This is a genomic window from Amycolatopsis sp. NPDC004079 (genome assembly GCF_040610415.1).
Taxonomy (GTDB): Bacteria; Actinomycetota; Actinomycetes; order Mycobacteriales; family Pseudonocardiaceae; genus Amycolatopsis; species Amycolatopsis halotolerans.
Genome location: NZ_JBEXMH010000069.1, coordinates 1 through 46,439 on the forward strand (window position 1 = coordinate 1; position 46,439 = coordinate 46,439).

Annotated in this window: 42 protein-coding genes; 27 read left to right on the forward strand and 15 right to left on the reverse strand. The window is 70.8% G+C overall.

The features are described 5' to 3' along the window. Positions 1-81: 81 nt before the first annotated feature. Complete coding sequence (locus ABZX37_RS41260; protein ID WP_354749148.1) at positions 82-615, reverse strand: NUDIX domain-containing protein; 534 nt, start codon at positions 613-615, stop codon at positions 82-84. 41 nt (positions 616-656) lie between these two features. Between ABZX37_RS41260 and dop the strand changes: the two genes are divergently transcribed. From dop to ABZX37_RS41285, 5 genes are all read left to right on the forward strand, one after another. Next, a complete protein-coding gene (gene dop / locus ABZX37_RS41265; protein ID WP_354749150.1) occupies positions 657-2,159 on the forward strand; it encodes a depupylase/deamidase Dop in 1,503 nt (500 codons plus the stop codon). An 89-nt stretch (positions 2,160-2,248) separates the two neighbouring features. Then, positions 2,249-2,443: a ubiquitin-like protein Pup gene (locus ABZX37_RS41270; RefSeq protein WP_037806475.1), complete on the forward strand. Its 195-nt coding sequence runs from the start codon at positions 2,249-2,251 to the stop codon at positions 2,441-2,443. Positions 2,444-2,581: 138 nt separating this feature from the next. Then, positions 2,582-3,445 (forward strand): proteasome subunit beta, encoded by an 864-nt coding sequence (prcB, locus tag ABZX37_RS41275; RefSeq protein ID WP_344274179.1) that lies wholly within the window; start codon positions 2,582-2,584, stop codon positions 3,443-3,445. A 61-nt stretch (positions 3,446-3,506) separates the two neighbouring features. Continuing rightward, complete coding sequence (gene prcA / locus ABZX37_RS41280) at positions 3,507-4,295, forward strand: proteasome subunit alpha (protein ID WP_354749153.1); 789 nt, start codon at positions 3,507-3,509, stop codon at positions 4,293-4,295. A gap of 66 nt (positions 4,296-4,361) precedes the next feature. Beyond that, on the forward strand, positions 4,362-5,099 hold the full coding sequence (locus ABZX37_RS41285; RefSeq protein WP_354749155.1) for a transglutaminase domain-containing protein: 738 nt from the start codon (positions 4,362-4,364) through the stop codon (positions 5,097-5,099). Here ABZX37_RS41285 and ABZX37_RS41290 read toward each other — a convergent pair. From ABZX37_RS41290 to ABZX37_RS41305, 4 genes are all read right to left on the reverse strand, one after another. Then, positions 5,078-6,313: an RNA polymerase sigma factor gene (locus ABZX37_RS41290; RefSeq protein WP_354749157.1), complete on the reverse strand. Its 1,236-nt coding sequence runs from the start codon at positions 6,311-6,313 to the stop codon at positions 5,078-5,080. The two genes, ABZX37_RS41285 and ABZX37_RS41290, sit on opposite strands and share 22 nt — an antisense overlap. Beyond that, positions 6,306-6,656: a YciI family protein gene (locus ABZX37_RS41295; RefSeq protein ID WP_116204978.1), complete on the reverse strand. Its 351-nt coding sequence runs from the start codon at positions 6,654-6,656 to the stop codon at positions 6,306-6,308. Before ABZX37_RS41295 ends, ABZX37_RS41290 begins: the two co-directional genes overlap by 8 nt. 109 nt (positions 6,657-6,765) lie before the next feature. Then, positions 6,766-8,001 (reverse strand): alpha/beta hydrolase-fold protein, encoded by a 1,236-nt coding sequence (locus tag ABZX37_RS41300; RefSeq protein ID WP_354749159.1) that lies wholly within the window; start codon positions 7,999-8,001, stop codon positions 6,766-6,768. Between the two features lie 318 nt (positions 8,002-8,319). Further along, on the reverse strand, positions 8,320-9,816 hold the full coding sequence (locus ABZX37_RS41305) for a phosphatase PAP2 family protein (RefSeq protein WP_354749161.1): 1,497 nt from the start codon (positions 9,814-9,816) through the stop codon (positions 8,320-8,322). Between the two features lie 148 nt (positions 9,817-9,964). On the opposite strand from ABZX37_RS41305, the gene pafA reads away from it, so the two are divergent. From pafA to ABZX37_RS41370, 13 genes are all read left to right on the forward strand, one after another. After that, positions 9,965-11,323, forward strand: coding sequence for a Pup--protein ligase (gene pafA / locus ABZX37_RS41310; RefSeq protein ID WP_037806466.1), 1,359 nt, complete (start codon positions 9,965-9,967; stop codon positions 11,321-11,323). Positions 11,324-11,545: 222 nt separating this feature from the next. Then, a complete protein-coding gene (locus ABZX37_RS41315) occupies positions 11,546-12,583 on the forward strand; it encodes an oxidoreductase (protein ID WP_354749215.1) in 1,038 nt (345 codons plus the stop codon). A gap of 155 nt (positions 12,584-12,738) precedes the next feature. Continuing rightward, complete coding sequence (locus ABZX37_RS41320) at positions 12,739-13,731, forward strand: WYL domain-containing protein (protein WP_354749163.1); 993 nt, start codon at positions 12,739-12,741, stop codon at positions 13,729-13,731. Then, positions 13,728-14,708 (forward strand): YafY family protein, encoded by a 981-nt coding sequence (locus tag ABZX37_RS41325; RefSeq protein WP_354749165.1) that lies wholly within the window; start codon positions 13,728-13,730, stop codon positions 14,706-14,708. The genes ABZX37_RS41320 and ABZX37_RS41325 overlap by 4 nt, the downstream gene beginning before the upstream one ends. Before the next feature lie 9 nt (positions 14,709-14,717). Next, positions 14,718-14,930 (forward strand): bacteriophage holin, encoded by a 213-nt coding sequence (locus ABZX37_RS41330; RefSeq protein WP_344274208.1) that lies wholly within the window; start codon positions 14,718-14,720, stop codon positions 14,928-14,930. 37 nt (positions 14,931-14,967) lie between these two features. Further along, positions 14,968-15,285 carry a Sec-independent protein translocase subunit TatA gene (tatA, locus tag ABZX37_RS41335; RefSeq protein WP_344274211.1) on the forward strand — a complete coding sequence of 106 codons (318 nt, stop codon included), beginning with the start codon at positions 14,968-14,970 and terminating at the stop codon, positions 15,283-15,285. 75 nt (positions 15,286-15,360) lie between these two features. Continuing rightward, the gene (tatC, locus tag ABZX37_RS41340; protein WP_354749168.1) at positions 15,361-16,344 is read left to right on the forward strand and encodes a twin-arginine translocase subunit TatC; all 984 of its coding nucleotides are present in this window, start codon (positions 15,361-15,363) and stop codon (positions 16,342-16,344) included. Positions 16,345-16,346: 2 nt separating this feature from the next. Continuing rightward, positions 16,347-17,237 (forward strand): YegS/Rv2252/BmrU family lipid kinase, encoded by an 891-nt coding sequence (locus ABZX37_RS41345; RefSeq protein ID WP_354749170.1) that lies wholly within the window; start codon positions 16,347-16,349, stop codon positions 17,235-17,237. 51 nt (positions 17,238-17,288) lie between these two features. Then, positions 17,289-20,054: a DEAD/DEAH box helicase gene (locus ABZX37_RS41350; RefSeq protein ID WP_354749172.1), complete on the forward strand. Its 2,766-nt coding sequence runs from the start codon at positions 17,289-17,291 to the stop codon at positions 20,052-20,054. Positions 20,055-20,181: 127 nt separating this feature from the next. Beyond that, positions 20,182-20,889, forward strand: a complete 708-nt coding sequence (locus ABZX37_RS41355; protein ID WP_354749174.1) for a DUF4333 domain-containing protein — start codon at positions 20,182-20,184, stop codon at positions 20,887-20,889. Between the two features lie 51 nt (positions 20,890-20,940). Next, a complete protein-coding gene (locus ABZX37_RS41360) occupies positions 20,941-22,140 on the forward strand; it encodes a GNAT family N-acetyltransferase (protein WP_354749176.1) in 1,200 nt (399 codons plus the stop codon). 37 nt (positions 22,141-22,177) lie between these two features. Continuing rightward, a complete protein-coding gene (locus ABZX37_RS41365) occupies positions 22,178-22,564 on the forward strand; it encodes a DUF4333 domain-containing protein (RefSeq protein WP_354749178.1) in 387 nt (128 codons plus the stop codon). 55 nt (positions 22,565-22,619) lie between these two features. Further along, a complete protein-coding gene (locus tag ABZX37_RS41370) occupies positions 22,620-23,837 on the forward strand; it encodes a GNAT family N-acetyltransferase (protein ID WP_354749180.1) in 1,218 nt (405 codons plus the stop codon). A 49-nt stretch (positions 23,838-23,886) separates the two neighbouring features. On the opposite strand, the gene ABZX37_RS41375 is transcribed toward ABZX37_RS41370, so the two are convergent. Then, on the reverse strand, positions 23,887-24,831 hold the full coding sequence (locus ABZX37_RS41375; RefSeq protein WP_354749182.1) for a 5'-3' exonuclease: 945 nt from the start codon (positions 24,829-24,831) through the stop codon (positions 23,887-23,889). Between the two features lie 31 nt (positions 24,832-24,862). Beyond that, the gene (locus ABZX37_RS41380) at positions 24,863-26,944 is read right to left on the reverse strand and encodes an MMPL family transporter (RefSeq protein WP_354749184.1); all 2,082 of its coding nucleotides are present in this window, start codon (positions 26,942-26,944) and stop codon (positions 24,863-24,865) included. A 77-nt stretch (positions 26,945-27,021) separates the two neighbouring features. Here ABZX37_RS41380 and ABZX37_RS41385 point away from each other — a divergent pair, with 77 nt between their 5' ends. The 5 genes from ABZX37_RS41385 to ABZX37_RS41405 all read left to right on the forward strand — a co-directional run bounded on the left by ABZX37_RS41385 (position 27,022) and on the right by ABZX37_RS41405 (position 29,752). Then, complete coding sequence (locus ABZX37_RS41385; RefSeq protein ID WP_354749186.1) at positions 27,022-27,519, forward strand: MarR family transcriptional regulator; 498 nt, start codon at positions 27,022-27,024, stop codon at positions 27,517-27,519. Positions 27,520-27,529: 10 nt separating this feature from the next. Beyond that, entirely contained in the window at positions 27,530-28,672 is a 1,143-nt protein-coding gene (locus ABZX37_RS41390) for a Xaa-Pro peptidase family protein (RefSeq protein ID WP_354749188.1), read from the forward strand. A 76-nt stretch (positions 28,673-28,748) separates the two neighbouring features. Continuing rightward, a complete protein-coding gene (locus ABZX37_RS41395; protein WP_033287500.1) occupies positions 28,749-29,201 on the forward strand; it encodes an Lrp/AsnC family transcriptional regulator in 453 nt (150 codons plus the stop codon). A 37-nt stretch (positions 29,202-29,238) separates the two neighbouring features. Next, positions 29,239-29,466 (forward strand): hypothetical protein, encoded by a 228-nt coding sequence (locus ABZX37_RS41400; protein ID WP_354749190.1) that lies wholly within the window; start codon positions 29,239-29,241, stop codon positions 29,464-29,466. Further along, a complete protein-coding gene (locus ABZX37_RS41405) occupies positions 29,453-29,752 on the forward strand; it encodes a hypothetical protein (protein ID WP_344274248.1) in 300 nt (99 codons plus the stop codon). Before ABZX37_RS41400 ends, ABZX37_RS41405 begins: the two co-directional genes overlap by 14 nt. Positions 29,753-30,171: 419 nt before the next feature. Here ABZX37_RS41405 and ABZX37_RS41410 read toward each other — a convergent pair whose 3' ends face one another. Both ABZX37_RS41410 and ABZX37_RS41415 read right to left on the reverse strand, forming a co-directional pair. Then, the gene (locus ABZX37_RS41410) at positions 30,172-31,248 is read right to left on the reverse strand and encodes a GDSL-type esterase/lipase family protein (RefSeq protein WP_354749192.1); all 1,077 of its coding nucleotides are present in this window, start codon (positions 31,246-31,248) and stop codon (positions 30,172-30,174) included. Positions 31,249-31,349: 101 nt separating this feature from the next. Then, positions 31,350-32,783, reverse strand: coding sequence for an amidase (locus tag ABZX37_RS41415; RefSeq protein WP_354749194.1), 1,434 nt, complete (start codon positions 32,781-32,783; stop codon positions 31,350-31,352). 118 nt (positions 32,784-32,901) lie between these two features. Between ABZX37_RS41415 and ABZX37_RS41420 the strand changes: the two genes are divergently transcribed. Continuing rightward, entirely contained in the window at positions 32,902-33,504 is a 603-nt protein-coding gene (locus ABZX37_RS41420) for a TetR/AcrR family transcriptional regulator (RefSeq protein ID WP_354749196.1), read from the forward strand. A 25-nt stretch (positions 33,505-33,529) separates the two neighbouring features. Here ABZX37_RS41420 and ABZX37_RS41425 read toward each other — a convergent pair whose 3' ends face one another. Genes ABZX37_RS41425 through ABZX37_RS41445 form a run of 5 tightly spaced genes read right to left on the reverse strand, consistent with a single transcriptional unit; the run spans position 33,530 to position 37,523 of the window. After that, complete coding sequence (locus tag ABZX37_RS41425) at positions 33,530-34,795, reverse strand: sigma-70 family RNA polymerase sigma factor (protein ID WP_354749198.1); 1,266 nt, start codon at positions 34,793-34,795, stop codon at positions 33,530-33,532. Next, positions 34,735-35,073, reverse strand: coding sequence for a YciI family protein (locus ABZX37_RS41430; protein ID WP_354749200.1), 339 nt, complete (start codon positions 35,071-35,073; stop codon positions 34,735-34,737). The genes ABZX37_RS41425 and ABZX37_RS41430 overlap by 61 nt, the downstream gene beginning before the upstream one ends. A gap of 16 nt (positions 35,074-35,089) precedes the next feature. Continuing rightward, positions 35,090-35,800, reverse strand: a complete 711-nt coding sequence (locus ABZX37_RS41435) for an SDR family oxidoreductase (protein WP_354749202.1) — start codon at positions 35,798-35,800, stop codon at positions 35,090-35,092. Further along, positions 35,797-36,651: an oxidoreductase gene (locus tag ABZX37_RS41440; protein WP_354749204.1), complete on the reverse strand. Its 855-nt coding sequence runs from the start codon at positions 36,649-36,651 to the stop codon at positions 35,797-35,799. The genes ABZX37_RS41435 and ABZX37_RS41440 overlap by 4 nt, the downstream gene beginning before the upstream one ends. A gap of 41 nt (positions 36,652-36,692) precedes the next feature. Next, positions 36,693-37,523 carry a helix-turn-helix transcriptional regulator gene (locus tag ABZX37_RS41445; protein WP_354749206.1) on the reverse strand — a complete coding sequence of 277 codons (831 nt, stop codon included), beginning with the start codon at positions 37,521-37,523 and terminating at the stop codon, positions 36,693-36,695. A gap of 217 nt (positions 37,524-37,740) precedes the next feature. On the opposite strand from ABZX37_RS41445, the gene ABZX37_RS41450 reads away from it, so the two are divergent. After that, positions 37,741-38,631 (forward strand): glycoside hydrolase family 16 protein, encoded by an 891-nt coding sequence (locus tag ABZX37_RS41450; protein WP_354749208.1) that lies wholly within the window; start codon positions 37,741-37,743, stop codon positions 38,629-38,631. Positions 38,632-38,981: 350 nt separating this feature from the next. After that, complete coding sequence (locus ABZX37_RS41455) at positions 38,982-44,471, forward strand: DUF6531 domain-containing protein (protein WP_354749210.1); 5,490 nt, start codon at positions 38,982-38,984, stop codon at positions 44,469-44,471. An 8-nt stretch (positions 44,472-44,479) separates the two neighbouring features. Here ABZX37_RS41455 and ABZX37_RS41460 read toward each other — a convergent pair whose 3' ends face one another. Beyond that, positions 44,480-45,376, reverse strand: a complete 897-nt coding sequence (locus tag ABZX37_RS41460) for a LysR family transcriptional regulator (RefSeq protein ID WP_354749211.1) — start codon at positions 45,374-45,376, stop codon at positions 44,480-44,482. Positions 45,377-45,474: 98 nt separating this feature from the next. Between ABZX37_RS41460 and ABZX37_RS41465 the strand changes: the two genes are divergently transcribed. Next, positions 45,475-46,320: an oxidoreductase gene (locus ABZX37_RS41465; RefSeq protein ID WP_354749213.1), complete on the forward strand. Its 846-nt coding sequence runs from the start codon at positions 45,475-45,477 to the stop codon at positions 46,318-46,320. Positions 46,321-46,439 lie beyond the last annotated feature (119 nt).

Sequence of the window (46,439 nt, forward strand, 5' to 3'; positions counted from 1 at the left end):
GGCTCACCGGCGTGAGGGGCCTTCGGCCTGTCACGCCGGTGAGCCCCCAAACGCCGGCGCGATCCCGCGGTGTGGTCCTGTTTAAAGAAGCTCGTGGTTGTCGTGGCGGCGGAACCATTCTTGGACGCCTGCGCGGCCGTCTGGGATGAAGGGCGGCTTGGGGTCTGGGGTGAAGACCCAGGTGCGGAGTTCTTCTAGCGGGATCCAGTGGCCTTCTACGATTTCTTCTGGCTGTAGGTGGATGGGGCCGTCCCAGCGGGCCTCGTAGGCGAAGTTGTGGCAGCGGATGGTGCCGTCGTCGTAGATTTTGGTGAACAGCGGTTCCGGGTCCACTCCGTGGACGCCTAGTTCTTCGGCTAGTTCTCTGCGGGCGCAGTCGGCGGGGGTTTCGCCTGCGGCTACTACTCCGCCTGCCCAGCAGTCCCAGGTGCTCGGGAAAGTGTCCTTGTCCGCGGTGCGGAGGTGCACGTAGACGTTGCGGCCGTCGCCCGATCGGACGAGGACTACGCCTGCGGCGTGCCAGAGTCCTTCTGCTCGGACGCGGGAGCGGAAGGCCTCGCCTACTGCGTGGCCTGCGTCGTCATAGAGGGCAACGAGTTCGTCACTGCCTGGCATGGGGGCATCGTCGCACGCGTCTAACCCGTAGGGTGGTGGGCATGCGTCGGATCATGGGAACCGAAGTCGAGTACGGCATCGCCGTGCCCGGGGACGCCACGGCGAACCCGGTGCTCACCTCGACTCAGGTGGTGCTGGCCTACGCCGCGGCTGCGGACATCCCGAGGGCGCGCCGGGCGCGCTGGGACTACGAGGTGGAGTCGCCGTTGCGCGACGCGCGCGGGTTCGACCTGACCGGGCCGGGCGGTCCGGGGCACGACCCGGACGTCGAGGACCTCGGCGCGGCGAACGTCATCCTCACCAACGGTGCGCGGCTGTACGTGGACCACGCGCATCCGGAATATTCGGCGCCGGAGGTCACGAACGCCCGGGACGCCGTCATCTGGGACAAAGCGGGCGAGCGGGTGATGGAGGAGGCCGCGTTGAAAGCGGCCACCGTGCCGGGGCAACCGCCGTTGCAGCTGTACAAGAACAACGTCGACGGCAAGGGCGCGAGCTACGGCACGCACGAGAACTACCTGATGCAGCGGTCGACGCCGTTCACCGCGGTGATCGGCGGGCTGACGCCGTTCTTCGCGTCGCGGCAGGTGATGTGCGGTTCGGGCCGGGTCGGGATCGGGCAGCAGAGCGAAGAAGCGGGTTTCCAGCTTTCGCAGCGCTCGGATTACATCGAGGTCGAGGTCGGGCTGGAGACCACGCTCAAGCGCGGGATCATCAACACGCGCGACGAGCCGCACGCGGACGCGGACAAGTACCGGCGGCTGCACGTGATCATCGGGGACGCGAACCTGTCGGAGTACTCGACGTATCTGAAGGTCGGGACGACGGCGCTGGTGCTGGACCTGATCGAGGCCGGCGTGCGGTTCGACGACCTGAAGCTGGACGAGCCGGTGCGGGCGGTGCACAAGATCAGCCACGACCCGACGCTGAAGACGAAGGTCGAGCTGGCGAACGGGAAGAAGTTCACCGGGCTGGACCTGCAGTTCGCCTACCACGAGCTGGCGTCGGCGAACCTCGAACGCACGGGCGCGGACGAGGCGTCGAAGGAAGTGCTGCGGGTGTGGGGCGAGATCCTCGACGCGCTGGCGCGGGATCCGCAGGAGTGCGCGGACCGGCTGGACTGGCCGGCGAAGCTGCGGCTGCTGGAGGGGTACCGGGAGCGGGACCAGCTGGCGTGGGGCGCGCCGCGGCTGCGGCTGGTGGACCTGCAGTATTCGGACGTGCGCCTGGGCAAGGGCCTGTACAACCGGCTGGTCACGCGGGGTTCGATGAAGCGGCTGGTCACGGAGGAGGAGGTGCAGGCGGCGATCACGAATCCGCCGTCGGACACGCGCGCCTACTTCCGGGGCCGGGCGCTGGAGAAGTACGCGTCGTCGATCGCGGCGGCGTCGTGGGACTCGGTGATTTTCGACGTGGGCCGGGAGTCGCTCGTGCGGATCCCGACGCTGGAGCCGTTGCGGGGGACGAAGGCGCACGTCGGGAAGCTGCTGGACGCGGCGGCGACGGCGGAGGAGCTGGTGGAGGCGATCACCGGTTCGGACTAGCGCGATCCCGGCGTTTCGGGCCGCTGGAAGGCCCTTTTCGTCGGTACCGCTGGGTAGGCTAGGGAACATCGGCCAGACCGGGAGGCGAGATGGCGCAGGAGAAGATCGAGAAGCACGGCGGCGGCGATTCCGACGAGGAGTTCGACGACGCCGGCGGGGCGGGCCAGGAGCGGCGGGAGAAGCTCGGCGAGGACGTGGACACGATCCTCGACGAGATCGACGACGTGCTGGAGGAGAACGCCGAGGACTTCGTCCGCGCTTACGTGCAGAAGGGCGGCGAGTAGCCGCCTGCCCGTCGCGGCCGTCCCGGATGCGGGGCGGTGCGGCGGGCGCGCTGGGCCGGAGGTTTCGCGCGGCGGCGCCGGGGGCAGGTTTGCCGGTGGCGTTGCCGGGCACGGGATAGATGGGAACCGAGAGCACGTATGGACAACACCTCCTCTGGGGCGGGTTTTTCCGGGCCCGGACTGCCGTCGGCCTACTTTTCGCCGGCGACGTCGTCGTTCGCGGATTTCGTGCGCGCGACCGCGCCGGAGCTGCTGCCCGCGCGGCGGGTGCCCGCGGGCGCGGGCGAGCTGAACGCGCCGCACGGCACCACGATCGTCGCGGTCGCGTTCGCCGGCGGGGTGCTGATCGCCGGTGACCGGCGGGCGACGTCGGGGAATCTGATCGCGAGCCGGGACATCGAGAAGGTGCACGTCACGGACGAGTACTCGGCGGTGGGCATCGCGGGGACCGCGGGGCTGGCCGTGGAGATGGTCCGGCTGTACGCGGTGGAGCTGGCGCACTACGAGAAGATCGAGGGCGTTTCGCTGTCGCTGGACGGCAAGACGAACAAACTGGCCGGGATGGTGAAGGCGAACCTGGAGATGGCGATGGCGGGCCTCGCGGTCGTGCCGTTGTTCGTCGGGTACGACCTGGAGGCCGAGGACGCGAAGCACGCGGGCCGGATCGTGTCGTACGACGCGGCGGGCGGGCGGTACGAGGAGCACGCCGGGTACGCGAGCGTCGGTTCGGGTTCGCTGTTCGCGAAGTCGTCGCTGAAGAAGCTGTACGACCCGGACGCGGATGCCGACGCGGCGGTGCGGACGGCGCTGGAGGCGCTGTACGACGCGGCGGACGACGACACCGCGAGCGGCGGGCCGGATCTGGTGCGGCGGATTTTCCCGAACGTCATCACCATCACCGCGGAGGACGGCGCGGTGGTGCTGCCCGCGGAGCGGACGGGTGCGGTGGCCGAGGCGGTGGTGGCCGGGCGCGCGGAGCGCAATCACCACCGGCCGGTCTGAGGCCGCCGATGTCCGCTGAATCAATGACTGCCGAGTTTTCGGAGAACGTGGAGCCGACACCGTGACGATGCCGTTGTATGCCTCTCCCGAGCAGTTGATGCGGGAGCGTTCCGAGCTGGCGCGCAAGGGGATCGCGCGGGGCCGGAGCGTGGTGGTGCTGAAGTACGCGGGCGGCGTGCTGTTCGTGGCGGAGAATCCGTCGGCGACGCTGCACAAGGTTTCCGAGATTTACGACCGGATCGGGTTCGCCGCAGTGGGCCGGTATTCGGAGTTCGAGAATCTGCGGGTGGCGGGGATCCGGCACGCGGATCTGAAGGGCTACCAGTACGACCGGCGGGATGTGAGCGCGCGGGCGCTGGCGAACGCGTACGCGGCGACGCTGGGCAGCATTTTCACCGAGCAGCTGAAGCCGTTCGAGGTCGAGGTGTGCGTGGCCGAGGTCGGGGCGACCGCGGCCGAGGACCAGCTGTACCGGTTGACGTTCGACGGGTCGATTTTCGACGAGTCGCCGTTCGTGGTGATGGGCGGGACGACGGAGCCGATCAGCACGAAGCTGAAGGACGTCGTGGATCCGGAGCACGATCTGCGCACGGCGCTGGCGACGGCGATCGAGGGGCTGCGGGCGACCGCGGCGTCGTCGAACGGGAACGGGTCGGCGGCCGAGGCGGAGATCAAGCTCGAGGTCGCGGTGCTGGACCGGGCGAAGCCGCGGCGGGCGTTCCGGCGGTTGTCCGGGGCGGCGCTGGAGGCGTTGCTGCCGGCGAAGGAGGAGCCTGCCGAGAGGCCGGACGACTCCGGCGAAGGCGATTCCGAGAAGGGCGCAGAGAAGGACTCGGGCGAGAAGGAATGACGTAACGCACTGTGGGCCGTCGGCGAATGTCGGCGGCCCACAGTCGTTTTCCGGAATACTGGCGTGGTGACGTGTGCGCTGGTGACCCCGTGGTGGCGTCGTCGTGCCGCCGGGGACAGTTCCGCCGGGGGCGGCGTGGTTCCGACGGCGATTCTCGACTGGCGCGATCCGCTCGTGCAGTCCCTGGTGCAGGAGACGGCAGCTGAGGACCGGCTTGCCGGATTGCGGGACGCGCACCGGATTATCGCCAGGTCGGTGCGGCCGGTGTACGCGGTGCAGGAGCGACAGCCGGTCTCGCGGACGCTGCGGCGCGGGCGAGGTTCGTGCAGTCAGCGCCTGGCGATTCTCGAAGGAGTCGCGCGGGCGCAAGGGGTTCCGACGCGGGTGCGGGGTCTCGTCGTGGACGGCCGGTTCTGGTATCCGCGGTTTCCCCGGCTGAAGTTCCTGGTGCCGTCGCGGGTCGTGGTGGCGTGGCCGGAGTTCCGGATCGCGGACGCCTGGGTTCCGGTCGGCGAGTTGTTCGGGTCGTTGACCGAGCTGGCGGCGAGTCCGGGATTCTCCAATGACAGCGGGGAAACGCTGTTCGACGCCGTGTCCCGCACCGCGATCGACTGGGACGGGATCACCTGCGACGTCGGCGGAGCATGCGACCTCTCCGCGACGGTGCTGGTGGACCTGGGGCGTTTCGATTCGCGCGACGACTTGTTCCGGCAGCACGGGCAAACACTGTCTGGACCGTTGACGACGCTCGTCGACCCGGTGCTCAGCCGGTGGGCACCACGTCAGAGTGCGTCGAGCCGCTGACGCAGATGGGCGCGCTCCGGCTCGGTTCCCGCGCTCTCCAACGCTTCCCGGTACGCCGCCGCTGCTTCGTGGTCGCGACCGAGGCGGTGCAACAGGTCTCCGCGAGCCGCAGCGTACGGGTGGTAGCCCTGCAGTCGAGGCTCGTCGGCCAAGCCGTCGAGGAGTTTCAACCCGGCTTCGGGTCCGTCGCGCATCGCCACCGCGGCCGCGCGGTTGAGCGCGACGACCGGAGTCGGCGTGAGCGTCAGCAGGATGTCGTACAGCGCAACGATCTGCGGCCAATCGGTGCTCGCGACATCCGGTGCTTCGGCGTGGAGCGCGGCGATCGCCGACTGCACGCCGTACGGCCCGGGAGGCCCTCCCGTGAGCGCGACCGGCACCAGCGCACAGCCCTCGTCGATCAGCGCCGCGTCCCAGGACGCCCGGTCCTGGTCTTCCAGCAAGACGAACTCGCCGTCCGGCCCGGTGCGGGCGGCGCGGCGGGCGTGAACCAGCAGCAGAAGCGCCAGGAGTCCGGTGATTTCGCGTTCGGCGGGCAGGAGGCGGTGCAGGATCCGCGCCAGCCGGATGGCTTCCTCGGCCAGGTCCGGACGCTGGATGTCCGGGCCGGAGCTGGCCGCGTAGCCCTCGGTGAACAGCGAGTACAGCACCTGCAGCACGCCCGGGAGGCGGGAGCGCAGCTCGTCGCCGGCTGGGACGCGGAACGGGATGCGGTGGTCGCGGATCCGGTTCTTGGCCCGCACGATCCGCTTCGCCATCGTCGCGGTCGGTACGAGAAACGCCCGCGCCACCTCGGGCGTCGTGAGCCCGGCCAGGCAGCGCAGCGTGAGCGCGAGCCGGTCCTCCGCGGCCAGCGCGGGATGCGCGCAGGTGAAGAACAGCTGGAGCCGGTCGTCGGGCAGGTCGCCGTCGGCTCCGGGCAGCGGGGGAGGATCGCTGCGTTCGGATTCCGCTTGCAGGACAGCGAGTTTCGCCGCGTACGCCTGGTCCCGGCGGAGCCGGTCGACGGCCTTGCGGCGCGCGGTCGTCATCAGCCACGCGCCGGGTTTCGGCGGGACGCCGTCCACCGGCCAGCGCACCAGCGCGGCCTCCACCGCTTCGGCGGCCACCTCCTCGGCGAGGTCGAGATCGCCGAAGCGGCGGACGAGCGCGCCGAGCAGGCGGCCGTGCTCCTCGCGGAACACGGCCGCCACGGACGCTCGCGCGTCAGGCATCGAAATCGGCGATCGGGCGCACCACGACCGAACCGTCGCGGGACCCGGGGCAGCGGGCCGCCCAGTCGAGCGCCGCGTCGAGGTCCGGCACGTCCAGCACGTAGAACCCGCCGAGCAGCTCGCGGGTTTCGGCGAACGGGCCGTCGGTGGTGATCGAACGCTCGCCGTCCGCGCCGACCCGCACCTTGGTCGCGGTCACGAGGTCGGCGAGCGACTCCCCGCTGACGAACACCCCCGCGTCCCGGACTTCCTTGTCGTAGGCCATCCAGTCGGCGGGCTCGCAGCCGGCGGCCCCGCCCTGCTCGGTGGCCGCGGAAGCGTGGATCAGCAGCAGGTACTTCATGGTCGGGCTCCTTCGTCGGTCAGCGCGGCCGTGGTGCCGCACTGACCTCACCACGAACGGCCCCCGCCCGGATGGACAGGGCCCCGGAAGATATTTCCGGGAAATCCGCTCAGGAGGAAGCAGGAGCGCTGCGGAAGTTCTGATCGGCGAAAGCGAGCATGTACGGAAGCGTCGCGCGGGCTGTGTGCCAGGTGTGGTTGAACCCGCGTTCGGCGTGCACCACGACCTCCTGGCCGCGCCGCTGCAGCGACCCGGCGATGCGGTGCGCGGTCGCGACGTCGGTCGGCGCGCCGGTGCCGACGGTCAGCATCACGGCGAGCTTCTGCGGGAACGGCATCGTCGGGATGTAGCGGCGCGGGGTGTTCGCCGCGATCGCTGCCTGGTTGCCGCCGAGGACGCCGACGGAGTCGTTCAGGTCGTCGTACGGCAGCGAGATCAGCAGCGTGCCGAACTCGTCGAGGTGGTGCAGGCCGATGTTCAGCGCGCCGAAGCCGCCGCCGGACATGCCGCCGAGCGCGCGGTGGCCGCGGTCGGGGAACGTGCGGTAGTGCTGGTCGACGGACGGCACGATGCTGCTGGCGAGATACGTCTCCAGCTGCGGCCCGCCCGGGACGTTCAGGCATTCCCAGTCGGTGCTCGGCCGGTTGGCGGTGAGGTCGACGCTCACGATGATCATCGGCTGGATCACGTGCGCGTCCTCGAGGCTCTGCAGCGTCTGCGGCGCGGAGCCGGACGTGAGCCAGTCGCGCGGCCCGCCGTAGGGGTAGCCGTGGATCAGGTAGACGACCGGGTAGCGCTTGGCCGCGTTCGCCGGGTCGTGGTAGCCGGCCGGGAGGATCACGTAGTTCTCGCCGTTCGCGACGCCGTGCGCCGGGTCGGGCACGTTCAGCACCTCGGTGCTGCCGTTGGCGTTGGACGGAGCCGCCGGGCGGGCGGCGGTGGGGGAGCTGCCGCTGTTCCCGCCGGTGGAGCTGCTCGCGGTGCTGGGGTCCGAGTCCTCGGCCGGATCGTCGCTGGTGCTGCGCAGCAGGGTGCCCGCGACGTTCATCGCGCCGGAACCGCGCTGCAGCAGCCTGCCGAGGTCGCTGGGCGTGCGGACGTAGCCGACGTAGCTGTTCACCGCGGTGATCGCGGCGAGCAGGAACAGCGCGGTCGCGCCGCTGATGCCCCAGCGGCGCGCGCGGCGGCGATGCGCGAGCGCGATGGTGACGGCGAGGACCGCGGCGGCGGCCCCGGCGAACGCGAGCCACACCAACGGGGATTCGAGCGGCCCGAGGTCCCTCGCCTGGGAGGTGACCGACGGGGGCAGGACCGGGTCGACAGCCTGCGGGAGCAGCCGCGTCATCCGCGGCCTGCCGCGGACGGGCAGCTCGGACCGCGGGTGGAAAGACGCACTGAGTAGACCCCTGCCGTGAACTGGTGCGGACACGACTGTCCGCACCTCGAAGATCACGCTAGGGACGGCTCGCTGTGGATTCGTTGAGAGAAGGTAAAGAAATGGTCAAGAATAGTTGCGGCGACGGCGAGCGGACGGTAAGCGCGCAGGTCAGAGCCGGGAGTGCCGGGCACGCAGTGGCGAAGAACTCGGTGCCCGGCCGACCGCGTCCGGAGGGACCTTAGGGCAGAACGCGGCCGGCCGTCACTGCTCGGTTCGTGACGGACGTCAGGAAGCGCTGTCCGGGTTGCGGTAGACGGTCAGCGCACTCGGCCGCGACCGGAACCGGAACTCCCGCCCGAGCGGCCCGACCTCGCCGTCGGTGGCGACCCGGCGGTTCCCGTCGAGCAGCCGGACGTGCAGCTCCGGCAGGTCCCGCTGCCGGTAGACGCGGCTCGCGTGCAGGCTGTTGGTGAGGCTCGCGAGCACGAACCGCAGCCGCGAGCAGCGCACGTCCGCCCGCACGTACCGGACGTCGAGCAGGCCGGTGTCGAGCGCCGGGCGCCGCGACGGCGCGAACCCCTTCGGCGCGTACGTGCCGTTGCCGACGAAGATCAGCCACACCTGCGTCGGCTTCCCGTTCAGCTGGACCCGCAGCGGTTTCGCGTGCCGCATGACGCGCACCAGCGCGATCGCCGCGGACGGCCACTTCGGGAACCGGGACTGCAGCTTCTCCCGCAGCCGCACCATTTCCGGGTACCCGCCGAGGCTGGCGGTGTTGACGAACCAGCGGTGCTCGGGCTCGCCGGTCCCGTCGATCTCGACCTCGGCCAGGTCGATGCCGACCGCGTGCCCGCCCTCGGTCGCCTCGTCCGCGTCCGGCATCGAACGGACTCCGATGTCGCGGGCGAAGTGGTTGAGCGTCCCGGCCGGGATCAGCGCCAGCGGCAGCCCGCGCTCGGCCGCGACCGACGCCACCGCCGCGACCGTGCCGTCCCCGCCCGCCACGCCGAGCGCGCGGACCGAACCGTGCGCTTCGATCTCGGCGGCGAGCTGCTCGCGCAGATCCCGCGACGGGTCCGGATAGATCAGCGACGCCTTCGGCCAGGCGTAGCGGACGTCCTCGGTCGGGTCCTGGCCGTTGACGCCCGAATGCGGGTTCACCAGCGCCAGCATGTCCTCGCCGTCGCGCATCTCCGGGGCCTGCGCCGAATGGGCGGTGCGGGCGCGCGCGTCCGGGTGCAGCGGCCACCAATGCCGGGTCAGCACCGCGACCCCGGTCCCGATCGCCAGCCCCGCCGCGACGTCGCTCGGCCAGTGCACCCCGGTGTGGACCCGCGAGTACGCGACCGCCCCGGCGAGCGGGAAAAGCGCGAGCCCGGCGCGGGGCGACTCCATCGCCACCGCGGTCGCGAACGCGGCCGCCGAAGCCGAATGCCCGGACGGGAACGACGACGAGGTCGGCCGTTTCCGCAGCTGACGGTGCGCGGGAACCTCTTCCTCGGCCGGACGGCGGCGCGGGAACAACGGCTTCGCGACCAGGTTCGCCGCGGCGCTCGCCCCCGCGATGGCGGCGATCCCGCGCAGCGCGCCCCGCCGCGCCGGGCCCTTCCGCACCGCCAGCACGGCCGCCACGCCCCACCAGAGCCGCGATTTGTCCGCACTTCGGGACAACGCGGTCACCACGTCGTCGGCGCGCGTGCGCCGCAGTGCCGCACTGCGCCGCATCAGCGCCCGATCCCGCCGCCCCACCTGCCGGAATGTCCGGCCGACCTGCTGGAACACTCTCGTCCACCTCCGCTGGCCGGGCCGGGCCCGCCACCGGCCCCGGCGACCGGTTTCCGCCGCATTGTCACCACTTGCAACGTACCGACCGCGTGTCGCCGCCCGAACGGCGCACCTTCCGCGGGGGTCCAGCGCCTACTCTGGTGGGATGCAGCGGCGGATCTTTGGCATCGAGACCGAGTTCGGGGTCACGTGCACCTTTCACGGCCAGCGCAGGCTCTCGCCCGACGAGGTCGCGCGCTATCTCTTCCGGCGGGTCGTCTCGTGGGGACGCTCGTCCAACGTGTTCCTGTCCAACGGCTCCAGGCTCTACCTCGACGTGGGCTCGCACCCTGAATACGCGACAGCCGAATGCGACGACCTGACCCAGCTCGTCACGCACGACAAAGCCGGCGAGCGGATCCTCGAGGACCTCCTCGTGGACGCCGAGCGCAGGCTCGCCGACGAGGGCATCGGCGGCGACATCTTCCTGTTCAAGAACAACACCGACTCCGCGGGCAACTCCTACGGCTGCCACGAGAACTACCTGGTCACCCGGGCAGGCGAATTCTCCCGGATCGCCGACGTCCTGCTGCCCTTCCTCGTCACCCGCCAGCTCATCTGCGGCGCGGGCAAGGTCCTGCAGACCCCGCGCGGCGCCGTGTACTGCCTCTCCCAGCGCGCCGAGCACATCTGGGAAGGCGTCTCCAGCGCCACCACCCGGTCCCGGCCCATCATCAACACCCGCGACGAACCCCACGCCGACGCCGAGCGCTACCGGCGCCTGCACGTCATCGTCGGCGACTCCAACATGGCCGAGCCGACGACGATGCTGAAGGTCGGCTCGGCGCACCTGGTGCTCGAGATGATCGAGGCCGGGGTGCAGTTCCGGGACTTCACGCTGGACAACCCGATTCGGGCGATTCGGGAGATCAGCCATGACCTCACCGGTCGTCGGCAGGTTCGGCTGGCCGGCGGGCGGGAGGCTTCGGCGCTGGATATTCAGCGGGAGTATCACGCTCGGGCTGTGCAGCATTTGAAGGAGAACGGGTCTACTCCTGCTAATGAGCGGGTTGTGGAGTTGTGGGGGCGGGCGCTCGAGGCTGTTGAGGAGCAGGACTTCAGCAAGATCGATACTGAGATCGACTGGGCGATCAAGCATCGGCTGGTGGAGCGGTATCGGGCCAAGCATGATCTTGATTTGTCCAGTCCGCGGGTGGCTCAGTTGGATCTCGCCTATCACGACATTCGGCGCGGGCGGGGGATTTTTGACCTGCTGCAGCGGAAGGGGCTCGTACGGCGGGTTACTGATGACGGGGAGATCGAGGCCGCGAAGGATACTCCGCCGCAGACTACTCGGGCGAAACTGCGCGGGGACTTTATTGCGGCTGCGCAGGCTGCTGGGCGGGACTTTACGGTGGACTGGGTGCATTTGAAGTTGAATGACCAGGCACAGAGGACTGTGTTGTGCAAGGACCCGTTTAGGTCTGTTGATGAGCGGGTGGAGCGGCTCATCGGGTCGCTGTAATTTGGCGCCGGCTCCGCCGTCGCGTGCGTGATCGCCTTTAAGCCGGCGTCTGGAGGGGCAGTACACCCGGCCTGGGGGCCGTGCGCACTGCCCCTCCAGACGCCGACGCGATCCCGCGTGGCACTCAAGCGAGCGGATAAGCGCCGGAGCTCCAAGCAGGAAACGTTGTTGCGGGGGAGAGAACCGACGAAAGTTGTCGGGGGCGTGCGGCAGGATCTGCGCATGCGCGGGTTTCGGGCGGTTCTGGTTCTCATAGCGGTGCTGTCGGTGGCTTTGGGCGGGGTTGCTGCGGCATCCTCGCTGCCGTCGTGGCGGGTTTTGCCTACGGGCACGACGGCGCAGTTTCGTGGGTTGTCCGCGGTCAGTGAGCGGGTCGCTTGGGTTAGCGGGACTCAGGGCACTGTGTTGCGGACTGTTGACGGCGGTCGCAACTGGACTTCAGCGGGTCCGCCTGACACCGGCAAGCTTGAGTTTCGTGACATCGAGGCCTTTGATGCTGACCATGCCGTAGTGCTGTCGATCGGACCCGGTGTGGATTCGCGGATCTATCGCACCGACGATGGCGGGAAGAGCTGGCGGCAGACGTTCAGCAATCCCGATTCCGCGGCGTTCTACGACTGTCTGGCCTTCTTTGATCCCTGGCGCGGGCTTGCGATGAGCGATCCGGTCAACGGGAAGTTCCGGGTGCAGGCGACCTTTGACGGCGGGCGCAGTTGGCGGCAGGTTCCGGACGACGCGTTTCCGCCCGCGGAGGCCGGAGAAGCCGGGTTTGCCGCCAGTGGGCAGTGCATCACTACGTCTGGGCCGTTTGATGCGTGGCTTGCTACTGGCGGTGGGCCGCACGCGCGCGTTTTGCACTCTGGTGATGGCGGGCGGCACTGGGCTGCGTCTGTGACGCCGTTGCCCAGCAGCGCGTCGGCTGGGGTGTTCGCGGTTGCGTTTCGCACGCCGTGGCAAGGGGTTGCGATTGGCGGGGACTACGCCAATCCGACTGCGCCTGGACCGGCGGTCGCGGTGAGCCGCGACAGCGGGCGCAGCTGGCGTACGCCGCCGGAGCATCCTGCTGGGTATCGGTCCGGGCTTGCTTGGCGTGGTGGGACGGTGCTCGCCGTGGGACCTGGTGGGAGCGATCTGAGTCGTGACGGTGGGCGGCATTGGGTCTCGTTCGACACGGGCAGTTTTGACACCGTTGATTGCACGTGGTTCGGCGCGTGTTGGGCCAGCGGGGTCAAGGGGCGGGTGGCGAAGTTGGTTTCGTGAGGGGGAACCCGATCCGGGGTGGAGTCCGTGTGGAACGGCGGTGGGTGACGGGGCGGGGGCGGAGGGGCCGTTCGCACCCACCGGGGCTGACCAGGCGCGACGCGCGCGGGGCGGACCTCGCGATGGCCGGCAGCGGGGAGAGCTAGAGTCGTCTGGTGTCCACCGCACGCGCCGAACGGCTGGTCAACCTTGTGCTGGCCCTGCTCTCCACCCGGCAGTACCTCACCGCGGAGCGGATCCGCGGGATCGTTCCGGGGTACGCCGAGGCGGCCAGTGACGACGCCTTTTTTCGCACGTTCGAGCGGGACAAGACCGAGTTGCGCGAGCTGGGGATTCCGCTCGAGACCGGGCGCAACTCCGTATTCGACCCGGTCGAGGGGTATCGGATCGCTCGTCGCGACTACGAGCTCGGCGAGATCGATCTCGCGCCGGACGAAGCCGCGGCGGTGGGGCTCGCGGTCCGGCTTTGGGACTCGCCGGAGCTGACCGGGCAGGCGCAGGGTGCGCTGGTGAAGCTGCGGGCGGCCGGGGTCGAGGTCGACGACCAGGCGCCGACGGTGATCGAGCCTCGGGTGCGGGCGGAGCCGGCGTTCGCGCCCATGCTGGCTGCCGTCCAGGCCGGGCAGGCGGTTCGGTTCGAGTATCGGCGCAGCGGGTCGCCGGAGCGGCGGATTCGCACGCTCGAGCCCTGGGGCGTCGTGTCCTGGCGGGCTCGTTGGTATGTCGTGGGGCATGACCGGGATCGCGACGCGACCCGGTGTTTTCGGCTTTCGCGGGTGACCGGGAAGGTTGTCGCGATCGGGAAACCTGGCGCGGTCGCCAGGCCCGAGGGTGTCAATTTGATGCAGTTGGTGTCGGTGACGGGCGGCAGTGAGGATCCTGCTCCTGTGACGACTGCTCGGCTGTGGATCGCGGACGGGCGGGCCGCGGGGGTGCGCCGTCGCGGGGACGTGGTGGGGCGCGAGATCGTCGCGGGCGAGGAAGGCGACGTGATCGAGATCGGGCTGTACTTCCCGGAATCGGCCGCCGACTGGATCGCGGCGCAGGGGCCGGACGTGCTCGTGCTCGAACCGGACGTGCTGGCCAAGTCCGTGCAGCACCGGCACGAGGCCGTGCTCGCCCGCGTGGAGCAGGGGAGCGTGCGATGAGCGCTTCCGGCGAACGCATGCCGAGACTGCTCGCGCTCGTGCCGTACCTGCTGGCCCGCCCCGGCATCCGGATCGACGAGGCCGCCCAGGACTTCGACGTCACCCCGCGCCAGCTGCGCAAAGACCTCGAGCTGCTCTGGATGTGCGGCCTGCCCGGCTACGGGCCCGGCGACCTCATCGACCTGTCCTTCGAAGGCGACACCATCGTCGTCACCCACGACGCCGGGATGAGCCGCCCGCTGCGCCTCACCGGCGGCGAGGCCACCGCGATGCTGGTCGCGCTGCGCGCGCTCGCCGAAACCCCGGGCGTGGCCGACGGCGACGCGGTCCGCCGCGCCATCGCCAAAATCGAGGACGCCGCCGGACAAGCCCGCCCGGCCGGAGTCGTCGTCGGGGGAGGCGTGCGCGAAGGAGCCCGCGCCGCCCGCACCCGCGAGACCGTCGCCGGCGCGCTGCAGGAAGGCCGCGCGCTGCGGATGCGCTACTACACCGCCTCGCGCGACCAGATCACCGAACGCACCGTCGACCCGATGCGGCTCGTCATCGTCCAAGGCGTCGGCTACCTCGAAGCGTGGTGCCGGCGCGTCGAAGGCGTCCGGCTGTTCCGCCTCGACCGGGTGGACGCGCTCACCGTATTGGACGAACCCGCAGCTCCGCCCGCCCACGCGCGGCCCACCGACCTGTCCGACGGCGTCTTCTCCGCCCGTCCCGATCAGCGGGTCGCCCATCTCGTCCTGGACCCCGACGCCCGCTGGGTCGCCGAGTACTACCCCTGCGAGGAACTCGACGAACTCGACGGCGGACGGCTGCGCATCGCCATGCGCTACAGCGACGAGCCCTGGATGGTCCGGCTCGTGCTCAGCCTCGGCGGGGAAGCCCAGGTGGAGAGCCCCGCCACACTCGCCGAGGCAGTCGGTCGCCGAGCGGCCGACGCCGTGGCGCGTGCCCGTCATCTCGCGTCCATCTCCGACCGATAAGGTGGTTTGGTGCCGTACCTGCCCGTCTATGTGCTGCTCGCGGCCGGCCTGCTCGTCCTGGCCCTGCTGCTGGTACGGACCGCCGGAGTCTTGCGCCGCTTCCGCCGCACCATGAGCATGGTAAGTGCGGACACCCACGACCGGACCGGACTCATCCGGGCCCGGTCCGCGGCACTCCGTGTGGCCGTGGCCGAACGCCGCCCGGCGGCCGGCAACAAGTAACATCAGCACAGACCCCAGACAAGGAGGGCAGACGACCATGAACGCGCTGCAGCCGTGGCACATCATCGTTCTGGTGCTCGTGGTGGTTCTGCTGTTCGGAGCGAAGCGGCTCCCGGACGCGGCCCGGTCCATCGGCAAGTCCATGAAGATCTTCAAGGCCGAGACCAAGGACCTGACCGGCGAGCAGAAGGCCGAAGCCGAGGCCGAATCCGCCGACACCCGGCACATCGCCGCTCCCGCGCCCGCGCAGACCGCGCAGGACAAGCAGGTCGCCGACCTCCAGCGCCAGCTCGACGAACTGAAGAAGCAGCAGGCGGCCGCCCCGGCCGACCAGCCGCAGAAGAACGCGAGCTGACCCTCCGCGCGCACCACCCGGTCCCCGGTCCACGGCGGCGCGCCGTGGCGGGCTCTGACGAGAACGGAACGACCAGTGGCGGAAGCCGCCAACGGCAACGGAAGCCGGTCCAGCAAGCGGACCCGGCGCAGCCGCCGGAAGAACCCCGACGGCACGATGACGCTCATCGAGCACATCTACGAGTTCCGCCGCCGCCTCGGCTGGGCGGTCGTTTTCATCGTCGTCGGCGCGATCTTCGGGTTCATCTGGTTCGAGCAGCGGCTCGGCCCGATCCCGTCGCTGGGCGACATCATGACGCATCCGTACTGCGCCATCCCGGCCTCGCAGCGCTTCGCCGGCGACCAGCCCGGCTGCCGCCTGCTGCAGACCGTTCCGTTCGAAGCGTTCATGATCCGCCTCAAGGTCGGCGTCGCGGCGGGCGCGGTCCTGCTCTCGCCCGCCTGGCTCTACCAGATCTGGGCGTTCATCGCCCCCGGCCTCTACGCCAAAGAGCGCCGGTACGCGATGATCTTCGTCAGCTTCGCCTCGGTGCTCTTCGCCGCCGGCGCGGTGCTGGCCTACCTGCTCGTCCCGCACGCGCTGGCGCTGCTCGCCGGCTTCGGCCAGGACCAGTTCGTCACCGCGCTCACCGCGGACAAGTACATCTCGTTCATCCTGTCGCTGCTGGTGATCTTCGGCGTCAGTTTCGAGCTCCCGCTGCTCGTCGTGATGCTCAACCGCGTCGGCGTGCTCAAGTACCAGCAGCTCAAGCGGTGGCGCCGCGGCCTCGTGTTCGCGCTGTTCGTGTTCGCCGCGTTCGCCACCCCCGGCTCGGACCCGTTCTCGATGCTCGGCCTCGCCGGCGCGCTCACCCTGCTGTTCGAGCTGTCGATCCAGATCGCCCGCTTCCACGACCGCAAGCTCGACCGCGGCCGCCACGGCGAGGGCTGGGACCAGCTCGCCGACGACGAGGCCGCGCCGTTCAACTACACGCCGAGCACCGCCGACGGCGAGGAACCCACCGCGCAGAGCCCGTCGACCGGCCGCTCGAGCTCCGGCTCGACCGACGACATCACCTGACCGTGGGCCTGAACGCAGCACTGGCCGTGCACCCGGCCTCCGGGCGCGGCGCGGCCGCCCGCATCGCCGAGGCGGTCGCGGCGCGGCTCCGGCCCGCCGTCGACCGGCTCGACCTCCTCACCGCCACCAGCGTCGAGGAATCCCGCGCGCTCATGCGGTCCTCGCACGCCGAAGGCCTCGACGTGCTCATCGTGCTCGGCGGCGACGGCGCGGCCCACCAAGGCGTCCAGTTCTGCGCCGACCACGGCGTCGCCCTCGGCCTCGTCCCCTCCGGCACCGGCAACGACTTCGCCCGCGCTCTCGGCATCCCCGCCGACCCGCGCGCCGCCACCGACGCCCTCGCGAGAGCGCTGCAAGCCGGGCACCGCCGCCGCGTCGACCTCGGCCGAGCCGGCGACACGTGGTTCTCCACCGTGCTCTGCGCCGGATTCGACGCCGCCGTCAACGCCCGCGCGAACGCGATGCGCTGGCCCGCCGGCCCCCGCCGCTACGACCTGGCCATCCTCGCCGAACTCGCCGCGTTCCGGCCCAGCCCGATCGTCGTGCACACCGACGACGGCGTCCTCTCCGGCGAGACCAGCCTCATCGCCGTCGGCAACACCCCGTACTACGGCGGCGGCATCCCGATCTGCCCCGACGCCACCCCCGACGACGGGCTCTTCGACGTCACCGTCATCGGAGCCCCCGGCCGCGCCCGCCTGCTGCGGATGCTGCCGCACCTGCGCACCGGCGAACACGTGCACAAGCCCAGCGTCGAAACCTTCCGCACCCGCACCCTCCGCATCGAAGCACCCGGCTGGCCCGTCTACGCCGACGGCGAAGACCAAGGCCAGACGCCGGTCGAAGCGGTCTGCGTGCCCTCCGCGCTCACGGTCGTCGCCCCCGCGCCGTGACCGGCGGCACGCCGCGTGCGGAATGTCGGTGGCATATGAAACCCTGACCGGGTGGCCACTAGCCCTTCACCATCGCCGGCCGAGGCCTACGCTGCCTCCCGTCGCCGCGCCAAGCACCCCCAGCTGACCCGGTTTTCCGCCGAATCGGCCTTCGAATTCGACGATTTCCAGATCCGCGGCTGCGAAGCGCTCGAGGAGGGCCACGGCGTCCTGGTCTGCGCCCCCACCGGAGCCGGCAAGACCGTGGTCGGCGAGTTCGCCGTCCACCTCGCCCTCGCCGAGGGCCGCAAATGCTTCTACACCACGCCGATCAAGGCGTTGTCGAACCAGAAGTACGCCGACCTCGTCGAGCGCTACGGCAACGACGCCGTCGGCCTGCTCACCGGCGACACCTCGATCAACGGCAACGCCCAGGTGGTCGTCATGACCACCGAGGTGCTGCGCAACATGCTCTACGCGGGCAGCTCCTCGATCCCCGAACTCGGCTACGTCGTCATGGACGAGGTCCACTACCTCGCCGACCGCTTCCGCGGCGCGGTCTGGGAGGAAGTGATCCTCCACCTGCCCGACCACGTCCGCGTCGTCGGCCTGTCCGCCACCGTCAGCAACGCCGAGGAATTCGGCGAATGGCTCGTCGAGGTCCGCGGCGACACCACCGTCGTCGTCGACGAGCACCGCCCGGTCCCGCTGTGGCAGCACATGCTCGTCGGCAACCAGCTGCTCGACCTGTTCGCCGGCCAGAATGAAGCCGACCCGGGGGAGCAGCTGCGGATCAACCCCACGCTGCTGCGCAAAACCGACGACATGGGCCGCTTCGCGCCGAACTTCCGCGGGCCTCGCGGCGGCCGCCGCGGAGCCCCGCCGCGCGGGCCCAGGTTCCGGCCCCCGTCCCGGGTCGACGTGACCGAACGGCTCGACCACGCCGGGCTGCTGCCCGCGATCGTGTTCATCTTCTCCCGCGCCGGCTGCGACGCCGCCGTAGCCCAGTGCGTCCGCTCCGGCCTGCGGCTCAACGGCCCCGAACAGGTCGAGGAGATCCGCCGGATCGTCGACGCCCGCACCGCCGAACTGCCCGAGGGCGACCTCGGCGTCCTCGGCTACTGGGAATGGCGCGAGGCGCTCGAACGCGGCTTCGCGGGCCACCACGCCGGGCTGCTGCCCGCGTTCAAGGAAACCGTCGAGGAACTGTTCGTGCGCGGCCTGGTCAAGGTCGTGTTCGCGACCGAAACCCTCGCGCTCGGCATCAACATGCCCGCCCGCACCGTAGTCCTCGAACGGCTCGTGAAATACAACGGCGAGGCGCACGTCGACCTCACCCCGGGCGAATACACCCAGCTCACCGGCCGCGCCGGCCGCCGCGGCATCGACGTCGAAGGCCACGCCGTCGTCTCCTGGCAGCCCGGCGTCGACCCGAAGGCCGTCGCCGGCCTCGCCTCCACCCGCACGTACCCGCTGCGCTCCTCGTTCCGCCCCGGCTACAACATGGCGGTCAACCTGGTCGCCCAGGTCGGCGCGGACGCGGCCCGCGACCTGCTGGAACAGTCCTTCGCGCAGTTCCAGGCCGACCGGTCGGTCGTCGGCACCGCGCGGCGGATCGAACGCAACAAGGAAGCCCTCAAGGGCTACACCGACGCGATCTCCGGCGACTTCGAGCAGATGCTCGAGTACGTCGAGCTCCGCGCGCAGATCTCCGCCCGCGAGAAGACCCTGTCGCGGCAGAACACCTCCTCCCGCCGCGCCGAAACCGCCCAATCGCTGGAGAAGCTGCGCAAGGGCGACGTCATCCCGGTCCCGGCCGGCCGCCGCGCCGGGCTCGCGGTGGTCGTCGACCCCGGCCTCGACCCGATCCGCGAACCGCGGCCGGTCGTCGTCACCGAGGACCGCTGGTCCGGGCCGCTGTCGGTCGCCGACTTCCCGGCCCCGGTCGAAGCGCTCGGCCGGATCAAGCTGCCCAAGCACATCGAACTGCGCTCGCCCAAGACCCGCCGCGACATCGCCTCGTCGCTGCGCAACGCCGGCATCGCCCTGCCCGGACGCCAGCGCCGCCGCACCGCGGCCGCCGACGACGCCGAACTCGTCTCGCTGCGCCGCGCCCTGCGCGCCCACCCGTGCCACGGCCTCGCCGAACGCGAGGCCAACCTCCGCTGGGTCGAGCGCTACCAGCGGCTCTCCGCCGAAACCGAACAGCTCGAACGGAAAGTCGCGGCCACCACGCACTCCCTGGCCCGCGCGTTCGACCGGATCCTGCGGCTGCTCGGCGAACGCGGCTACGTCCGCCCCGGCGACGGCGAGGACCGCGTCACCGAACACGGCCGCCGCCTCACCCGCCTCTACAGCGAATCCGACCTGCTCGCCGCCGAATGCATCCGGCACGGCGTGTGGACCGGCCTCGGCCCGGCCGAACTCGCCGCCGTCGTGTCCACGCTCGTGTTCGAAGCCCGCCGCGACACCGCGGGCGAACCCCGGCTGCCCGGCGGCGCGGTCCCCGGCGCGTGGCAGGAAACCAGCAGGCTGTGGGTCGAACTCACCGAGGACGAACGCCGCCACCGCCTCGACCGCACCCGCGAACCCGACGCCGGCTTCGCGTGGCCGGTCTACCGCTGGGCGCGCGGCGAATCCCTGGAGAAGGTCCTCACCGCGGCCGAGACCAACGGGCAGGAGCTCTCCGCGGGCGACTTCGTCCGCTGGTGCCGCCAGGTCATCGACCTGCTCGACCAGGTCCGCGACGTCCTCGGCAAGGAGGACCCGGTCGGTTCGGCGGCGGCACAAGCGGTCCGGGCGCTGCGCCGCGGCGTCGTGGCCGCGGGCGCGGCATGACCGCGAGGGCACACCTTAGTAGCGACTGCGCGCGGACACGTGTGCCAGGTCCAGACCTGTGGTTGGATCGCGCACGACACCCCCGGCCCGGCCCGCGGGTGCGGACACACGAAGGCGGAGGCCAACGATGAGCACGCCGTATGGCGGCAACGACCCGCGGCAGCAGCCCCAGTACGGGCAACAGCCCTACGGCCAGGACCCGCAGTACGGGCAGCAGCCGGGCGGCGCGTACCCGCAGAGCGGGCCGCAGCAGCAGCCGTACCCGTCCCAGCAGTACGGGCAGCAGCCCTACGGTCAAGACCCCCAGTACGGGCAGCAGCCGGGCGGCTACCCCCAACAGCAGCAGCCCCAGCAACCCCAGTGGGGCCAGCAGCCGCCGCCGTACGGGCAGCAGCCGCAACAGCCCTACGGCCAGCAGCAGTACGGCGAACCGCAGCAGCAGTACGGCGGCCAGCAGCCCGGCCAGTACGACTACGGCCAGCCCGGCGGGGCCGCGCCGGAATCCTCGGGCGGGTCGAAAAAGGGCCTGTTCATCGGGATCGGCGCGCTCGTCGTCGTGGTGGCCGTCGTCGCGATCCTCGGCTTCGTCGCGCCCGGCTTCTTCAAGACCCAGGTCTTCAACAACAACCAGATGCAGACCGACGTCGCGAAGATGCTCACCGACACCTACAAGATCCAGGGCGTCAGCGGAGTCACCTGCCCGGCCGAGCAGAAGGTGGAGGACGGCGCGAAATTCGAATGCACCGCCACCATCAACGGCAAACCGCAGCAGGTGCCGATCACCGTCAAGGGCACCGACGGCAATTACGAGGTTTCGCCGCCCGCCGCCAAGTGACGCCATTCAATTCAGTGGCGATCTCGGGGCCGCCCCGGCGATGATCGGGGCATGAGCGACCGCACCGTCCGCATCCTCCGTCCCGACGAGCAGCGCGGGGCCTGGGACCTGTTCCGGGCCGCGCTGCACGTCCAGCCCGGCACCGACGAGGACTGGGACCGCGTCTCCAAGGCCTACGAGGCCGAACGCAGCTGGGGCGTCTTCGAACCGGACCTGGTCGGCACCGCCCGGTCCTTCGCGGCGGAAATGGTCGTCCCCGGCGGCGCGCGGCTCCCGCTGGCCGCGGTCACCGGCGTCGGCGTCCGAGCCGGACGCACCCGGCGCGGCGTGCTCAGCGCGCTGCAGGCCGCGCAGCTGGCGGACTTCGCCGAACGAGGCGTCGCGCTTTCGCTGCTGTACGCGTCGGAAGGCGCGATCTACGGCCGCTACGGCTACGGAGTCGCGACCCTCGCGAAGCGGGTCGTGGTCGACCGGCACCGCGCGCAGCTGCGTCCGGACGTGCCGGCCGGGGGAGAGGTCACCGTCCTCGGCGTCGACGAAGCCGCCCCGAAATGGCCGGAACTGTACGCCGCGACCGCGACGGGCCGCGTCGGCGCGATGACCCGGTCCGAGGTCTACTGGCCGGGATACGAGGCATCGCTGCGCCGCCGCGCGAAACTGCTCCAGACCGCCGTGCACCGCGGCCCGGACGGCGACGACGGCTTCCTGACCTACTACGTCGAGGAAGACGCCAACGAGCACGCCAAACTGAACGTGATGGCGTTCCACTACGCCAACCCGGCCGCGTTCGCCGGACTGTGGCGGTTCCTGCTGTCGGTCGACCTGGTCGACGAGATCGTGCTCGCGATGCGCCCGCTCGACGAACCGCACGCGCTGCTGTTCGCCGACCCCCGGATGGCGAAAACCGAAAGCACCGACGACGAATGCTGGCTCCGGCTGGTCGACGTGCGGGCCGCGCTCGCCGCCCGCACCTACGGCCCGGCCGAACCCGTCGTCCTCGAGGTGTTCGACCGGTCGCTGCCGGGCAACGACGGCCGCTATGTCGTCGGACCGGACGGCGCCTCGCGCACGGACGCGGAACCCGCGCTGCGGCTCTCCGCGGACACGCTCGCGATGCTCTACTTCGGGACGTGGCGCGCGTCGGCACTCGCCGCCACGGGCCGGATCGAGGTGCTCGACCCGGCCGCGCCCGAGGCCGCTGACGTTCTCTTCGGCACGCGCGAATCGGTGTGGTGCGGTACGTTCTTCTGACCGTTGACCAGACGTTTCGCGCAGAGGAGCGGGATTGATGCGCGCCGTGCCGGTGCTGCTGTTGTGCGGCTTGGGAATGCTCGCCGCCGCGGGCTGCGACAGCGGGACGCCCCCGCCTCCGGTCCACACCGTCACGGTCACGCCGAACAGCCCCGCGGAGCCGGGCATCCCGTCGTCGTCCGCGCCCAGCTCGTCGGAAGCGATGCGGGTGTTCGATTCCCGGGTGATGGCCTCGGCCGTCACCCGGCTCCTCACCACCGACTACAAGATGGCGAACGTCGGCACGGTGTCCTGCCCCGACCGGCAGCCCGTCGCCGACGGCTCGCGGTTCCAGTGCACTGTGGACATCGCGGGCGCGACGAAACACGTCCCCATCACGGTGACCGGCGCGGACGGCAAGTACCGCGTCGACCCGCCGCAATAGCTCAGCCGCGGTAAATCCGATGGCCGCGCGGCGGCGGCATTGGTTCAATCGGGTCATGAGCGACTACGTGGTGCGCCAGATCACCGACGCCGAAAGCCGCGAGACCTTCGACCTTCTGGTGCGTTCCCTGCACGGAAACCCGCCCTCGGACGAGCGCTGGGCGAAGGTCAGCGATTCCTGGGCGGCGGACGGTCGGACCGGAGCGTTCCACGACGGCGAAGCCATCGGCATCGCCAGCTCGTTCGCGACCACGCTCACCGTCCCCGGCGGCGCCACGGTGCCGATGGGCGCGGTCGACGGCGTCGGCGTCCGCGCGGACTGGACCCGCCGCGGCGTGCTCACCGCGATGATGGACCGCCAACTGCACGACTTCGTGCGGCGCGGCCACGTCGTCGCCGCGCTGCACGCGAGCGAAGCGCTCATCTACGGCCGCTTCGGCTACGGCGTCGCGACCCGCATGGCCACCCTGCAGGTCAAGCAACCCGCGCCGCTGCGCGAAAGCGTCGACCTCCCCGGCCGGGTCCGGCTGCTCGCCACCGACGAGGCGATCGCGACGATTCCCTCGCTGTACCAACGAATCGACACCCACCGGCCGGGCATGATCGCCCGCCCGGAACCCTGGTGGCCCATCGCGTTCAACTGGCACCTCCACCCGGACGGCGGCAACCACCGCGTGGCTGTCCACACTGGACCGAACGGCGACGACGGCTTCGCCGTGTTCCACGTCGTGCCGCAGAACAGCTACCTCGACCCGGAGCGCGGCGCCGCGCTCGAAGTCCACGAGCTGCACGCGGCGACCCCGGAAGCGCTGGCCGGGCTGTGGCGGTTCCTGCTGTCGGTCGACCTGATCGAGGTCGTGAACGCGCGCGGCCGTCCGGTGGACGATCCGGTGGGGCTGCTGCTCGTCGACCCGCGCCGGGCGCAGACGATCGGCGTCGACGACGAACTGTGGCTGCGGTTGATCGACGTTCCGGCTGCGCTCGCCGCGCGCACGTACGGCTCGCCGGAACCGGTGGTGCTGGAGGTGAACGACCGCGTGCTGCCGGACAACCGCGGCCGTTACCGCCTCAGCAGCAACGGGGTCGAGCGCACGGAGGCCGAGGCGGATCTGCAGCTCGACGTCGACACCTTGGCGATGCTGTACCTCGGCGCGTGGGAAGCCGGTCCGCTCGCGTTGTCGGGCCGGATCGCCGGTGCGAGCGCGGAAACCCTGGCACGCGTGGACGCGCTGTTCCGGACCGGGACCCAGCCCTGGACCGGCACGCACTTCTGACCGGAGGGGTTCCAGCGCCCGCCCGGGCGCTGGAACCCCTCCGCTGTCGTCAGGCTCCCGGCAGAGCCGCCAGCAGTCGCTCCACCGAACGGCCCAGGTTCCACCGCTCGGCCAGTTCCGCCACCCGCTCCGGATCGGCGGGCGCGGCAGGCACCGCGTCCGGCCCGGACTGCTCGACCGGCGCGTCCACCGCGACCCGCACCACCGTGGGCGCGACAGCCAGGTAATCCGCGGCGTCGGAGAGCCGCAGCCGGGTCTTCAGCGGCACCCGCGAATCCCCGGCCGAGGACGCGGCGACGAGTTCCTCCAGCGACCCGAACTGGGTGATCAGCTTCGCCGCGGTCTTCTCGCCGATCCCGGCCACGCCCGGCAGCCCGTCCGACGGGTCGCCGCGCAGGGCGGCCATGTCGGCGTAAGCGGGCCCGGCCTGGTCGACCGGAACGCCGTACTTCTCGGCGATTTCCCGCTGCCCCAGCACTTCCGCCTTCGCCCAGCCCTTGCCGACGTACACGACCGACGTCGGCGTCGGCTCCTCGCGCACCAGCTGGAACAGGTCCCGGTCGCCGGTGATCACCTCGACCGGCGCGTCCTTCTCCCGGGTCGCGAGCGCGCCGATCACGTCGTCCGCCTCGTACCCGGCGGCCTCCGCGACGGCGAACCCGAACGCCTCCAGCACTTCCAGGATGATCGGCACCTGCGGGGTCAGCGTGTCGGGCACCTCCTCGACGTCCGCCCCGCCGCCCCCGGCCTCGGCGACCCGGTGCGCCTTGTAGCTCGGCAGCAGATCGGTGCGGAACTTCGGCCGCCAGTCCGCGTCGAGACAGGCGACCAGCCGCGACGGACGGCGGTCGGTCAGGATGCGCGCGATCGTGTCGGTGAACCCGCGCACGGCGTTGACCGGCGTCCCGTCGGGCGCGGTCATCGAATCGGGCAGCGCGTAGAACGAGCGGAAGTAGAGGCTCGCGGAATCGAGGAGAGCGAGTGGTCCGGTCACCCGCACAGCCTGCCACGTCCGCCCCGCGGGCTCACCCGACGCGCCGGTCCAGCCGCGACGGCCACCAGATCCGCCCGCCGAGGTCGACCGTCAACGCGGGCACCAGCAGCGACCTGACGAGAAGCGTGTCCACCAGCACGCCGAACGCGACGATGAACGCGATCTGGGCGAGGAACAGGATCGGGATCACCGCCAGCGCGGAGAACGTCGCCGCGAGCACCACCCCGGCCGAGGTGATCACGCCGCCGGTCACCGCGAGCCCGTGCAGCGTGCCGTCCCGGGTGCCCCGCCGTTTCGTCTCCTCGCGCACCCGGGTCATCAGGAAGATGTTGTAGTCGATCCCGAGCGCCACGAGGAACACGAACCCGAACAACGGCACCACCGGGTCCGCGCCGGGGAAGTGCAACAGGTGGTTGAACACCAGCGCCGAGACGCCCATCGTGGCGGCGAACGACAGCACCACCGTCGCGATCAGCAGCAGCGGGGCCAGCAGCGCGCGCAGCAGCAAGGCCAGCACGGCGAAGATCACCACCAGCACGATCGGGATGATCACCGCCCGGTCCCGCTGCGAGGTCCGCTGCGTGTCGAGCTGGATCGCGGTCTGCCCGCCGACCTTCGCCTCCGCCGACGGCACCGCGTGCACGGCGTCGCGCACCTTGCCGACGGTCGCCACGGCGTCCTCGGAATCGGCTGGCGCGGAAAGGATCGCGAGCAATTCGACCCGCCCGCCGACTTCGAGCGGACGCCGGTCGGGCCCGGCGAGCGGGAAGACAGTCGCGACGCCCGGCACGCGCGCGGCTTTCGCCACCTCGGTCGCGGCCGCGGCGTTGGCGACGATCACCGCGGGCGATCCCGCCCCGGCGGCGAAGTGCCTGCCGAGCGCCTCCTGGCCGGTCACCGAATCCACCTTGTCGAGGAACACGTCGGACTGCGCGGTGCCGGACGCCTTGAGCTGGGGCAGGAACGCCGCCCCGGCGACGAGCACCAGCGCCGACAGCACCCAGACCGCGCGCGGGCGGGCGCCGACCGTGCGGGAGACCCGGCCCCAGATCCCGGAGGTCTCCGGATGCGGCGAACCGTGCCGCGGCCGGAACGGCCAGAACGCGCCGCGTCCGCACAGCACGAGCATCGCGGGCAGGAAGGTGGTCGAGGCGAGCAGTGCCGCGCCGATCCCGATCGCGGCGACCGGGCCGAGTCCCTTGTTCGAGTTGAGATCGCTGAACAACAGGCACAGGACGCCGAGAATGACCGTCCCCGCCGACGCCGCCACCGGTTCCAGCGTCGCCCGCCAGGCCAGCCGCATCGCCTCGAAGCGGCCCGGGGTGTCGCGCAGCTGCTCGCGGAACCGGGCGACCAGCAGGAGCGCGTAGTCGGTCGCGGCGCCGAACACGAGGATCGAGAGGATGCCCTGGCTCTGCCCGTTCAGCGCGAGGACGTCGTTCTTCGCCAGCAGGTACACCACGAGGCTCGCCAGGGCGAGCGCGAACACCGCCGAGACCAGGACCAGCAACGGCAGCAGCGGGCTGCGGTAGACCACGAGCAGGATCAGCGCGACGACCGCGCCCGCGACGAGCAGCAGCACGCCGTCGATCCCGCCGAACGCCGTCACCAGGTCCGCGATCTGCCCGCCCGGCCCGGTGACCAGCACGGTCAGCCCGTCCGGCCCGCCGCCGAGCTTCGCCCGGACCTCCTTGACGACCTCCGCCGGATTCCCGCCCGCGTCGACCGGCACCGAGAGCTGCGCGGCCTTGCCGTCCTCGGAGAACGTCGCGGGCTTCACCGGACCGGCGACCCCGGCGACCGCGTCGGCACGCGCGGGCAGCGCGCCGAGGTAGGCGCGGTCGGCCGTGCTCAGCCCGGCCTCGCGTTCCGCGACGACGATCGCGGGCAGCGTCTGGCGCGGAGTGAACGCCTTCTGCTCGTCCTGCACCTGCGTCGCTTCGGCCGAGCGCGGCAGGAACGCGGCATTGTCGTTCTTCGAAACCGTGCTCAGTTTTCCGGCGAACGGCCCGCCGAACCCGCCGACGGCGAGCCAGACGACGACGAGCAGCGCCGGGAGCACCCAGCGGACGCGGCGACGGCTCGACGCGGGCGGGATTCCGGGCTCAGCCATGGTGGATACAGTCCTTCGAGCGGAATAAGAGGGACGATATGTTCAGCAAGCTGAACATATCGCACGAGGGAGGGCGGATGGACACCGAGGAGACCTCGCCGGGCGACGGGGAGCTGGCGTCCTGGCCGACCGGGCGGCTGCTCGCCGTCGCGGCGCGGCTGGTCGAACAGACGTGGACCTCGGTGCTCGCGGGGCTGGGGCTGACCCACGCCGGGCTGATCGTGCTCCATCTGCTGGGCGAAGGCCCGCTCGCACAGCGCTCGCTCGCCCGTCGCTGCGAAGTGACCGACCAGACGATGAGCCGCACCCTCGACCGGCTTTCCCGAGAAGGGTTCGTCGCCCGCGCGCCCGACCCGGCCGACTCCCGCCGCCGCCTCGTCGCGATCACCGCCGCCGGCCGCGAAGTGCACGCGCGGGCGATCCACGCCGAACGGCACGGCACCGGCGCGTTCGGGGCCGCGGTCGCCAACGACCAGTTCCGCGCACAGCTGGTGCAGTTGATCTCCGGCCTGCGCGAAGACCGTTCCGGCGCACCCCCGGCCGGTCGGGACGAACGCGGCGGCGCCGGGTACTAGGCTCGGCGTCATGTCGAGCCGATCCCTCAACACGCCCGCTCCCGACGCCGCCGCGCTCCGCGCCCGTCTCGACCGCGCCGCGAAAGCGGCGGCCGCCGCCGACACCGACGCGCTGCTCGTCGCGCCCGGGTCCGACCTGCGGTACCTGCTCGGCCAGGCCGGCGGTTCCTTCGAGCGGCTGACCACTCTCGTCGTCCCCGCCGACGGCGCCCCCGCGCTCGTCGTGCCGAAGCTCGAGGCCCCCGGCTACGCCGGCGTGCCCACCGACGAACTCGGCGTCGAGGTGCTCACCTGGGTCGACGGCGACGACCCCTACCGGCTCGTCGCCGACCGGCTCGGCAAGCCCGGCCGGATCGCGGTCAGCGACTTCACCCCGGCCCTGCACGTGCTGTCCCTGCGCGCCGCGTTCGGCGACGCCGAGCAGACGCTGGCCGGCCCGATCGTGCGCGAACTGCGGATGCGCAAGGACGCCGCCGAGATCGACGCCCTGCGCAAGGCGGGCGCGGCCATCGACCGCGTCCACGCGCGGATGGGCGAGTGGCTGCGCGCCGGCCGCACCGAGGCCGAGGTCGGCGCGGACATCACCGCCGCCATCGTCGAAGAGGGCCACACGCACGCCGACTTCGTCATCGTCGGCTCCGGCCCCAACGGCGCCAGCCCGCACCACGACGTGTCCGAGCGCGTCATCGAGCGCGGCGACGTCGTCGTGATCGACATCGGCGGACCGGTGCCCGAGGGCTACAACTCCGACTCCACCCGCACCTACTCGATCGGCGAGCCGCGCGACGCCGACGTCGCCGAGACCTACGCCGTGCTGCAGCGCGCGCAGCAGGCCGCGGTCGACGCAGTCCGCCCGGGTGCCACCGCCGAAAGCATCGACAAGGCCGCGCGCGACGTCATCGACGCCGCCGGGTTCGGCGAGTACTTCATCCACCGCACCGGCCACGGCATCGGCCTCGACGTGCACGAGGAGCCCTACATCATCGCGGGCAACGCGCTGCCGCTCGAGGCTGGCATGGCCTTCAGCGTCGAGCCGGGCATCTACCAGCCCGGCCGCTGGGGCGCCCGGATCGAGGACATCGTGCTCGTCACCGACGCGGGCGTCGAGTCCGTGAACACGCGCCCGCACGAACTGGTCGTGCTGGACGCATGAGCGCAGTTCGGATCACCGCCGTTCGCGCCGCCGCCTCCCCGGCGACCAGCGTGGAACTCCCCGAGGAGGCGACGGCATGAGCGGCCCGCTGGAACCGCTCGACCAGTCGATCGTGCAGGAGCTCGCCGCCGACGGGCGGCGCAGCTTCACCGACCTCGCCGAACGGGTCGGGCTGTCGGTTTCGGCGGTGCACCAGCGGGTGCGCCGCCTCGAACAGCGCGGCGTCATCCTCGGCTACACCGCCCGGCTCGACGGCGAGCAGATCGGCCTCCCGCTCACCGCGCTGATCTCGCTCACCCCGAACGACCCGGCCGCCCCCGACGACTACCCGCAGCGGATCCAGCACATCACCGAGATCGAGTCCTGCTACTCCGTGGCGGGCGACGAGTCCTACATCCTGCTGGTGCGGGTCGCGTCGCCGCTCGGCCTCGAAGACCTGCTCCGGCGGATCCGGGAGGCGGCGAAGGTGTCCACCCGGACGACGGTCGTGCTGTCGACGCCGTTCGAGGGGCGGTCGCCGACGTTGTGAGAGCCGCCGACGCTGTGCGAGTGGTACGGTAAAAGGTATGGCAACACGTAAGGTGACACTCTCGCTCGACACCGGTGCGCTCGAGTACGCCGAGCGGGCCGCGAAAGCGCACGGAATTTCGGTCTCGTCCTGGCTGTCTAAGGCGGCTCGGCGCGAGGCGGTTCGGACTGGGTATACCCCGCAGCGGGCTCCTCTCACGCCGTCGGCCGAGGCGGATGAGGCGGAGCGGGCGGCTGCGGAGAAGGAGATGCGTGCGCAGGGGTGAGGTTTGGACTTACCACCCGCCTACTGATCCCGCGCGGCAGCGGACAGTCGTCCTGCTGTCCTCGGACGGGGTGAATGAGTCCGAGCGGCCTTGGTTGCTCGGGACTGAGCTGCTGGATCGGGATCCGCAGGACATTCTTGGGGTGGCGGTGGATGCTCGGTATTGGGTGTCCACGTTGAATTTGACGCGGTTGTATCGGCCTTGGTTGGCGGAGCGCGTCGCTGAGGTTGACGTGGATGTTCAGGAGCAGATTGATGTGGCTTTGAGGGCTGCGTTGGATTTGTGAATCCTGGTGCGGGGTTTCGGCTCGTCGCCTGGCGGCGACATTGCCGTGGGGGTTGCGTGGGGGCACCCCGAAGCTGATGGTGACTACGCGCGGAAAGGCTTGTCAAGACGGGAAAGATGCCTTGACAAGCCTTTCCGCGCGTGTTTTTGGCTTCGTATCGGGGTGCGGGGGGTGTGGCTGCACTGAGTTGGTTGGGTGCGTCGGCTGCGGTTGGGGAGGGGGTGTGGGGCTAGCGCCCCAATGTGGCATTGGGTGCATGTGACGCATCGAATGCCACATTGGGTGCATCGCAGCGGCTCGGAGAGGTCCGTGAAGGGCACCCTCACGGACAGCGGCGGGTCGTGAGGGGAACCCTGAGGGAATCAGAGTCCGTGAAGGTGGCCCTCACGGACTGCTGCCGGGGTGAAGCGGCGCGGGAGTCAGCTGACTGGTTCGGGGACGGCGTGGAGTTTGCCGTCGGGGCCGGTCAGGCAGGAGGCGTTTCCTTGCTGCCTCGTGAGGAAATCCGTCAGGCAGTCGGCGATGGCGGCGTGTCCGGCGGCGTTGGGGTGGAAGGATTCCTGCAGTGCGTGCGTCGCCCGATCGACCTGCGTCAGGTCATTCAGGTGCAGAGTGAGCCTCGTGAACCATTCCGCTGCCGGGTTCGCGCCGCCGGAGCAGGCTTCGTGGTTTTCGCCTGCTCGGGCCAGGTCCAGGAAACGGGCGCCGGATTGGGTGGCCGCTTGTTTGATGCCTGCGGAAAGGGTGCTGATTCCGGTGGTCGAAATCCACTGCAGGTCGTCGGTCCGGAAGGGGCAGCCGTTGAGGCTTTGCAGATCCGGCGGGATGTTCGGGCCCACGGGAGTGGCGTAGGACTGCAATACCAACTGGTAGTCCGCGGGAACGTATCCGGCGTCCGCGAGCACCTTTTTTACGTCGCCTACCGCATTCGCCACTTTGGGGACCATGGCGTCCACTTTGGACTTCCAGGTTTCCTTCAACGCGACGTTGCAGGACGGGCCGTCGGAGGAGAACCAGGCTTTGAAGCATTCGCTCACTTGCGCGGAGAACTTCGGGTCGTCGTTCGCGCCCACGGCGATCACGACGGCCGAGACCCGGTGGTCTTTGACGACGTCGGCCAGCTGTGCGGCTTGGGAGCGTTCGCCCCACTGTTTGGCCTCGCCCAGGGCGACTTGGGCGGCGGGAGCACCCGAACAACCCAGGTTGACCCGGGCGGTGACGCCGGGGACGCGGACCTTTTCCACGAACGCGGCGGACGAGCGGTGGCACCAGTCGCCGTTCTTGCCGTCGGTGTCGGGGGTGTAGGCGCCGGCGCCTTCGCCGGAGACGGTGCTGTCGCCCAGCGAGACGATGGTCAGCGGGCCGCGGCCGGGCGGGCCTTGCCGCGGGAATGGCTGGCCTGGGCGGCTCTCGCTGCCGAAAAAGACGAAAAAGCCCACCAGAACAGCTACGCAGGCGAGGACCAGCGCCCCCCACCACCACCGGAATCGTCGCATCGCTTGCCAAGTCTAGCGAGAACTCCGAAGGCGCCGTCAGGGTTTGGGGTGGCTGGGACGCGGGTCACCGTCCGCTGTTCGTCCAATGTGGACTCAAGGGGTCATTCGGCCGCCCAGGCCGGGGGCTTGCGGTGGGTCCACGGGGCGGCTTGTTCCAGCTGCCCGGCCAGGCGGAACAGCAGGTCTTCGCGGCCGAAGGCGGCGGTGAACTGCATGCCGACGGGGAGTCCTTCGGCTTCGGCCAGCGGGACGGACATCGACGGAACCCCTGAAACGTTCGCGGCCGCGGTGTAGGGGGAGCGGTCCAGGAGACGGGCTAGCCAGCCGAGGCCGTCCAACTGGTCGGTGCCTTCGCCGTAGACGCCTAGCGGGACCGGCGGCTCGGGCAGGGTGGGGGAGAGCAGGAGGTCGTAGCGGGCGAAGTGCTGGGCGAAGGTTCGGGAGACCTGATTGCGGATGGTCAGCGCGCGGACGAACTCGTCGGCGGTGACCTGGTGGCCGTAGCGGTAGCTGGCGAGGGTGACCGGTTCCAGGGTGGTCTCGTCGACGGGGCGGCCGGTCGCGGCGGCGATGCTGTCGATCCACGGGGCCAGGTTCGCGGTCCACATCCGGGCGTTGCCCAGGACGAATTCTTCCCAGGAGACGCCCAGACCCAGCGGAGTTTCTTCGATGTGGTGGCCGAGGGAGTCCAGCAGGCGCATGGTTTCGGTGAGGGCTGCGGAGACTGGTGCGGTCGGCTGTCGGCCGCCCCATGGCTGGCGGAGGACGGCGATGCGCAGGCGGCCTGGGGGCAGTTGGGCTTCGGTGGCGTACGGGCGGTCCGGGCGGGCGGCGAAGTACGGGTCGCCGGGTTCGGGGCCTTCGATCAGGTCCAGCAGGACGGCGCTGTCTCGTACGGTTCGGCTCAGGCTGCCTTGTACGGCCAGTCCGCTGAAGACCTCGTCGGCGCCCGGACCCTGCGAAACCCGGCCTCGGGTCGGCTTCAGACCGAACAATCCGTTGCTGGAGGCGGGGACTCGGATGGAACCCGCGGCGTCGGTGGCGTGTGCGAGGGGCACGATTCCGGCGGCGACTGCGGCGCCGGAACCGCCGCTCGAGCCGCCTGCGCTGCGGTCCAGGGACCACGGGTTGCGGGTCGCGCCGTAGAACTCCGGTTCGGTTGTGGTGCTGTACGCCATTTCCGGGGTGGTTGTGCGGCCGATCGTCACCAAGCCCGCCTCGCGGAAGCGCCGCATGAGGTACGAGTCTTCGGGGGACACGGCGCCTGCGGCCAAGCGGCTGCCCAGCTCGCTGCGCTTGCCTGCCATGGCGACGCCCAGGTCCTTGATCAGGAACGGCACGCCTGCGAGCGGTGCCGAGCCGGGGGCCGGGGTGTCTTCGGGCGGCCAGGTTTCGACTACTGCGTTGATCTGCGGATTGACCGCTTCGACAGCCCGCGCGGCCGCGTCGGCGACCTCGGCCGCCGTGACTTCGCCGCGGGCGATCAGGTCCGCCAAGGCGACGGCGTCGCAGCTCGCGTATTCGGAGATTTTCACCAGTAGGCCCTTCGGGAGACTCATCCGTATTGAGTGATACCGAGTGGTATCACGGGGGACGGTTGTGTACCGTAGCCGGGGACGAACCGGATTGCCAAGCCCTCCCGAGGAAGAACCGATGACGAGCACCTCCGACCGGCGGCCGACCCGGGTCGCGACGTTGCCGCCTCGCGAGCGCATCCTCGACGCGGCCGAGGAGCTGTTCCTCAACGAGGGCGTGGTGCGGGTCGGGGTCCAGGCGATCGCGGACCGCGCCGGGACCACGAAGATGGCGATCTACCGGCACTTCGGCACCAAGGACGCGCTCATCGCGGAATGGCTGCGGATCGTCGTGCACGACTACTCCGCGGCGTTCGACGCGGCGGAACAGGCGCATCCGGACGATTTCGCGGAGCAGATCCGCGCGGTGGGCCGGTTCATCGTCGACGGGCTGCCCGAGTTCTCCCACCGCGGCTGCCCGTTCACGAACTCCGTCGCCGAACTGCCCGACCCGGACCATCCCGCGCGGCGGCTGATCAGCGAGCACAAGACCCGTCAGTTCGGCAGGCTCCGGGCGATGTGCGAGGGACTCGGGCTGCCCGATCCGGAGCTGGGCGCGGCGGAGCTGACGTTCGCGATGGAGGGGGCGCAGATCGCGGTGCAGAACGGCGGTGTCGAGAACGTCGGCGCGCAGCTGACGAAGATCGTCGAAGGGGTCGTCGGTCGTGGGAAAGCGCGCTGAGGGCGGGCACCCGGCGAAGAAGTGCTCAGTCGCCGGGAGTCAAGCTGAGAGCGGCCCGTTTGCGTTGCAGCAGAAGGCGTTCGGCCTCGTTGGCGACCAGGTGTAGAGCCTTGTCGTAAGCGTCCGCGGCGTCGGCGGTTCGGCCTAGCCGGGCGAGCAGATCCGCCCGGACGGCGTGGAAGAGGTGCCGGTTGCTGAGGTCGAGACTGTCCACAATGGTCAGCGCGACACCCGGACCCTCGACCTCAGCGACCGCGACGGCGCGGTTCAGCGCGACGATCGGAGTCGGGGCCAGGGCGAGCAGCTGGTCGTAGAGGGCGAGGATCTGGGTCCAGTCGGTGCCGTCGCTGTGGACGGCGTTGATCGCGGCCTGGATCTGGTACGGCCCGGGGCGGTCGAGCCGCAGGCACTGGCGGACCAGGTCTTGGCCTTCGGCGATCAGCGTCCAGTCCCAGCGGTCGCGGTCCTGGTCGGGCAGCAGCACCGGGATTCCGTCGGCGTCGAGGCGGGCCGCGCGGCGGGATTCGGTGAGCAACTGCAGGGCGAGCAAGCCCAGGACTTCGGGTTCGTCGGGCAGCAGCGCGGCCAGGATCCGGGTCAGGCGGATCGCCTCCGCGGCGAGGTCTGGTCGGGTGAGATCGGGGCCGGTGCTGGCGGTGTGGGCTTCGGTGAAGATCAAGTACAGCACCGCGAGGGCGGCGTTGAGCCGCGAGGGGAGGTCGGCGGCGTCGGGTACGCGATAGGGGATTCGGGCGTCGCGGATCTTGGCTTTGGCGCGCACCAGCCGTTGTGCCAGCGTCGGTTCCGGGACGAGGAACGCGTGCGCGATCTCGGCGGTGGTGAGGCCGCCCAGCAGCCGCAGGGTGAGGGCGACTCGGGCGGGTGCGCTGAGAGCGGGGTGGCAGCAGGTGAAGATCAGCCGCAGGCGTTCGTCGGGGACCGCGCCTTCGGCGAACGGTTCGGCGGCGTGCAGGAGCGCGGCTTGCGCGTGACGGTCGGCGCGGGTGGATTCGCGGCGGAGCCGGTCGATTCCGCGGTTGCGGGCGGTGGTGACCAGCCAGCCCGCGGGGCTCGGCGGCAGCCCTTCGGCACGCCATTTCACGGTGGCGATCGCGCACGCCTCCTGGACCGCGTCCTCGGCGAGGTCCAGGTCCCCGAAGACGCGGGCCAGCACGGCGACCGCGCGGCCGTGCTCGGCGCGGAAGATCCGCTCGAGCACGGCCGTCGAGATCAGTGGAACTCCCGGACTTCCACCGGCAGCGTGGTGATTTCCGAGATCCGCCGCGCCCATTCGGCCGCGACCTCCGAGTGGGGCGCGGTCACGATGGTGAAGCCGCCCAAGTGTTCCTTGCCCTCGGCGAACGGCCCGTCGGTGCAGAGGACGTCCTCGCCGGACGCGCGGACGACTCGAGCGGCGGGCGCCGGACGCAGTCCGCCCGAGAACACCCAGACGCCGGCGGCTTTCATCTCGTCGGTCACCGCTTCGAGGCGCGCGGCGATGTCCGCCAGCACCTCGGGATCCGGGGTCCCGCTGTCGGGCTGGTAGATCCCGAGCAGGTACTGCGGCATGCGGCCCCTCCTTCGCTCAGCGTTGCCGGGCGGGGCGCACGATCATCTCGGTGACGTCCACGTCGGCCGGCTGGTCGAGAGCGTAGGCGATGGCGTCGCCGATCGCTTTCGGTTCGATCGCGTCCTTGCGGTAGATCCGCATGACCTCCCGCGTTTCCGGGTCGCTGATCGTGTCCGCCAGCTCGGACGTCACGACGCCGGGGGAGACCGTGGTGACGCGGATCGACGGATCGCATTCCTGCCGCAGGCCCTCGGTGATCGCCCAGGCCGCGTATTTCGTCCCGCAGTACACCGCGGCGGTCGGGGTGACCTGGTGCGCGCCGATCGAGGCGACGGTGACGAAGTGGCCCCGGCGCTGGCGGGTGAAGTGCGGCAGCGCGGCGGCGATGCCGTGCAGCAGGCCCCGGACGTTGACGTCGATCATCCGGTCCCATTCCTCGACCAGCCCGGCGTCCAACCGCGACAGCGGCATCACGCCGGCGTTCGCGATGAACGCGTCGATCTCGCCGTGGTCGCGCACCGCGCGGTCGACGAACTCGGCGACGTCGGCGCGGTCGGTCACGTCGAGGCGGTGGAATTCGATGCCGCGGGTGCTGGCGGCGAGTTCGGCCAGGCGGTCTTCGCGGCGCGCTCCGGCGACGACGTGCCAGCCGTCGGCGGCGAGGCGGCGGGCGGTGGCTTCGCCGATGCCGCTGCTGGCACCAGTGATCAGGGCGATCTTGGTCATTCGGATTCCTTCGGGAAGTCGGCGGACAGGGTGACGTCGCGCCAGTCGTCGAACGTTTTGCGGAGGGTGTCGAGGCGGGCGGTGGCGATGGCGTAAGCCGCCTGGCCGAGCAGCAGGCGCAGCGGCGGTTCGGCGGAGGTGACGGCGTCGATCACCGCGGTCGCGGCGCGGTCCGGGTCGCCGGGCTGCTTGCCGTAGGTGGCGAGCGTCGAGGTGCGGCGCGCGCCCGCGGTGTCGGCGTAATCGTCGATGCGGACGGCGGATTCCCGCATGGACGGGCCCGACCAGTTGGTGCGGAACGCGGCCGGTTCGACGATCGTGACGCCGATGCCGAGCGGCGCGACCTCGGCGGCGAGCGACTCGCTGAAGCCTTCGACGGCGAACTTCGTGGCGTGGTAGTAACCGGTCGCGCCGAAGGCGGCCAGCCCACCGAGCGACGAGACCGAGACGATGTGACCGCTGTGGCGGGCCCGCATTCCCGGGAGGACGGCGCGGGTGAGCGCCATCAGGCCGAAGACGTTGGCGTCGAACAACGCGCGGATCTCGGCGTCTTCGCCTTCTTCGGCGGCGGCGAGGTAGCCGTAGCCCGCGTTGTTGACGAGCACGTCGATCCGGCCGAAGACGCGTTCTGCTTCGGCGACCGCTTCGGTGATCTGCTGCTGGTCGGTGACGTCGAGCGCGACCGGGACCGCGCGGCCGGGGTATGCGGCGACGAGGTCCGCGACGCGTTGCGGATCGCGGGCCGTCACGACCGCGCGCAGGCCGCGTTCGAGGACGGCGGTCGCGAGTGCGCGGCCGAGACCGGTGGAACATCCGGTGATAAACCAGACTGGTGCATTGTTTTCAGACATGGATCTACCCTTGGGTGAATTCGGAAATTGCGAAAAAAGCGTCAGTGCTGCGGGTGGTCGCCGGCGGCGAGACTGCCCAGCAGCCCCAGTGCGGCCTCCGACGGACTGCCCGGATCCGCTTGGTACACCACGAGTTGCTGGCCAGGAGCACTGTTCAAGGTCATCGATTCGTAGTGCAGGGTGAGCATTCCGACGAGCGGGTGCCGGAACCGTTTCGTCTCGTGCGTTTTCTGCCGGAGGTCGTGGCGCGCCCACAACCGGCGGAAATCGGCGCTCTTGAGCGACAATTCGCCGACCGCCTCGATCAAGAGCGGATCGTCCAGATCGGCGCCCGCCGCCGATCGGAGGCCGCCGACGGTGTTGACCGCGACCTGCTCCCAATCCGGGTAGAAATCCCGGGCGTCGGGGTCGAGGAACACCAGCCGCAGCAGGTCGCCGCTGTGTTCGTGCCCGCCGAACAGCGCTCCGCCGAGCAGATTCGAGGCGAGGACGGTCATGCACCGGCCGAGCACGACCGCGGGCGTCTGCGGCCACGCGTCCATCAGCCGCACCAGCCGCGGGCTCACGCGTTCCCGCGCCGGGCGTCGCTTGGGCCGCTTCGGCCGGGCCAGCGAATGCAGGTGGGCGAGCGCCTCGTCGTCGAGTTGCAGCGCCCGGCCGAGCGCGTCGACGACCTGCGCCGACGGCGTGCGCTCCCGGCCCTGCTCAAGCCGCACGTAGTAGTCGGTACTCACCCCGGCCCGCTGCGCGACCTCCTCCCGGCGCAGGCCGCTGACCCGGCGCCGGGTGTCGGCGAGCAGGTCCGCGTCCGCCGGGGCGGTGGTGCCGCGCCGGGCCCGCAGGAACTCGCCGAGGAGGTTGTTGTCGCTCATGGACCCAGGCTAGATCGCCGACGGCGGCCGTGGAGGCGTCAAAGGGGGTGTGGTTCTCCCACCCTCGCGGTACCCCGGCGCGCAGTGGTTCAAACCTATCCGGGCGCGTGCTGCCCGCGCGCACCGCGGCCGCGGGACCGGCAGGCAGACTGTTTTGACTGGTCAGCGGCACCGGCCGACCCTGCTGAGACCACCCCCCTCGACCGGAAGGCCCACCATGCGCCGAACCCCGTTGATCCTGGCCGCCATGGCCGCCGTGTCGATGGCCGCCGCGCCCGCACAGGCGGCCGAAACCTGGACCACGGTGTTCGAGGACACCTTCGACGGCCCCGCCGGCACCGGCCTCGACCCGCAGAACTGGCTCTACGACAAAGGAACCGGCTACCCCGGCGGCGCGGCGAACTGGGGCACCGGGGAGATCGAGACGTCGACCGACTCGACGGACAACGTCTACCACGACGGAGCCGGGCACCTGGTGATCAAGCCGCTGCGGGACGCGAACGGCGCGTGGACGTCCGGCCGGATCGAAACCCAGCGCACCGACTTCGGCGCGCCGGCGGGCGGGCAGATGGAGATGAGCGCGACGATCCAGCAGCCGAATCCCGACCGCGGCCTCGGCTACTGGCCCGCGTTCTGGGCGATGGGCGCGGACGCGCGGCCGGTCGGCGCGACGAACTGGCCGAGCATCGGCGAACTGGACATCATGGAGAACGTGAACGCGCTGGACAAGCACTCCAGCACGTTCCACTGTGGACAGTGGGCGGGGGAGTGCCACGATCCGGACGGGATCAGCAGCGACCTGCAGGACTGCGCCGGCTGCAAGACCGGGTATCACACGTATTCGGTGGTGGTGGACCGCCGCGACGCGGCCGCGGAGGAGCTGCGGTTTTCCCTGGACGGCAAGGAAACCTTCGCGGTGAAGCAGAACCAGGTGTCCGACGCCACCTGGAAGGCCGCGGTGGACCACGGGTTCTTCGCCATCTTCGACGTGGCGATCGGCGGGTCCTATCCGAACAAGGTGTGCGGGTGCACCAGCCCCGGGGCGGACATCACGCCCGGGGCGGGGATGAGCATCGACGCGTTTTCGGTGAAGGTCAGCAAAAGCTGAATTTCGGCCACGGGTCGATCCGGACGCGGCCGAGTCGCGGCGTGGACCATTCGACGCGCTCGGCCGCGGATCGGTGACCACAACGCTGGCCCCGCACTCCGCCAATTCACCTGCGACCAGCTGGAGCGGCAGGCCGTCGGCACGCGGGGCGGCTTCGGCGTACACGTCTCCCTCCGCGACGTCCTCGGCCTGGGCGTTCGCTCAGCGTCGTCCAAGCCCGCATGCAGGTCCCTCAGCTGCTGACAGGGAATCTCCGAGAGCCCTGTTAAGCAAGGCCGCCGCATGCCGCGCGCGGGTCCGCGACCCGGTAGGTACCGTGATCAACGCAGCAGCGGGCGGAGGGGGACAACGTGAGCAATCCATTGGTGGCGCCGGTGAAGGAGACCTCGGCGATGGCCGGGGTCCCGTTGCTCGAGGACGCCACCGGGCTCAAAGACGCGATCGAGAGCAAGAACTGGGCCGCGGTCGCGATCGGGGCCGTCGGCACCGCGCTCGACGTCCTCACCGCTGTCATGGACCCGTTCGGCGCGATCTTCGCCGCGGGCGTCGGCTGGCTGATGGAGCACGTTGGCCCGCTGAAGCAGGCCCTCGACGCGCTCACCGGCAACGCCGACCAGATCAGCTCGCAGGCGCAGACCTGGACCAACGTCGCCAAGGAACTCGAAGGCGTCTCCGCCGACCTCGGCGACCTGGTCAAGAAAGACCTCGAGAACTGGCAGGGCGAGGCCGCCGACAGCTACCGCAAGCGCGCCGAGGACACCTCCGCGCTCATCGCCAGCGCCCAGAAGGGTTCCGAGGGCGCGGCGAGCGGCGTCAAGACCGCGGGCGAGATCGTCGCGGCGGTGCGGTCGCTGGTGCGGGACACGATCGCGGACCTGGTCGGGCACCTCATCTCGTGGGCGCTGCAGGTGCTGCTCACCGCCGGCATCGGGATGGCCTGGGTGGGCCCGCAGGTCGCGGCGGCGGTCGCGAAGACCGCGTCCAAGATCACCCAGATCACGACCAAGCTGGTCAAGGCTTTCAAGGCGCTCATCCCGCTGCTGAAGAAGGCCGGGACGCTGTTCGAGGACGCCGGAAAGGCGTTGAAGGGGCTCAAGGGCGGCAAGAACGCTCCCACGCACACGCCCAAGGACATCCACGTCAAGTCCGAGGGCACCCGCTCCGGCCCTGGCGGCAACGAAGGCACGCACACCTCCGGCGCCGAGGGCGGCGGTGGCGGTGGGCACCACGGCGGTACGGGCAATACCGGCAACACCCACTCCAGCAGTTCGGAAGGCGGGGGCGGGCACGAAGGCGGCGGCCAAGGCGGCTCCGGGTCGCACGACACCGGCGGCAACGACGTCCACACGTCGTCGACGCAGCAGCCGAGGGGCAACCAGAACCCCGCCGAACACCACACCGACCCCAAGGACGTCCGGGACTGCGGCGACCCGATCGACGTCGCCACCGGCGCGGTGTTCCTGGTCCAGGAAGACCTGCGCCTGCCGGGAATGCTGCCGCTGACAGTGGAACGGACGCACCGCTCCTCCTACCGCTCCGGCGGCTTCTTCGGCCCCACCTGGTCCTCCACGCTGGACGAACGGCTCGAGATCCGCGACGACGGCCTGCACTACGCCGCCCCGAACGGCGTGCTGGTCCGCTTCCCCTATCCGCGCGACATCGAGGCCGTGGCCACCGACGACGGGCCGTACCTCGCGCTGCGCCGGATCACCACCGGGTTCATCGTCGGCGACCCGCAGAGCAACGTCATCCGCTACTTCACCGGCGACCCCGACGACCGCACCCTCCGCCTGCACGCGCTGGCCGACAGCTCGGGCAACCGGATCGTCTTCCGTTACGAGGACGGCGTGCCGGTGGAGATGGAGCACTCCGGCGGCTACCGGGTGAGGGTCGATTCGGCGGACGGGCTGGTCACCGCGCTGCGCGTGCCGGACGCGCCGGTCGCGATCCGGGAGTACCGCTACGACTCCGCCCGGCGGCTGACCGAGGTCGTCGACGCGGTCGGCACCTCGCACAAGTTCCGCTACGACGCCGACGGCCGGATGGTGCGCTGGGACGACGTCAACGGCCGCTGGTACGGCTACCAGTACGACAGCGCCGGCCGGTGCGTGCGCGCCCGGGGCGACGGCGGCTACCTCGACACCGAGCTGTCCTACGACCGGGAGAACCTGGTCACCACGGTCACCGACTCCCTCGGCGCGGTCCGCCGCTTCCAGCTCAACGAGCAGCTGAAGGTCGTCGCCGAGACCGACCCGCTCGGCAACACCTCGACCACCGAGTACGACGAGTACGGCCGCGTCACCGCCAGCGTCAACGCGCTCGGCCACGCCACCCGCTGGGAGTACGACGAGGTCGGCAACGTCGTCGCGGTCACCCGCCCGGACGGCACGCGGCTGGCGAACGAGTACGACGAGCGCGGCCTGCCGGTCTCGACGACCGGTCCCTCCGGCGACGTCTGGCGCTACGAGTACGACGAACAAGGCAGCCTGGTCAAGGAAATCGACCCGGCGGGCGGGAGCACGGCCTACACCTACGACCCGGTCTCCGGAGCGGTGGCGACGCGGACCGACGCGCTCGGCGGCGTCACCCGGATCGAGTCCGACGCGGCCGGTCTCCCCACCGCCATCACCGCTCCCGACGGCGCGGTGACCCGGTACAGCTACGACGCGCTCGGCGCGGTCGTGTCGATCACCGGACCGACCGGCGCGTTCGTGGAACGGGTGCGCAACGCGGCGGGCGATCTGGTGCAGCAGCGCAACGCCGACGGCACGGTGAGCAAGTTCGGCTTCAAGGCGGTCGGCAACGTCGAGGAGTCGGTCGACCCGCGCGGCGGCGTGCACCGGGTCGAGTACGGCGCGTTCGGCCTGCCGCTGTCCGAACAGGACCCGGACGGCGGCGTCCGGCGGTTCGGCTACGACACCGAACTGCGGCTCACGACGGTGACGAACGAACGCGGCCTGGTCTGGCGCTACGAATACGACCAGGCGGGCCGGGTCGTCGCGGAGACCGACTACAACGGCCGGGTCCTGCGCTACGGCTACGACGCGGCCGGGCAGCTCGTCCGCCGGGTCAACGCGGCCGGGCAGGCGATCGCGCTCGAATACGACGCGCTCGGCAGGCTCGTGCGGCGCGCCGCCGACGACGACGTCGCCGAATTCGCCTACGACCACGCGGACCGGATGATCCTGGCGCGCAACGGGGAGACCGAGGTCCGGTTCGACTACGACGCGGCCGGGCAGCTGGTGTCCGAGGCGATCAACGGCCGCGTCGTGCGGTCCCAGTACGACGCGCTCGGCAGGAGGATCGGCCGCCGCACGCCCAGCGGGGCGGAATCGTCGGTCGGCTACGACTCCGCGGACCGCCCGACCGCGATCACCACCGCGGGCCGCACCTTGCGGTTCGAGTACGACGCGGCGGGACAGGAAACGGTGCGCCGGCTCTTCGCCGGGACCGCGCCGGTGGCGGAGCTGCGCCAGCACTGGACCTCGACCGGGAAACTGCGCGGCCAGACCGTGGTGCGCGGCGAGGAGACCGTACAGCAGCGCGACTACCGCTACCTGCCGGACGGAAACCTTTACGCGACAGGCGATCTGCTCGCCGGGCCGCGTTCGTTCGAGGTCGGCCCGGGCGGCCGCGTCAGCGCGGTCCAAGGACCGGGTTGGCGGGAAACCTACGGCTACGACGCGGCCGGCGCGATCACCGAAGCGGGTTGGCCGGGCGACCCGGCCGCAGCAGGCCCCCGTGCCTACCGCGGCACCCTCGTCGAATCCGCCGGCGAAACCCGCTACGCCCACGACGCCGAGGGCCGGGTCGTGGTGCGGGAACGCCGCGGGCAGCGGTGGGAATACCAGTGGAATTCCGCAAGCAGGCTGACCGGCGTGCGCACCCCGGACGGCACGGTCTGGCGCTACCGCTACGACGCGCTCGGCAGGCGCGTCGCCAAACAGCGCCTCGACCACTCGGGCGCGGTGGCCGAGCAGATCGAATTCGCCTGGGACCACTACCAGCCCGCCGAGCAGGTGCACAGCGTCCCCGGCCGCCCGCAGGTCGCGACCGTGTGGGACTGGCTGCCCGACTCCGACCAGGTGCTCGCGCAGACCGAACGAACCCTCGGCGAACGCCCCGGCGAACGGTTCCACGCCGTCGTCACCGACCTGGTGGGAGCGCCCGCCGAACTGCTCGACGGCGCGGGAGCCCTGGCCGGGCACCAGCGCACGTCGCTGTGGGGCTCGGTCGTGGCGGAGGACGGCACCGCGCGCACTCCGCTGCGGTTCCCCGGCCAGTACTACGACCCGGAAACCGGGCTGCACTACAACATGCACCGCTATTACGACCCGGAAACCGGCCGCTACCTCTCGCACGACCCGCTCGGCCTCGGCCCGTCCCCGGACTCGCTGGCCTACGTGGACAACCCGAACGCGATGGTCGACCCCCTCGGCCTCACCGCCTCCGCCCCGGTCGGCCCGTGCCCCAAGAAGCTCGCGGAAATGCAGCGGCAGCAACAGCAACAGCAGGCGGCCGCGAACGCGTCGCGGACGAACAACAAGCGCAAACGCGGCAACACCACGTCCGGCCAGCCCCCGGCCAAGAAGGCCGCCAAGGAGCCGACGAATCCGCCCGGGACCTACGGAGACCGGAACAAGGAAGCGGCGCGGATCGGCGACGCGCACGGCTACAAGGTCGACGGGCAGCAGACCAACCAGCTCGAACACGCCGGGCTGCACAAGGCCGCCGCGGAAGACGGCAGCGGGGCCGCGCGGAAGCGGTCCGACGAAAAGACCCTCGAGAACGCCGGTTTCGGCTATTACGAAAGCCACGACTTCCACCGGATGCACCCGGGCACCGGAAGCGGCAAGCAGATGCACACCTCCGGCTTCACCGGCGGGAAGACGCACGACGAGCACCAGCTGACCTACGCCCACGCACAGCGGCAGGCCTACGAGCGCAAGGACACGTCCGGTCTGCTGCAGCTCAACCAAATGGGCTACTCGCACATGGAGGGCAAGTACACCCGGCCGACCTACCAGGTGCCGGGACGCCAGCCGCACGACACGTACGTGAGCCCGCAGGAGAAGGTCTACCACGGCGACAATCCGAAACACGTCCACCACCCGGACTTCCACGACCCGAAGCACGGCATCCACACCTACGGAACCGACACCAAACCGGTGCCCGGAAAGCAGCACCCGGACGGCTCCGAGGTGCGGGAACGGATCGAGAACACCCCGGAACAGCGGCAGGCTTCGGCGGACGCCTACAAACAGCGGGCGGAAGACGCGAAGGCCGAACAGGCCCGCCGCGACGACCTCAACGAACACCGCAGCGAAATCGAAAACGGCAACGACGCCGCGCGCAAAAAGGAGCTCAAGGACTTCGACGACGAGCAGCGGTGGATGCGCGGATCCGAGGATTCCTACCACCGCATGGTCGACGAAATGTACGCCGGCGGCAAGGGAATGCCGTATGCCCCGGCACCCGGCTCGAAGGCGCACGCCGACATGACCGCGTCCGGCGATTCGTTCGCGCGGACCGACCCGCTCACCGCGGGCGGCCGGGCCGAGGCGCACCTGGCGTACGAGCAGCGCCGGACCGGCGAATACCCCAAGGGATCCGCCGACGAACTGCTCGACAAATGGGGATTCCAGGCCCCGAAGGACAAGAACGACCCGATGTGGAAACGGTGGGAGAACGGCGATTACGACCCGCCGGAACTGCGCGGCCACGACGGGAACACCCCCATTTCGGACGCGAAGCGCGCCGAGATGAAGGAAATGCAGGAAAAGGCGCTCGCCCAGCAAATGCGGACCATGGATCTGGACAAGAACAGCGGGGGACGCTGACGCGCTGGTCAGCCCGCGCCGGACAGATCCGTCGTCTCGGCCAGCCGCGTTACCACCTCCAGGAGCGCGGCCGGCCGAGGGCCGTCGGAGCGCCATGCCAGCACGGTGTGCGCGGACTCGCCTTCGAGCGGCACAAACACCACACCGGTGCGGCGCAGGCTGTGGGCGGACCGCGCCAGCCGCGTCACGCCGACCCCGGCCGCGACCAGCCCCAGCAATCCCTGCACCGTCGCGGTGCGCTGCACGACGTCGGGCGTGAACCCGGCGGCGGCGAAGTCGGCGTCGTACTTGCGGTGCCACGGATCCCACGACGTGCGCGGGGTGAGTACCCACGGCTCGTCGGCGAGGTCGGCCAGGCGCAGGGAGGGGCGGTCGGCCAGCCGGTGGCCGGAGGGCAGGACCGCGCAGACTTCTTCGGTCAGGAGGGTGTGCGTCTCCAAGCCGTCGGCCAGCGGCGGGCGAGTGAAGCCAGCGTCGAACCGGCCGCCGCGCACCCCGTCGACTAGTTCGGCGATCGAGACTTCGGCGGTGGTGACGGTCAGCTCCGGCAGTTGCTCCCGGACTGCGCGCACGACCGGCGGGAGCAGGTAATTCGCCGTGCTGGCAAGGAAAGCCAGCCGCAGGGTGCCGATTTCGCCGCGGACCGCACGAGCGACCGTCGCCACCGCCGCGTCGGCACGGGCCAGCACCGCGCGCGCTTCCGGCAGGAAGAGTTCGCCGATCGCGGTGAGCCGGGCGCCGCGGGGGTCGCGGTCGAAGAGTTGCGCGCCGAGTTGGCGTTCCAACACGGTGATCTGCTGCGAGAGCGACTGCTGTGCGATGTGGAGGGTCGCCGCCGCGCGCGTGAAGCTCGTTGATTCGGCGACGGCGACGAAGTAGCGCAGCTGCCGCAGCTCAGGGGTCACAGGCTGAGACTGTAGCCCGCCAGCGAACCGGTGTTGGCGGACCCCAGTGGGCGCGCGCCACGATCGGAGGCGGAAGAAACCACTGGAGGGACTGCTCAATGACCGAGGAAACCGATGGCCGCGTCTGGCTGATCACCGGGTGCTCCAGCGGCTTCGGCCGCGAACTCGCCCAGGCCGCGCTGGCCGCGGGGGACCGGGTCGTCGCGACCGCGCGCAAGCCGGAAACGCTCGCCGGCCTCGCCGAATCCGGCGGGGACCGGGTGCGCACGGCCGCGCTGGACGTCACCGACCCGGCCCAGGTCGACGCCGCGGTGCGGACCGCGCTGGACGCGTTCGGCCGGATCGACGTGCTGGTCAACAACGCCGGGCACGGCTCGGTCGGCGCCGTGGAGGAACTGACGATGCCCGACCTGCGCGCGGTGCTGGAGGTGATGTTCTTCGGCGCGGTCGCGATGACCAAGGCCGTCGTCCCGCTGCTGCGGGAACAGGGGAGCGGGACGATCGTGCAGATGAGCTCGATGGGCGGACTGCTCGCGCCGCCCGCGTTCGGGGCCTACTGCGCGGCGAAATTCGCGCTGGAAGGCATGTCGGAGGCGCTCGCGGCGGAGGTCGCGCCGCTCGGGGTCAAGGTGCTGATCGTGGAGCCGGGCGCGTTCCGGACGTCGTTCGGCGGCGCGGCGATGCACCGCTCCCAGAAGATCGACGCCTACGCCGCAACGACCGCCGCCACCCGGGGCGCGATCGAAGGGATGGACGGGACGCAGCCCGGCGATCCGGCGAAAGCGGCGGCGGCGATCCTTCGCGCAGTGGACGCGCCGGACGCCCCGCTGCGGCTCGCGCTCGGCGGCGACGCCGTGGACGCGATCCGAGGCAAAATCGAGGCCCTGACCAAGGATCTCGACTCCTGGGAGTCGGTGAGCCGGACGACCGCGCTGAACAGTTGATCGCGCGGAGTTGTCGTCCGTGAGGGGAACCCTGAGGGACTCAGAGTCCCTCAGGGTTCCCCTCACGGACCTGAAGACGCGGGGTCACGCAGCCGGGATCAGGGGTAATTCGGGACGTT

Coding starts and splice junctions, on each gene's coding strand:
- ABZX37_RS41465 (WP_354749213.1), top strand. CDS start 45,475: ATGACCGAGGAAACCGATGGCCGCGTCTGGCTGATCACCGGGTGCTCC.
- ABZX37_RS41355 (WP_354749174.1), top strand. CDS start 20,182: ATGAGCACGCCGTATGGCGGCAACGACCCGCGGCAGCAGCCCCAGTAC.
- tatA (WP_344274211.1), top strand. CDS start 14,968: ATGAACGCGCTGCAGCCGTGGCACATCATCGTTCTGGTGCTCGTGGTG.
- ABZX37_RS41400 (WP_354749190.1), top strand. CDS start 29,239: ATGGCAACACGTAAGGTGACACTCTCGCTCGACACCGGTGCGCTCGAG.
- ABZX37_RS41380 (WP_354749184.1), bottom strand. CDS start 26,944: ATGGCTGAGCCCGGAATCCCGCCCGCGTCGAGCCGTCGCCGCGTCCGC.
- dop (WP_354749150.1), top strand. CDS start 657: ATGCGTCGGATCATGGGAACCGAAGTCGAGTACGGCATCGCCGTGCCC.
- ABZX37_RS41290 (WP_354749157.1), bottom strand. CDS start 6,313: ATGCCTGACGCGCGAGCGTCCGTGGCGGCCGTGTTCCGCGAGGAGCAC.
- ABZX37_RS41270 (WP_037806475.1), top strand. CDS start 2,249: ATGGCGCAGGAGAAGATCGAGAAGCACGGCGGCGGCGATTCCGACGAG.
- ABZX37_RS41365 (WP_354749178.1), top strand. CDS start 22,178: ATGCGCGCCGTGCCGGTGCTGCTGTTGTGCGGCTTGGGAATGCTCGCC.
- ABZX37_RS41260 (WP_354749148.1), bottom strand. CDS start 615: ATGCCAGGCAGTGACGAACTCGTTGCCCTCTATGACGACGCAGGCCAC.
- ABZX37_RS41395 (WP_033287500.1), top strand. CDS start 28,749: ATGAGCGGCCCGCTGGAACCGCTCGACCAGTCGATCGTGCAGGAGCTC.
- ABZX37_RS41420 (WP_354749196.1), top strand. CDS start 32,902: ATGACGAGCACCTCCGACCGGCGGCCGACCCGGGTCGCGACGTTGCCG.
- ABZX37_RS41390 (WP_354749188.1), top strand. CDS start 27,530: ATGTCGAGCCGATCCCTCAACACGCCCGCTCCCGACGCCGCCGCGCTC.
- ABZX37_RS41440 (WP_354749204.1), bottom strand. CDS start 36,651: ATGTCTGAAAACAATGCACCAGTCTGGTTTATCACCGGATGTTCCACC.
- ABZX37_RS41300 (WP_354749159.1), bottom strand. CDS start 8,001: ATGACGCGGCTGCTCCCGCAGGCTGTCGACCCGGTCCTGCCCCCGTCG.
- ABZX37_RS41360 (WP_354749176.1), top strand. CDS start 20,941: ATGAGCGACCGCACCGTCCGCATCCTCCGTCCCGACGAGCAGCGCGGG.
- ABZX37_RS41410 (WP_354749192.1), bottom strand. CDS start 31,248: ATGCGACGATTCCGGTGGTGGTGGGGGGCGCTGGTCCTCGCCTGCGTA.
- ABZX37_RS41295 (WP_116204978.1), bottom strand. CDS start 6,656: ATGAAGTACCTGCTGCTGATCCACGCTTCCGCGGCCACCGAGCAGGGC.
- ABZX37_RS41385 (WP_354749186.1), top strand. CDS start 27,022: ATGGACACCGAGGAGACCTCGCCGGGCGACGGGGAGCTGGCGTCCTGG.
- ABZX37_RS41315 (WP_354749215.1), top strand. CDS start 11,546: ATGCGCGGGTTTCGGGCGGTTCTGGTTCTCATAGCGGTGCTGTCGGTG.
- pafA (WP_037806466.1), top strand. CDS start 9,965: ATGCAGCGGCGGATCTTTGGCATCGAGACCGAGTTCGGGGTCACGTGC.
- ABZX37_RS41450 (WP_354749208.1), top strand. CDS start 37,741: ATGCGCCGAACCCCGTTGATCCTGGCCGCCATGGCCGCCGTGTCGATG.
- ABZX37_RS41430 (WP_354749200.1), bottom strand. CDS start 35,073: ATGCCGCAGTACCTGCTCGGGATCTACCAGCCCGACAGCGGGACCCCG.
- ABZX37_RS41370 (WP_354749180.1), top strand. CDS start 22,620: ATGAGCGACTACGTGGTGCGCCAGATCACCGACGCCGAAAGCCGCGAG.
- ABZX37_RS41445 (WP_354749206.1), bottom strand. CDS start 37,523: ATGAGCGACAACAACCTCCTCGGCGAGTTCCTGCGGGCCCGGCGCGGC.
- ABZX37_RS41325 (WP_354749165.1), top strand. CDS start 13,728: ATGAGCGCTTCCGGCGAACGCATGCCGAGACTGCTCGCGCTCGTGCCG.
- ABZX37_RS41435 (WP_354749202.1), bottom strand. CDS start 35,800: ATGACCAAGATCGCCCTGATCACTGGTGCCAGCAGCGGCATCGGCGAA.
- ABZX37_RS41425 (WP_354749198.1), bottom strand. CDS start 34,795: ATGGGCGCGGCGGATCTCGGAAATCACCACGCTGCCGGTGGAAGTCCG.
- prcB (WP_344274179.1), top strand. CDS start 2,582: ATGGACAACACCTCCTCTGGGGCGGGTTTTTCCGGGCCCGGACTGCCG.